Source organism: Lysinibacillus sp. NPDC056959, assembly GCF_042674095.1.
Classification (GTDB): Bacteria; Bacillota; Bacilli; order Bacillales_A; family Planococcaceae; genus Lysinibacillus; species Lysinibacillus zambalensis.
Genome location: NZ_JBHURE010000028.1, coordinates 1 through 54,096, shown reverse-complemented (window position 1 = coordinate 54,096; position 54,096 = coordinate 1). Strand labels below are relative to the sequence as shown.

43 protein-coding genes, 1 rRNA gene, 1 pseudogene and 1 riboswitch are annotated in these 54,096 nt (G+C 37.1%); of the genes and pseudogenes, 29 read left to right on the top strand and 16 right to left on the bottom strand.

The features are described 5' to 3' along the window. A 5S ribosomal RNA gene (gene rrf / locus ACFTQ7_RS24895) occupies positions 1–75 on the top strand; the annotation flags it as partial. 208 nt (positions 76–283) lie between these two features. Here rrf and ACFTQ7_RS21760 read toward each other — a convergent pair. Beyond that, positions 284–550, bottom strand: coding sequence for a hypothetical protein (locus ACFTQ7_RS21760; protein ID WP_349662261.1), 267 nt, complete (start codon positions 548–550; stop codon positions 284–286). Between the two features lie 317 nt (positions 551–867). Further along, entirely contained in the window at positions 868–1,524 is a 657-nt protein-coding gene (locus ACFTQ7_RS21755; RefSeq protein WP_386831046.1) for a Type 1 glutamine amidotransferase-like domain-containing protein, read from the bottom strand. 234 nt (positions 1,525–1,758) lie between these two features. Between ACFTQ7_RS21755 and ACFTQ7_RS21750 the strand changes: the two genes are divergently transcribed. Continuing rightward, complete coding sequence (locus ACFTQ7_RS21750; protein ID WP_386831044.1) at positions 1,759–2,175, top strand: DUF3888 domain-containing protein; 417 nt, start codon at positions 1,759–1,761, stop codon at positions 2,173–2,175. A gap of 122 nt (positions 2,176–2,297) precedes the next feature. After that, on the top strand, positions 2,298–3,137 hold the full coding sequence (xerA, locus tag ACFTQ7_RS21745) for a site-specific tyrosine recombinase/integron integrase (RefSeq protein WP_386831042.1): 840 nt from the start codon (positions 2,298–2,300) through the stop codon (positions 3,135–3,137). A gap of 74 nt (positions 3,138–3,211) precedes the next feature. On the opposite strand, the gene ACFTQ7_RS21740 is transcribed toward xerA, so the two are convergent. The 5 genes from ACFTQ7_RS21740 to chrR all read right to left on the bottom strand — a co-directional run bounded on the left by ACFTQ7_RS21740 (position 3,212) and on the right by chrR (position 7,031). Then, positions 3,212–3,553 (bottom strand): GNAT family N-acetyltransferase, encoded by a 342-nt coding sequence (locus ACFTQ7_RS21740; RefSeq protein WP_386831049.1) that lies wholly within the window; start codon positions 3,551–3,553, stop codon positions 3,212–3,214. Between the two features lie 362 nt (positions 3,554–3,915). Further along, complete coding sequence (locus tag ACFTQ7_RS21735; RefSeq protein WP_386831040.1) at positions 3,916–4,557, bottom strand: hypothetical protein; 642 nt, start codon at positions 4,555–4,557, stop codon at positions 3,916–3,918. A 298-nt stretch (positions 4,558–4,855) separates the two neighbouring features. Beyond that, positions 4,856–5,326 carry a peptide-methionine (S)-S-oxide reductase gene (locus ACFTQ7_RS21730; protein WP_386831038.1) on the bottom strand — a complete coding sequence of 157 codons (471 nt, stop codon included), beginning with the start codon at positions 5,324–5,326 and terminating at the stop codon, positions 4,856–4,858. Positions 5,327–5,721: 395 nt separating this feature from the next. Continuing rightward, a complete protein-coding gene (locus tag ACFTQ7_RS21725) occupies positions 5,722–6,021 on the bottom strand; it encodes a hypothetical protein (RefSeq protein ID WP_386831036.1) in 300 nt (99 codons plus the stop codon). A 278-nt stretch (positions 6,022–6,299) separates the two neighbouring features. After that, complete coding sequence (gene chrR / locus ACFTQ7_RS21720; protein WP_386831034.1) at positions 6,300–7,031, bottom strand: class II chromate reductase ChrR; 732 nt, start codon at positions 7,029–7,031, stop codon at positions 6,300–6,302. A 283-nt stretch (positions 7,032–7,314) separates the two neighbouring features. Here chrR and scpC point away from each other — a divergent pair, with 283 nt between their 5' ends. Beyond that, positions 7,315–8,835 carry a succinyl-CoA:acetate CoA-transferase ScpC gene (scpC, locus tag ACFTQ7_RS21715; RefSeq protein WP_386831032.1) on the top strand — a complete coding sequence of 507 codons (1,521 nt, stop codon included), beginning with the start codon at positions 7,315–7,317 and terminating at the stop codon, positions 8,833–8,835. Between the two features lie 195 nt (positions 8,836–9,030). Here the strand turns inward: scpC and ACFTQ7_RS21710 are convergent, their stop codons facing one another. The 3 genes from ACFTQ7_RS21710 to ACFTQ7_RS21700 form a co-directional block, all read right to left on the bottom strand. Beyond that, positions 9,031–10,512 carry a DASS family sodium-coupled anion symporter gene (locus ACFTQ7_RS21710; RefSeq protein WP_349662256.1) on the bottom strand — a complete coding sequence of 494 codons (1,482 nt, stop codon included), beginning with the start codon at positions 10,510–10,512 and terminating at the stop codon, positions 9,031–9,033. 181 nt (positions 10,513–10,693) lie between these two features. Then, positions 10,694–11,326, bottom strand: coding sequence for a glycerol-3-phosphate acyltransferase (locus tag ACFTQ7_RS21705; RefSeq protein ID WP_386831029.1), 633 nt, complete (start codon positions 11,324–11,326; stop codon positions 10,694–10,696). Positions 11,327–11,340: 14 nt separating this feature from the next. Beyond that, a complete protein-coding gene (locus tag ACFTQ7_RS21700; RefSeq protein ID WP_386831027.1) occupies positions 11,341–11,619 on the bottom strand; it encodes a hypothetical protein in 279 nt (92 codons plus the stop codon). 3 nt (positions 11,620–11,622) lie between these two features. Next, positions 11,623–11,736, top strand: a riboswitch (SAM riboswitch). Positions 11,737–11,853: 117 nt separating this feature from the next. On the opposite strand from ACFTQ7_RS21700, the gene ACFTQ7_RS21695 reads away from it, so the two are divergent. From ACFTQ7_RS21695 to ACFTQ7_RS21685, 3 genes are all read left to right on the top strand, one after another. Then, complete coding sequence (locus ACFTQ7_RS21695; protein ID WP_386831025.1) at positions 11,854–13,155, top strand: O-acetylhomoserine aminocarboxypropyltransferase/cysteine synthase family protein; 1,302 nt, start codon at positions 11,854–11,856, stop codon at positions 13,153–13,155. Positions 13,156–13,478: 323 nt separating this feature from the next. Then, on the top strand, positions 13,479–13,865 hold the full coding sequence (locus ACFTQ7_RS21690) for a hypothetical protein (protein WP_349662253.1): 387 nt from the start codon (positions 13,479–13,481) through the stop codon (positions 13,863–13,865). A gap of 693 nt (positions 13,866–14,558) precedes the next feature. After that, on the top strand, positions 14,559–15,545 hold the full coding sequence (locus tag ACFTQ7_RS21685; protein WP_386831023.1) for a homoserine dehydrogenase: 987 nt from the start codon (positions 14,559–14,561) through the stop codon (positions 15,543–15,545). Between the two features lie 54 nt (positions 15,546–15,599). Here ACFTQ7_RS21685 and ACFTQ7_RS21680 read toward each other — a convergent pair whose 3' ends face one another. Then, a complete protein-coding gene (locus tag ACFTQ7_RS21680) occupies positions 15,600–15,830 on the bottom strand; it encodes a MerR family transcriptional regulator (protein ID WP_323650927.1) in 231 nt (76 codons plus the stop codon). A gap of 381 nt (positions 15,831–16,211) precedes the next feature. On the opposite strand from ACFTQ7_RS21680, the gene ACFTQ7_RS21675 reads away from it, so the two are divergent. From ACFTQ7_RS21675 to ACFTQ7_RS21665, 3 genes are read left to right on the top strand one after another with little or no spacing between them, the layout of a single operon-like run. Beyond that, a complete protein-coding gene (locus ACFTQ7_RS21675; protein ID WP_386831020.1) occupies positions 16,212–16,904 on the top strand; it encodes a response regulator transcription factor in 693 nt (230 codons plus the stop codon). Further along, positions 16,882–17,037: a hypothetical protein gene (locus ACFTQ7_RS21670; protein ID WP_170939071.1), complete on the top strand. Its 156-nt coding sequence runs from the start codon at positions 16,882–16,884 to the stop codon at positions 17,035–17,037. Before ACFTQ7_RS21675 ends, ACFTQ7_RS21670 begins: the two co-directional genes overlap by 23 nt. 15 nt (positions 17,038–17,052) lie before the next feature. Continuing rightward, complete coding sequence (locus ACFTQ7_RS21665) at positions 17,053–19,251, top strand: sensor histidine kinase (protein WP_386831018.1); 2,199 nt, start codon at positions 17,053–17,055, stop codon at positions 19,249–19,251. A gap of 521 nt (positions 19,252–19,772) precedes the next feature. Here ACFTQ7_RS21665 and ACFTQ7_RS21660 read toward each other — a convergent pair. Further along, entirely contained in the window at positions 19,773–20,921 is a 1,149-nt protein-coding gene (locus ACFTQ7_RS21660) for an acyl-CoA dehydrogenase family protein (RefSeq protein ID WP_386831016.1), read from the bottom strand. Positions 20,922–21,199: 278 nt separating this feature from the next. Between ACFTQ7_RS21660 and ACFTQ7_RS21655 the strand changes: the two genes are divergently transcribed. The 5 genes and pseudogenes from ACFTQ7_RS21655 to ACFTQ7_RS21635 all read left to right on the top strand — a co-directional run. Beyond that, complete coding sequence (locus tag ACFTQ7_RS21655; RefSeq protein ID WP_386831014.1) at positions 21,200–22,279, top strand: metallophosphoesterase; 1,080 nt, start codon at positions 21,200–21,202, stop codon at positions 22,277–22,279. A 104-nt stretch (positions 22,280–22,383) separates the two neighbouring features. Continuing rightward, positions 22,384–23,217, top strand: a complete 834-nt coding sequence (locus ACFTQ7_RS21650; RefSeq protein ID WP_386831012.1) for an undecaprenyl-diphosphate phosphatase — start codon at positions 22,384–22,386, stop codon at positions 23,215–23,217. Positions 23,218–23,454: 237 nt separating this feature from the next. Beyond that, the gene (locus ACFTQ7_RS21645; RefSeq protein WP_386831010.1) at positions 23,455–24,747 is read left to right on the top strand and encodes a protoglobin domain-containing protein; all 1,293 of its coding nucleotides are present in this window, start codon (positions 23,455–23,457) and stop codon (positions 24,745–24,747) included. Positions 24,748–25,430: 683 nt separating this feature from the next. Next, positions 25,431–26,393 (top strand): 2-hydroxyacid dehydrogenase, encoded by a 963-nt coding sequence (locus ACFTQ7_RS21640; RefSeq protein ID WP_386831008.1) that lies wholly within the window; start codon positions 25,431–25,433, stop codon positions 26,391–26,393. Between the two features lie 248 nt (positions 26,394–26,641). Continuing rightward, a pseudogene (locus tag ACFTQ7_RS21635) lies at positions 26,642–26,875 on the top strand (transposase); the annotation flags it as partial. Between the two features lie 83 nt (positions 26,876–26,958). On the opposite strand, the gene ACFTQ7_RS21630 reads toward ACFTQ7_RS21635, so the two are convergent. Continuing rightward, on the bottom strand, positions 26,959–27,903 hold the full coding sequence (locus ACFTQ7_RS21630; RefSeq protein ID WP_386831006.1) for a hypothetical protein: 945 nt from the start codon (positions 27,901–27,903) through the stop codon (positions 26,959–26,961). A 354-nt stretch (positions 27,904–28,257) separates the two neighbouring features. Here ACFTQ7_RS21630 and ACFTQ7_RS21625 point away from each other — a divergent pair, with 354 nt between their 5' ends. The 3 genes from ACFTQ7_RS21625 to ACFTQ7_RS21615 all read left to right on the top strand — a co-directional run bounded on the left by ACFTQ7_RS21625 (position 28,258) and on the right by ACFTQ7_RS21615 (position 30,371). Further along, complete coding sequence (locus ACFTQ7_RS21625; protein WP_354470620.1) at positions 28,258–28,440, top strand: hypothetical protein; 183 nt, start codon at positions 28,258–28,260, stop codon at positions 28,438–28,440. A 539-nt stretch (positions 28,441–28,979) separates the two neighbouring features. Next, positions 28,980–29,357 (top strand): hypothetical protein, encoded by a 378-nt coding sequence (locus ACFTQ7_RS21620; protein WP_386831004.1) that lies wholly within the window; start codon positions 28,980–28,982, stop codon positions 29,355–29,357. Positions 29,358–29,516: 159 nt separating this feature from the next. Next, positions 29,517–30,371 (top strand): phosphotransferase, encoded by an 855-nt coding sequence (locus tag ACFTQ7_RS21615; RefSeq protein WP_386831002.1) that lies wholly within the window; start codon positions 29,517–29,519, stop codon positions 30,369–30,371. Positions 30,372–31,138: 767 nt separating this feature from the next. Here ACFTQ7_RS21615 and ACFTQ7_RS21610 read toward each other — a convergent pair. Beyond that, positions 31,139–31,939, bottom strand: a complete 801-nt coding sequence (locus ACFTQ7_RS21610) for a TIGR00266 family protein (RefSeq protein ID WP_349661527.1) — start codon at positions 31,937–31,939, stop codon at positions 31,139–31,141. A 410-nt stretch (positions 31,940–32,349) separates the two neighbouring features. Here ACFTQ7_RS21610 and ACFTQ7_RS21605 point away from each other — a divergent pair, with 410 nt between their 5' ends. The 5 genes from ACFTQ7_RS21605 to ACFTQ7_RS21580 all read left to right on the top strand — a co-directional run bounded on the left by ACFTQ7_RS21605 (position 32,350) and on the right by ACFTQ7_RS21580 (position 41,955). Then, complete coding sequence (locus ACFTQ7_RS21605) at positions 32,350–33,828, top strand: aldehyde dehydrogenase family protein (RefSeq protein WP_349661528.1); 1,479 nt, start codon at positions 32,350–32,352, stop codon at positions 33,826–33,828. 26 nt (positions 33,829–33,854) lie between these two features. After that, positions 33,855–35,027 (top strand): saccharopine dehydrogenase family protein, encoded by a 1,173-nt coding sequence (locus ACFTQ7_RS21600; protein ID WP_386830999.1) that lies wholly within the window; start codon positions 33,855–33,857, stop codon positions 35,025–35,027. Between the two features lie 10 nt (positions 35,028–35,037). Further along, positions 35,038–36,231, top strand: a complete 1,194-nt coding sequence (locus tag ACFTQ7_RS21595; protein ID WP_386830997.1) for an acyl-CoA dehydrogenase family protein — start codon at positions 35,038–35,040, stop codon at positions 36,229–36,231. 266 nt (positions 36,232–36,497) lie between these two features. After that, entirely contained in the window at positions 36,498–39,728 is a 3,231-nt protein-coding gene (locus ACFTQ7_RS21590; RefSeq protein ID WP_483869442.1) for a collagenase, read from the top strand. A 133-nt stretch (positions 39,729–39,861) separates the two neighbouring features. Next, positions 39,862–41,955, top strand: a complete 2,094-nt coding sequence (locus ACFTQ7_RS21580) for a beta-propeller domain-containing protein (protein WP_386830995.1) — start codon at positions 39,862–39,864, stop codon at positions 41,953–41,955. 751 nt (positions 41,956–42,706) lie between these two features. On the opposite strand, the gene ACFTQ7_RS21575 is transcribed toward ACFTQ7_RS21580, so the two are convergent. Next, positions 42,707–44,113 (bottom strand): polysaccharide deacetylase family protein, encoded by a 1,407-nt coding sequence (locus ACFTQ7_RS21575; protein ID WP_386830993.1) that lies wholly within the window; start codon positions 44,111–44,113, stop codon positions 42,707–42,709. 261 nt (positions 44,114–44,374) lie between these two features. Here ACFTQ7_RS21575 and ACFTQ7_RS21570 point away from each other — a divergent pair, with 261 nt between their 5' ends. Next, positions 44,375–45,127, top strand: a complete 753-nt coding sequence (locus ACFTQ7_RS21570; RefSeq protein WP_386830991.1) for a threonine/serine exporter family protein — start codon at positions 44,375–44,377, stop codon at positions 45,125–45,127. 12 nt (positions 45,128–45,139) lie between these two features. After that, on the top strand, positions 45,140–45,607 hold the full coding sequence (locus ACFTQ7_RS21565) for a threonine/serine exporter family protein (protein WP_386830989.1): 468 nt from the start codon (positions 45,140–45,142) through the stop codon (positions 45,605–45,607). Positions 45,608–45,699: 92 nt separating this feature from the next. Here the strand turns inward: ACFTQ7_RS21565 and ACFTQ7_RS21560 are convergent, their stop codons facing one another. Next, on the bottom strand, positions 45,700–47,721 hold the full coding sequence (locus tag ACFTQ7_RS21560) for an EAL domain-containing protein (protein ID WP_386830987.1): 2,022 nt from the start codon (positions 47,719–47,721) through the stop codon (positions 45,700–45,702). Between the two features lie 325 nt (positions 47,722–48,046). Here ACFTQ7_RS21560 and ACFTQ7_RS21555 point away from each other — a divergent pair, with 325 nt between their 5' ends. The 4 genes from ACFTQ7_RS21555 (at position 48,047) to ACFTQ7_RS21540 (ending at position 53,466) form a co-directional block, all read left to right on the top strand. Further along, entirely contained in the window at positions 48,047–48,307 is a 261-nt protein-coding gene (locus ACFTQ7_RS21555; RefSeq protein ID WP_386830985.1) for a hypothetical protein, read from the top strand. A 266-nt stretch (positions 48,308–48,573) separates the two neighbouring features. Further along, positions 48,574–50,295, top strand: coding sequence for an ABC transporter ATP-binding protein (locus ACFTQ7_RS21550; protein WP_386830983.1), 1,722 nt, complete (start codon positions 48,574–48,576; stop codon positions 50,293–50,295). Then, positions 50,295–52,127, top strand: coding sequence for an ABC transporter ATP-binding protein (locus ACFTQ7_RS21545; protein ID WP_386830981.1), 1,833 nt, complete (start codon positions 50,295–50,297; stop codon positions 52,125–52,127). Before ACFTQ7_RS21550 ends, ACFTQ7_RS21545 begins: the two co-directional genes overlap by 1 nt. A 469-nt stretch (positions 52,128–52,596) precedes the next feature. Beyond that, positions 52,597–53,466 carry a GNAT family N-acetyltransferase gene (locus tag ACFTQ7_RS21540; protein WP_386830979.1) on the top strand — a complete coding sequence of 290 codons (870 nt, stop codon included), beginning with the start codon at positions 52,597–52,599 and terminating at the stop codon, positions 53,464–53,466. Positions 53,467–54,096: the final 630 nt, after the last annotated feature.

Genomic DNA, 54,096 nt, shown 5'->3' with positions numbered 1-54,096 from the left:
GAACACGGAAGTTAAGCTCTTTAGCGCCGATGGTAGTTGGGGGCTTCCCCCTGTGAGAGTAGGACGTCGCTAGGCACCTAGAAAAGTCGAGGATTTATTCCTCGGCTTTTTTTTGCGATTTTTAGTTGAGCGCTAGTTGACAAAGGTGTAGGACCTGAAGATCTGTTGGTTTTGAAAAAAGTTTATTTATTAATTTTACAAGTCACCCGTTAGTTTAAGCGGAAAACTTTAAAAATAATATAACCTTTTATCATTTTCCGACAGAAGACTCCATGAGAGTAGTTCAACTTTCGCCCATAAACACAAGTAGTAAGATTGACAATGAAACGCCAATGACATAAATCCCAAAAACAATAATAGGAGAATACTTCCAAAATCCTTTTTCCCTTTTTTTAAAGCTCTGAACACTAAATATTACTCCTATGACGAACATAATAACTCCAACGAAGAATAGCCAAGCAGTATTAAGTTGAAAGTAATAAAAACATGCAACACAAATAAGTCCTACTACTGAAAATAATGTTGATAATATCCCTTTTTTACTGAGCAATGTTTACCACCTCCTCTTTAATTTCTGCACTTACTATAAGAACGAACGAAATAAATATTGGTTCCAATTTTAATTAATTTTACCATTTGAAACCTACGGAATTTCTTACTATTTATTGAGCTAAATGGCCCGTTAGTACAATAAGAAAAAAGAGCTGTCCAAAACAGCTCAATGTTCTTCAAGTAAAGAACCCCGTTAGTTGAAGTAGAAAAAATAGACGCATATTCAACACTCGCGCCAGTTCTCCTTCACTTAATTTAAAATAGAGACGGTGCATAAAGAAATTAATTCAATTAAGCCATAGCGTTTTGCTACAACTAGAGCGTTTCATCCAATTTCTGAATCTTTGAGTTGGAAATTAAATAAACATTGCCAAAAACGTCGATTTTGTCTCCTTTTACACGTACAGCGCAATCTTTGTTCGACGCATAAATATTTATTTCTTCCGATAGGGGAGATAGTTCGCTTTGAACCAGTGCAATGTTATTTTCAAGGTCAAAATGAGACCGGACGGAAAAATTGTCAAGACCGATTCCGTCGTAAACAGAGCTCATTTCAATTTCATCTCCAAAGTTTTTCGAGCATAACCATTTAGCGGACATGTTGATTGCTCCAGCGCTTGCTCCCACCACAACGGCGCTGCTTTTTTTTATCGAATCCGATAATTCATATTCCATCAAAAAACCATTTTGATTAAGAATATTACCACCCAACAAGAAAATGACGGAAGCATTTTGAATTATCGTTTGGGCATCTTCCTTCTGTACGCGGTAATTAATTAAATGATACTCATCAAACATAATACCAGCCTGATCGAGCCACGAGCGTTCAGTAGCGCCATCATCTTCATAAATAGAAGGATTCGAGCTAATCATAGCCAGCGATTTTCTATCAGTTATATCCTCCTGTAACACCCTACCCAGATCTTCTGGAAAAAAATTATCAAACCAACCTAAATAATAGTGAATTTTCATAAGTACCCCCTCAGCAAAGTGTAAATAACATTTATTCCTTGCATCACTCATTCTGTTTTCTTGTCACTCTCAATATGCCCGATTGTTAAACACAATTTAAACAACACTCTTCAACTATCCTGCTCCTTAGTTCAATAAAGAAAAAAGAACAACTCAATTCAATAAATACATACTTTATTCAATAAAGGAGATAATACAATTAATTAAAGACTGTAAAGAGGTGTATTCAGGAAAATGAAAAGGATATTACTCGTTTTTACACTCTCCCTTGTTCTAATTATATCTTTTCAAACAACAACCGTTTCATCATCTGAACCAACTCAAGACTCTAACCAGCTTAGATTACAAGATATGCTTATGTTAATGCTTACTCCTTATATAGAAAAAGATTTAAATAGCTATTATTATCCTAAGATTTTAAAGGATTTTTCACCTCATGTCACACCATGGAAAATTGAAGTTATTGAAACTAGAAGAGTAAATAGTTTCCGTCGCTTTATTTTGCAAATTACATTTGAAATTGAACCTACTGATGGCGGACAGTGGATTCCAGTAGGGAAGGACCGAATGACGTATGAAGTTTCTTTTGGACCAGAGGTTAAATTAATAAATCACACGCACTTAAAAACATATAAATATCCACCAGAATAATTACGTAATTTATACTGACTTTGTTCAACTAACCTGCGCCGTTAGTACAATCACTCCTATGTCTAGAATTCTATTAAGTTGGCAATAATCCCTTTTATATTACTATTTTAGGGGGAATGGAATTGTTACTGTCAAAAGCATGGACTTTGTTTGAAGCAGATAAACGAATAGAGGGCTTTTCGCCACAAACGCTGAAGGCCTACCGGTTACAGGCTTTTCTATTAATTGGTTATTTTAAGGATATAGAGATGGAATTGCTTGACACCAATCAACTGAAGGAATACCTTGCTATATCCGGCAAGCACTTAAAACCAGCCAGTCTTGCACACCGTATCCGCTTTATGAAATCATTTTTTCGTTGGTCTCATGAAGAAGGATACCTGATTAAGAATCCAACTTCCAAAATTAAAGAACCGAAAGTAGGGAAGCGGATACCCAAGTATTTAACCGAACGGGAGATTGAACACCTTCGTGAATCCTGTCATTCCGCAATGGAAAAAGCTATTTTCGAATTCATGTTTTCTACTGGTTGCCGAATTGGAGAAATAGTTGCCTTAGAAAAGAACCATATTAATTGGTCCAATCAATCCGCAATCGTTAGAGGAAAAGGTGATAAGGAAAGGGAGGTTTATTTTAATACGCGTTGTGACATATGGCTTAGACGTTATATCGAAAGCCGCACTGACAATAATCCTGCCATCTTTGTGACAGTAAGGCAGCCACATAAAATGAGTGTTGCCCAGATGCGATACATCATCAAGCGGATATCAAATCGTGCTGAAATCAATAAAGAAATTCATCCACACCAACTTAGACACAGCTATGCAACACATTTGTTGAACAATGGAGCTCCCATAGAAGTCATACAAAGTCTTATGGGGCATGAGAAAAGCGAAACAACTAGGATCTACGCTCAATTAAGCGGGAGGCTAAGGAAAGAATATTATCAGAAGTACTTTTAAATGTAAAAGGGGCAATGTCTTAAAAGACTTTGCTCCCACTTGACTAAAGCCCCCGTTAGCTTTATAAGATGTTATCATTTTCTATGTAATACAAATTGTGATTTACTGTATTTAAAGTTGTTTTTTTTGTAAAATGGAATTAAATGTTCTTCACAAAACAAGCTAATAACATCAATATGAGATAGTTCGTCTAACAATTTTGATACAAGATTCTTTCCAATGCCTGACTTTTGATATGCTTGATGTATAACAACGTCTTCTATATAAGCCCTAAAATTTCCGTCCGTTACAGCCCTTGCAAACCCAATAAGAGTACCATCTTTCCATACACCAATTGAAATTTCCCTTTTTAACATTTCTTCAATATCTTGTTCTTTTCTTTCCTTCCACCAACCTGCATCTTTATAAAGTTTCATAAGTTGGATTGCTTTAATTGGTTTTTCATTAAATCTAAAATATTCAAGTTCCAAGTCGTTATCCCCGATTCGTTTTTATTTTAATTTTATATAAATAGTACAGGATTGTCTTCTTAAACTAACCTGCACCGTTAGTTCAATAAGAAATGGCTCTACCTCGTATTGAAATAAAGCTCCCAATTAGCTAGTTTAAAGTTCGTTTATTCTATGTATTAAGATAGAACAAATCTTATTTTCATTCATTATAGGAATATTTTTTGGTTAGTAGGATAACGAGAAATCGGTTATAACAACCTGTATCAAAGAGATTACTTTGTAATGTTTGATAAGTTTTTACAGGATCAGCATACAATTATTAAGCACTACTTCATATTTCTTAACTCTGGTGGTAACTTATATTGTTTTCCGATTTGAATAGATCTTAACATGCTTGTGCTTTCACTTAATTTCTCAAATTTTATATTTTGTACTTTGTACTTCTTAAACAAGCTTACTACTTTCTGGCTTACATAAATTCTCGCAGTGAAGTTTCCTTTTTCATCAGGTTCTTCAACAAAGAAATCACTACCATCCCAATAATCGTTTACAAAATATACACCTTTAAGATACGGAACATTAGCTGATCCTAAATAAACTAACTTACTTCTATAATAATCTTTAGTATTACAGCGCCCAGTAATACTTAAACCATAATAATTATCGTATTTTTCCATTGCCTTCCCGTAAACTATAACTTCATATAATCTGTAACCTGTAATCCCATTTTCCTTTAGTATTTCTGCAACGCTCTTTTTAATAATTACATCAAACATTCCAGACCATATAATGCTTGAAGGTTTAGAATTACCCATATAATACCGGAAAGGAATTATACTGTCGGGTTTAAATTCTCCCCTTAATAAATGAAGTGAGTTTTTAGTATCTTTTTCCTCTATGCTTCCAACCCTAAAAGCTTTATTAATTGGGTCTTCGAATTGATATAATTGTTCATAATTTATCTTCATAATAATTTCATTAATCCTCCATAATAAACACTTAATTCAATAATACTATTTTAAAAAAACTACCTATAGCAACTTTATGAAGTGTTAACGATTTTTTCCTATCCATAGTATTGATTTCGATGTTCTTATTTCACTAAACTGCACCTTTAGTTGAAGAAGAAAAAGATGGAAGCTCTATGGAATCCCATCTTTAAGTAAAGCCACCGTTAATTTAAGAAGAACAGTGACGCTTATTAAACAATCGCGCCCAATCGTTGAAAATGATTAAATCCCATAAACCATCTTTTAATAATCTCACTTACTTATACCTATTTAATATTTCTTCTGGAATATGACAATAATCATTTGGACATCTAGCTAACCTATCTTGATGTTCTTCTGCACTTCTCATATAGTTTGTAAGAGGTAATACTTCAACAACTATAAGGTTGTAATCATTTCTCTCACTAAGAAACGCCTTCGCTTCTTTTAAGTGTTCAAACTTTTCACTATATACTCCTGTTCTGTATTTCATGCCAACATCCTGTCCTTGTTTATTCAAACTGTATGGATCAATGATTTCAAAGAAATACCCCATTAACTCTCTGATTGTTACAATTGTCGGATCAAATTCTGTTTTTACACATTCGGCGTACCCATCATAATCACCCTCAAGTGTATGACTTGTTCCATTAGCCCTTCCTGCTTCCGTAAACTTAACTCCAGGTAAAGTTTTTATAAAAGCTTGTACTCCCCATAAACATCCACCTGCAAAATATACTATTTCCATATTGACTCTCCTCTTTGTTTAAAAAATAAAAAAATTCATTCCAAGTAAATAGGAGGAAAAAAATGTAGTTACTAGGTCTACTACACATTAAAATAATGACAAACTTCATTATTCCATATTATGGACCGAACCTGTACCGTTAGTTCAATTAAGAAAAAAAGAGCTGCATATGCAACTCAATGATCTTTAATTAACACACACGTTAGTCCAACAAGCACATTCACTTATCTTTCTCTACTGACTCATTTATCAACCGACTATGTATTCTCTGCAAGGTCATCTAATCCTTTATTATTAGCTTTCCATAGGGTGTGCCCTAAAATTGTTCATACGGATGTGACATACCACTGTATATCTCCAAAGGCTTTTGTAGCTTGTCCAATTAAAGCACAACCTTAGTTGAAGAACGGAGCTATAAATAGCATTAGAATCGAACATAAAATCAGAGAATTACTAACTTCTTTTGGAAGCTTTTCTTTTCCTGGCCCTTTATAAAATCCGGAAAATTGAAATTTATTTCTATATAACACAAAAAATAAAATATAAATTGAAATACCAACTAACCAGCCACCATTGGTATTATCTACATTTATCCCTAAATTCGCATAGATTAATTTCACCAAAGCCCCCATCATACTACCCAGAACTAAGAAAATTACAATTATCCGAATTAATTCTAAAAATAATCTAATCATAATTCAAGTTCCCTTCGATTTATTTATATTAAAAGTTCTTTGTATACAGGAAATCCTAACTTTCTGCGTCGTTCTTCACAATCTTTATAGTCATATTAACATAAATGCCTAATAAAGAATTGAGCTACAAGGAGATACCGTAATCATAAAAAACGTCTAAAAGTTAATGGATTTAATCCCTTTAACTTATCGTTGCGTTTAGAAGCCAAAGAAAAGAATATAAAAGAAGTGGAGTTACTATCAATACGATAGTAACCCCACATAGCTTGTTGATGAAGTTATTTCCAATTAAAACCCTTTTTCGCTAAGAAATCTTTAATATGAGGACGGCGCTGTTCGATTAAGAAATCAGCCATTTGCTTTGTCCAGTTATCAATTTTTCGATTGGATGAGCGATTATTATAGTATGCTTCCATTGTGTCGTTGTACGCTGGTAAAAGCTCCTCATATTTTTCTGTATTGTATTCATTTTCATGTAATACTGCTGCAACAGGTAAACGAGGTTTTACTTCATTGCGACGTGCAGGAACCCCGATTGTTAAGCCGAATAGTGGGAAAACATAGTCAGGTAGATGGAATAATTCGCTTATTTCCTCTAGCTTATTACGCACTCCACCGATGTAACAAATTCCATATCCCATAGATTCAGCAGCCACAACGAAGTTTTGCGCGAATAATGATACATCGGCCACTCCAACAAGTACATTTTCTGCGGAATCAGCGACGATGTCTACACCTTCTAATTTGCCTGCTGATTGAAGACGTTTGAAATCTACACAAAAGACAAAGGCACCGCCTGAAGTTTCGTATTGACGAGGATTACCAGAGAGTAACCCTAGTTTTTCTTTTTTCTCCTCATCAGTGATCCAAATAACACTATAAGCTTGTACAAAATGTGATGTAGCAGCCATTTGTGCAGTAGCAATTAATTCTTCAATAATTTCCTTCGAAATCGGATTTCCATCATAAATACGAACCGAAGAGTGGTTGCGTAATAATTCTTTAACCATCAAAAAAATCCCCTTTTCCCTTTTATATATCAAGAGCATATCACGCTTTTTCGTCAAAATCGAATTTTTTCCATGTTGAAATTATTTTTAAATAATTTGCAGGTGCATAAAATTTCTCGTAAAATAAAATATTTTGTTAGTTATAGATTAAAAATTCTGAATAGTTTAGAATTATGTGTGGGCGGTTCATTTGGTTGGATTTCTAATAAATGGATGACTATACCAAAATGAGTAAACCGGATAATCTAGTTGAACAAAATAAAGTCGGATGGAGGAATAGGGGATGGAAGAAAAGTTGGCGAAAAAGCTTCGTAATGAACAGCTACGGAGCAAGGTAGTATCAGCAGATGAAGCAGCGTCTTGGATTAAGGATGGTATGGTACTTGGGATGAGTGGATTTACTCGTGCTGGTGATGTAAAAGTGGTACCGCTTGCGCTTGTGGAAAAAGCTAAAAAGGAAAACTTCAGGGTAGATGTATATACAGGTGCATCACTAGGCCCAGAAGTCGACCAATACTTAGCAGAAGCTGGCGTTATTCGTAAACGTGGACCTTTCCAAGCAGATGCCGGCATTCGTAACAAAATCAACAGTGGTGACATCACATTCGTTGATGCGCATCTATCACATAATGCGGAGCTAGTACGTCAAGGTATTATCGGTCCCATTGACTTTGCGATTATTGAAGCAGCTGCTATTACAGAAGACGGCTTACTAATTCCTACAACTTCAGTTGGTAACTCTCCGATTTTTGTGCAAGAGGCAGACCAAATAATTATTGAGTTGAACGTAGCTCAGCTTGATGAATTAGAAGGTGTCCATGATATTTTTGTACCAGGACTACAGGGGCAACGTGATCCAATTCCATTGCAAAATGTATCCGATCGGCTTGGCACAATTGGTATACCACTAGATTTAAATAAAGTAAAAGGCATTGTAATTTCAGATATTTTAGATGCGCCATCAACGATTGTCCCTGCGGATGAAGAGACAGATATTATGGCTAATCATTTATTAAATTTCCTACGTGAAGAAATTAAAGTAGGGCGTTTAACAACAAGCTTAAGGCCTATTCAATCGGGTGTAGGCTCAGTAGCAAATGCCGTTTTATTAGGTTTTAAAGATTCTGAGTTTGAGAACTTAGAAGTATATTCAGAAGTATTGCAAGACGCGGTATTCGAATTAATTGATGCCGGAAAGGTAAACTTCGCATCTGCTACTTCAATTACACTTTCCGAGGCAGTTGGAAATAGAGTTTATGGTAATTTTGAAAAATATACAGATAAACTAGTATTACGTCCGCAAGAGATTTCTAACCAACCAGAAATTATTCGCCGACTCGGGTTGATTTCTGTTAATACGGCATTAGAAGTAGATATTTACGGGAATGTGAATTCTACACATGTTTCTGGCACAAAAATGATGAATGGAATCGGCGGTTCTGGAGACTTTGCGCGTAATGCGCGATTAGGTATTTTTGTCACAAAATCTTATGCAAAAGGCGGAAATATTTCTAGTATCGTTCCAATGGTGTCGCATGTAGACCATACAGAGCATGATGTAGACGTCATCGTAACAGAGCAGGGAGTAGCAGACTTACGTGGGCTTGCTCCAAGAGAGAGGGTTGGACTCATTATCGATAACTGTGCACACCCGGAATATCGTGAGCAGCTATGGAAGTATTTTAATGATGCCAATGAAGCAACAGGTGGACATCATACGCCACATGTTTTAGAAAAAGCGCTCTCATGGCATGTGAATTTCGAAAAAAATGGCACGATGAAGAACCCAGCTTTATCGAAATAATAAATTGAAAAAGCCTTGAAGGACAGTTTATTTGTTCCTTCAAGGCTTTTCATTGTTAATAACATAATCCCAAAAGTTCGGGTATCTGTGGAATAGACGGGGGAGGCCTACGAAGTGATCGGGTAGGCTTCAAAGTGAACAGGTAATCCCCGAAATGATCTGCGCCCGAAGAAAACAAAGTTCCAAAGCTTCTTTTTACAATAATCCAATCCATTTCCAGTATGTTGCGGAGAATAGAAGAACTAGGATGTATCCGATGATCGTTAATGGAATACCAGACTTTAAGAAATCCTTTGTTGTAAAGGCTCCTGTACCATAGGCAAGCATATTTTGCGGTGCACTAATAGGTAAGAGGAAGCCGAAGCTAATAACGAATTGTTGCACGATAACGAAACCAACCTGATCGACATTAGTCGTTAATGTTGAAGCTAAAACGATAAATACTGGTATTAGCGCAGATGCTAAGCTTGTTGCGCTCGCAAAGCCTAAGTGAATAAGAATATTGAATAAAGTGACAAGGGCAATGGTTGCAAGAATTGGCATAGAATCTAAACCGAGTGAACCGAATACTTTATCAGATAACCAAGATGCACCTTTAGTATTAAGCAAGACGGTTCCTAACATAATTCCTACTGCAAAGACGATAATTGTACCCCAAGGAATATGCGGTTCAACTTGCTTCCACGTATAGACCCCGATTTTGGGCATTAATAAAATGGCGATTGCAACGATTGTAACCGTTGTCGTATCGAATGGGTGGAGTTTGCCCTCAGCAGCCCAGAAAAATAGTAAAACGACAGATGTTATGATTAATCGAATTTCGGGAGCTTTTAGTGGGCCAAGTTCCGCTAGTTGTTTTTTGATTACTTCTCGGCCACCTTCGATATTGCTTGTTTCAGGCTTAATTAGTGTAATCATAATGAAAAATAGAGCTACTGACATGATGATGGAGAAGGGAGCCGCGTAAAGCAACCAAGCACCCCATGAAATATCCACACCAAATTGTTCTTTAATGAAATTTAAAGCGACCATATTTTGAGCTGCTGCCGTTTTAATACCGATATTCCAAATGGAGACAGCTTGCACAGAGGTAATGACAAGTAAAGCAGCAAGTCGACTATCACGTGGTAAACCAAATGCCGCTACCATTCCGAGTAGAATTGGTACAACTGCGCCTGCACGTGCAGTAGCAGAAGGGACGAAGAATGCGAGTGCAATAGATACTAAAATAGCACCGAAGACAATGGCTTTCGTTTTTGTCCCTACTAGTGAAAGAATCCATAGTGCAAGACGTTTATGTAAATTGGTAATTTGCATGGCTGCCGCTAAGAAAAGAGCTGCGGCTACTAGTGCAACTGCTGAATTACTAAATCCGCTTAATGCTAATTTTAAAGCATCTGATGTTCCTAGCTCTCTCGTTGGATCTTCCATTGACGGAGCTAATCCTAGTAAAACTGTAACTAGAGCAATAATCATGGCAGAGCTAACGGGATAGGATACTGCTTCTGTAACCCATAGGATGACCGCGAAAGCTAAAATAGCCAAAGCCCGTTGTCCAGCTACAGGTAAATCGCCATTGTTCGGTAAAAAAGTTATGATGATTAGGGATGCGAACGCTAATGCAATCCAGAGTGGCTTTAAATTACGTTTCGGTTTTGCTTGTTCAGAAGTAGACATACTTTCTCATCCTTTCTAGCATTTTCTATAACATCGACTAGTAAAATGCTTTATTAAGAAAGTAAATTGTCTATTTATTGTAAAAAAAGCTAGTGTGTTCAAATGCGCTCTAGTTATAGCGATAATGGGCAGTTACGAGAAAATAAGCGGCCACAGAAAAGACAAAAATATCCAAAAGATATTAGTTTTTCTTCTTGAATGCAGAGGTAACTTTAGGCTCAGTTCCTAGCATCAATCGTTTAATATTTTCGATATGCAAAATGATGGCTATACTAAAAAGAAATAAGGCTATAAACGTTGGGCCGACCCCAGGAATCCATAAATATGTGGCAGTACAAAAAACGAGATAAAATTCAAGTACACCGACAATTAAAAAGCTCGTCACGAAAGAAAAAATAACAAATAAAATGAGTGCAAATAAGCCAACTTTCCAATCAATCGCGAGTAATATCCCGATAATTGAAGCAGTTCCTTTGCCGCCATTGAAGCCCATATAAAATGGGAAATTATGACCTAGAATGACACCGGCTGCTACGATATAGATAAAGAGCCAAACTTGTACTTCAGTTAATTGTGTTATATCAGCAAGATAGACATGTGCACCGATTATAGCTGCAACACCTTTACCGATATCGATAAGTCCGACTAATATGCCATATTTCCATCCAAGGGAAAGCGTGGCATTAGAGGCACCTGCATTGCCAAAACCAGTCTTTTTTAAATCTACCCCAGATAAAAACTGAGCAACTTTAGAGCCATGAATGCAGCCAATCAAATAACCAACAAGAAGAAAAATGATAATGGCTTTTAACATAAAAGTCCTCCTTTCTAAATAATAGGCTTATCAATAAAAGCTAGGGATGCCATTTTAAAACGTGCCATTGTATATAAGTTGATTTCCGCTCCGACTGGACGCCCCCAGGAAAGCGCCCAGTCGGAACGGAAATCAACCCCACGTTTTGATAATAAATCATTTAACGTTAAAATAATGTATGCGTTCGTAATACGTAAAGAAGCAGACAGAAGTTTCGGAAAAAATAAAATTTTAGTGTTGACAGAGAAAATGTCTATGTTTATACTTTGTAACAACGATGGAAATTGAATCACATACTCTTATCAAGAGCGGCGGAGGGATAGGCCCTATGATGCCCGGCAACCAGTAAGTGACGAGCTTGCTAAGGTGCTAATTCCTACAGATTCTTACTTGGATCTGGCAGATAAGGGGAGGAAAACTTGCAACCGCAACCCTCTTCTTAGCTGAAGAGGGTTTTTGTTTTCTACTTAAAAAATCCTCCTCATCTCCGGTGCCATCGTAAAAAAATAACCATATGGAGGTATACAATGACAAATTTTAAACCAGAAACATTGCTGTTACACGGTGGCCAAGAGCCAGACCCGGTAACAGGATCTCGTACAGTACCCGTATATCGCTCAACGGCATTTGTTTTTAAAGACACTGCTCATGCGCAACGTCTTTTTGCCTTAGAGGAAGCTGGCAATATTTACACACGAATTACAAACCCAACTGTAGATGTTTTTGAAAAACGCGTCGCTTTATTAGAAGGCGGTACAGCAGCGGTAGCACTTTCATCTGGTGCAGCAGCTATTGCATTTTCAATTTTAAATCTAGCAGGGGCAGGTGATGAAATTGTTGCAGGTAGCTCTTTGTACGGAGGTACTTATAATTTATTCGCCAACACACTACCAAACTACGGTATTAAAACAATTTTTGTAGACGAAACAAATCCAGAAAATTTCCGAGCAGCTATTACAGATAAAACAAAAGCGGTGTTCGCTGAAATTTACGGTAACCCAAGTTTAAAAGTGCTAGACATCGAAGCAGTAGCGAATGTAGCACATGAAAACGGCTTACCATTAATTATTGATAGCACATTTGCTTCACCATATGGCTCTACACCAATTGATTTCGGTGCAGATATCGTTGTTCATTCCGCAACAAAATGGATTGGCGGCCATGGTACAACTTTAGGTGGCGTTGTTGTAGATGCAGGGAAGTTTGATTGGACTCGTGGACGCTTCCCAGGCTTTACAGAGCCAGATGCTTCTTATCACGGTTTGCGTTATGGTATTGACACAGCAGCGGCTGCATTTGCCACAAAACTGCGCGTGCAATTACTACGCGACTTTGGTCCAACATTAAGTGCAGATGCAGCATTTAATTTATTACAAGGTTTAGAAACGCTTCATTTGCGTATACCTAAACACAATGAAAATGCATTAGCGGTAGCTGAATATTTACGAAACCACCCATCTGTGGAATATGTAAATTACAATGGCTTAGAAGATTTCCCTACTCATGAGTTAGCTAGAAAGTATTTGAGAAATGGCTTCGGATCAGTGCTTACATTTGGTATTAAAGGTGGGCGTGAAGCAGGGCGTAAATTAATCGATAGTGTGAAATTATTCTCGCACGTAGCAAATGTAGGGGATGCGAAATCATTAATTATCCATCCAGCATCTACTACACATCAGCAACTATCAGCTGAGGAGCTAATCCAAACTGGCGTAACCGAGTCGCTCATTCGCTTATCCATCGGTTTAGAGGCAGTAGAGGACATTATTGCAGATTTAGAACAAGCTATTGAACAAGTAACAGCTATACAGCAACAAGTAGAAGCCTAATAACTAAAAGACATTGGCTAATGTTGTAGCGTTTACGTATTTTCCCATTCGATAGGCCTCATTTGGTAATGCGTAAAACGTTGCTACATCATCCGCTTGCCTCATTCGGTAAAGGTAACTGAAAATCTTTAAAAATAATACCTAGTAATTTGATAAGTATTGTTGACTTGTTTAATTCCTTGTTTTATACTAGGAAATAAGAAAAGCGTTCGACATTTAGTTTTCATAAGTGCTCCCCCACTTTTGAAATATATGAAGCGGAGTAGTTGCTAAGTCAGTAACTACTCTTATCTACCAATACTGATGATAAAGGAGTGTTTTAAATGGGAAATGTGTATAGTGCGCAAAACATTGCATCTTATCTTATTTATGAGTTAAATGAAGGTCATGTTTTTGTGAACAACATGTCCATTCAAAACATACTTGCATCAGTTGAGAGTAAATGGCAAGAGAACTTTGGACATTCAGCTTTTAAGGAAATTGTTTATGTCAAAGAAGAAGGCTATACAGTAAAAGAAGTTTTTGAAGCTTATGAAGGCTATGGAGCAAGTCATATCTCTCTACCAGCAACAGAGTATTACTTAAAATACGGCACGTTCCAATTAGTTGAACGTACGTATGCAATACCAAATTTTACGCTAGAGGAAATAAGACTGGTGCAACAAGCGTTAACACAATATCGTTATAAATTACTAGCAAAAGCTAGTTAAATCCCTCATATAATTATGCTCATTCTCTGCTGCTACAGGGAATGAGCTTTTTAATTAGATGTTGGAAGATATACTATTATAATTGAAAAAATTTTTATTAATATATTTCAAAAGAACAATTTTTATAAATGTATTTACATAAATATAATAGAAGAAAGACAATTATTTTTGGCTCATTACAAAAGCTGTGGATGACATTTGTTAAAATTAATAACAAGTATAAGTTGATTGGAGTGGAGGTTGGGCGCCCCCCAGGAAATCAACCCCACACAATTGTGATGATCCTTATTTTTTATAAGAATCGTCAATATTTCTTCAATTATTTTATAGATCAAGTGAAAAATCATATAATAAAAGGAATGAAAACGATTTCCTTTGCACTTCTAGGAGAAACAAATGTCCATCCTAGAAAGATTTTTCTTGTGCAATGTATGTATTTACGATACAATTTTCAATAAGTTAAATTTTGAATTATTTGAATTTGTGTGTTTCACAGACTGTATCTTCATTCAGAATATTTTTGTAGTGAGAGTGAAACACAATGACTAAATATCTGTCTGAAGACGAAGTGTTAAACACGGCAAACTGACCTGCTTTGTAAAGTCAGCGAACAATTCAAAATCTGTACGAATTAAGCTGAGACGAAATAAATATAATGAAACTGCGGAATGTAAGTTGGAGGGAATAACAGAAATGGCAACTATAAAGGCAGCTATATTAGGATTTGGAACGGTAGGTCAAGGAATTTACCATATATTAAACGAAAAGCGTGAAGAGCTTAAAAATAAATTAGGCATTGAGCTAGAAGTAGCAAAAATTTTAGTTACAGACGCCAGCCGTGAACGCGTACCAGGGACAGCACATTTAATGACAACTAGTATGGATGAAGTTTTAGCTGAACCAGGTATGCAGGTTGTTTTTGAGGCAATCGTGAATGAGGAGCCAGCATTTACTTACTTAAAGCGCGCTGTTGAACATAAATGTCATGTTATCACAGCTAATAAAGTAATGTTTGCAAAGCGAGGCTTAGAGCTACAGGACCTTGCAAAAGCAAACGGTGTATTTGTGGGCTTTGAGGCAACAACCGCTGGTGGTGTACCAGTTATTAAAACGATGAAAAACATTTTGCTTGTCAATGATGTTAGTCGTATTCAAGGTGTTTTAAATGGGACATCCAACTATATTTTAACGAAAATGCGTTCACAAGGCTGGTCGTTCGAAACTGCTTTAAAAGAGGCGCAAAATTTAGGCTATGCAGAGGCAGATCCATATAATGATATTTCTGGGCAGGACGCCTTTAAAAAATTAATGATTTTAAGTGCTTTAGCATTTGGTGAACAACCAGACTGGGCTGACGTCGAAGTAGTAGGTATTGATAGTATTTCGGCAGAGGAAGTAAAAGAAGCATGCGAAAAAGGCTTGCGTTACCGCCACGTTGCAGAGGTTGAGAAACTAGCGGATGGTAAAGTGGTCGCAAAGGTTGGCCCGCAATTAGTAGATAAAGAACATCCACTTTACCCCGTTGATGACGTCAATAATGCTGTGGCATTAGATACAAATTATATTGGCACTTTAACGCTAGTAGGACCTGGAGCAGGTATGTATCCAACAGCTAGTGTAATGGTAGAAGATTATGCCGAAATTATCGGTAAAAGAGCCGGGTTTGTCGTAACAATATAATAGATATGCCTATCATTCAACAATGCTCAACTTGTTTGAATGATAGGCATTTTTTTAATCCTCATCTTTAACATCAATATCCTCTGGAATAGGAGTATTCCGCCAAATTTCAATTTCCTCTTTAATACGATCTAGCTGCTCAAAATAAGTACTAAACTGCCCGCTATTAATCAGTATTTGGTCCCCATCGTATACTGAACGAATACGGCCCTCGTAAACTAAGCGAAGTATTTGATCCTCTGGCATACTAAGGTCGATGGCTGTTTCTTCAATTGTTTTATACATAATTTCGCTCCTTTTGTTGTTTATATTATAACCTCCCGTTAAAAGAAAGCCTACTGTAGGTTAATAAATGAAAGAAAAAGAGAAATGGTAATTGTTTACTTTTTGATAAATCTGTATTATTAATGTTAATGGGCTGTGGGGACTAGTATTAACAATGTCTTTTTTTCTAATTAATGCGTCTAACAGGTACAACTATTATTTTTTATTGGGGGACAACCTTAGTTGATCCAAGCAGCTAATCAAACGCCCCAACCGGAACGGAAAACAACTCACACATTTGGTGATGAGATTCATTAAAATCTTAAGAATTTCTTCATTTTTATAATAACTGGTTTTTAAGATTTAAAAGGTACACTATTTATTGAGAGCGAGGTGTATATCATGACGAAACTAACAGTTCTTGTTACAGACGATGATCAAGATATTCGTGATGGTATTGAAATCTATTTAAAAAATGAAGGCTACAATGTCATTAAAGCTGCTGACGGTTTAGAGGCAATTGAAAAATTAGAAAACAATGAAGTACATTTAATTATTTTAGATATTATGATGCCGAATATGGATGGAATTACAGCGACGTTTAAAATTAGGGAAGAGCGCAATATTCCAATTATTATGCTTAGTGCGAAGGCAGAGGATGGCGACAAAATTCATGGTCTATCTGTAGGCGCAGATGATTACGTTACAAAGCCTTTTCATCCGTTAGAGCTATTGGCTCGTGTGAAATCTCAACTGCGACGTTATGTACAACTTGGGACGTACAATGAAGGAGCGGCAAAGGTGGAAATCGACGGTCTTGTATTAGATGAAGATGCAAAGGAAGTCAATTTAGAAGGGGAGCCTGTTCGATTAACACCAATCGAATATAAGATTACGGAATTATTAATGAAAAATGCAGGGCGTGTATTTTCGATAAGAGAGATTTATGAGCGTGTATGGAATGAGGAAGCGTACAATGCAGAAAATATTGTGGCTGTACACATTCGAAAAATACGTGAAAAAATCGAAGCAGATCCGAAAAATCCACGTTATTTAAAGGTGGTGTGGGGCGTTGGCTATAAAATGGAAAAATAAAGTAGAGCAGTATGTTACAATTGCAGGGTTTGTAGCAGGGGTTATTGGACTAATTTATTTTGGCGTGTATGCGTATCAGATAGTAACTGCCCACTCTCCGGGGATGTTACAATTGCTCGAGAGAATTTTTTAGAGAGGAGTTAAAAATATGGTGAAAAATTGGAAACCTCTTCTCGCTCTTATATGTTTAATCTGGGTGATATTCGGTATTGTCACGTTCTCAAAAGTGGGGTATCGATATATTGGAAAGTCTTATTTTCAATCTGAAAATTTACAACCTCAACTTGATAATTTCCAGTCGGAATTAGGACCATTAGTGTTAAATGTACCAACAGCTGAAGATTTAAAAAGTAAAATTGTGGTGACACAAAGCGAAATCGAGGAACACCGTAATCGCTATGGAACATTAGGAGAACAGATAGGTAATATTAAAGCCCAATATGAGGCGCGCATTCAAGAAGCTGCTAATGTAAATGCAACGGAATTAAAAACAAAGCTTGAAAAAGAGCGAGAAGCCAAAATTAAAGATATTACAACTAATTTTGGGGATGATGAGCATGTCCGCAAAAAAATTCTCACTCAAAAGGAAGCGCTTGTTGATAAATATATAAATGCAGTACAAGAAGAAGCAAAGAGTTTTGTGAAAACTAATAATCACTGGTCTTATGAATTAACGAACATTGACTCAGGTCAAACATTTAGCTCGGGTAATGTTTCAGACAGTAGTGCTTTCAAAATAAAGTATACGGACCAACATCCATTAACGACTTCAAATATTAGTAGTGGTTATTTAAACGCGATTTTTTATCAAACTGATACTGTCATGGATACAGAGGATCTTAGTGAAACCTTTGATTACACCGGCATAATATCCATCTCAAAAAAATCAGCCCAAGCAGAACAAATCATGGTGGGATATAACAATTTTATAACCCATCAATACATTTTCTTCTTTATATGGTTAACGAGTATTGTGGCAGCTATTTTTGCATGGAAAGGACGCAAAGAAGTACTGCCGATGATACAAGCTTTAAAGGGAAAAGAAGCTTTGGCAAAGATGAGAATTGATTACCCAATCGGATTATTATTAATAAGCGCATTTGTATATTTGATAGCAACTCAAATTGCTTATCGATCGATTGTAGGTTATATGGATACAGATAATTATATAAGCTATGTAACGGATATGTTGCTGAAAATTGGTATCTTATTCATTGTTGCTATGCTGTTCTTTGTACAGCTAATTTGGTTGTATGATCGAGTGAATACAGTACAGAAATTAGAGGAGAATTTAAAAGCTAGTTATTTATGGTCTCTAGGTGAATCCATTACAGATTTATTTTTAAATCGTTCCATTGCATTACATACCATTGTGATGATAGGGGCAGCATTTTTTGGTGGTGGAAGTCTTGTTGCATTTTTGCTAAGTGGCGATGGATTCCCTTTTCTAGTATTAGGCATCTGTGCAATGATCGGTATTCCAGCCATGATTCTTTTCCTTTCGAGAATGGGCTATTTAAACCGAATTATGAAGGACACAAAAGATATGGCAGAAGGGCGTTTAAATCGCGATGTCAAGGTAATGGGCAAATCACCACTCGCGGGGCATGCAGAAAATCTTAATCATTTAAGAGAAGGCGTACGCACATCTATGCATGAGCAGGCAAAAAGTGAGCGTTTAAAATCAGAGCTTATTACGAATGTTAGTCACGACTTACGCACGCCGCTAACATCCATTATTACGTATACAGATTTACTGAAAAATCCTGAAATTACAGAGGAAGAACGTAAGCAATACATTCATATCCTTGATAAAAAATCAGAACGTCTAAAATTACTGATTGAAGATCTTTTTGAAGTATCTAAAATGGCGAGTGGTAATATGGAGCTTCATCGCAGTCGAGTCGATTTGACCCAGCTTGTACAGCAGGCGGTAGGGGAGCATGAGGAAGATTTAGCTCAGGCGCATTTAGATTTACGCATGACAAAACCACATGAGCCAATCTACGCGTATGTGGATGGGCAAAAATGGTGGAGACTAATCGATAATTTAATCGTTAATGTATTGAAATATGCATTAGAAGGCACAAGAGTTTATGTAACATTAAAACGTACAGCAGAAGGTGATGCTGAATTCACGGTGAAAAATGTTGCAAAATACGAAATTAGCGAGAATGCCGATGAGTTATTCGAACGCTTTAAGCGAGCGGATGCCTCACGCCATACAGAAGGCTCAGGACTAGGCCTAGCCATCGCACAATCCATTGTAGATTTGCATGGTGCTCGCATGAGTATAGAAGTAGATGGAGATTTATTTAAAGTAATCGTTCGAATTCCAACAGCATAAACCAAAAAACAGCGGCAATCATTTTGCCGCTGTTTTTGTTATGACGGTTTTATCCGTCGATAAGGTGTATCATACCGTCGCTTTGACTACTATCCGTCGATATGACACTTTGTTCCGTCGCTGGGATAGAAACATCCGTCGTTAAGGCTTATCATACTGTCGCTTTGAGGGGCAATCCAGGGAATTGACGTTTCTATCCGCGTTTTTGGGTGTTCTATCCACGGAATTGACGTTTCTATCCACGTTTTTAGGTGTTCTTTCCACGAAATTGACGGTTCTATCCGTCACTCCGGCTTTTCGTTCCATCGCTTCGGTGCATTCATCCGTCGTTACGCCCATCTATCTGACGCCCCGGCTCGTCGCTTTAAATATTGCCAATTCTTTAGCACGACACTTTCAACCTACACACCATTTATGCCGGAGTTTTATATTATCAAAGCGAAGCGGCTCACCGGACGCCCCAGTCTAAACGAAAACCAACCCCACTGCCGAAGAGCCACATACACACACCAATCACACAGTTATAACCCTAAATTCTTAGCAATAATTACTTTCATAACTTCGTTGGTACCTGCATAGATGGACATGACTGGAATGTCTCGATATCTTCTAGCAATCTTGTATTCTTCCATGTAACCGTAGCCACCGTGTAACTGCATACATTGGACAGCGAGCTCACGGGCATTTTCCGTTATCCAGTATTTTGCCATTGAAACTTTTGTTACAACGTCATTTCCTGCGATATGTTCTTCTATTAAAGATTCTAAAAATGATTTGCCGAGTTCAATTTTTGTTGCCATTTCGGCTATTTTGAATTGCGTATTTTGGAAATCGCTAATTGATTTTCCGAAAGCTTCACGTGATTTTACATAATCAATTGTAAAAGCAAGCATGTCCTCAGCGGCCGTTTGTGCGGCGATGGCAACTGCTAATCGCTCTTGTTGTAGCTTTTCCATCATATAGATAAATCCTTTACCTTCTTCACCAAGGAGATTCTCTACAGGGACGCGACAATCCTCGAAATATAGCTCGGCTGTGTCTTGGGCGTGCATGCCAACTTTTTCGAGCTTGCGACCTTTCGTGAAGCCTGGTGTCCCATCCTCAATGACAAGGAGGCTAATGCCACGATGTTTTTTTTCTGCCTGAGGATTTGTTTTTACAGCAACGACTGCTAAATTTGTATGAATACCATTTGTAATAAATGTTTTTTGCCCGTTAACGATATAGTGATCGCCATCCCGAACGGCAGTTGTTTGGATATTTGCCAAATCTGAACCTGTACCTGGCTCTGTCATAGCAATAGCTGTAATATTTTCGCCTGTAACGCATTTGGGTAGCCAGCGTGATTTTTGCTCATTTGAGCCGTATGCTTCGATATAGGGCACGACGATATCGTTATGCAGACCAACGCCGATAAGGCTTGAACCTACACGCTCTAACTCTTCTTGAATAATAACGCCAAAACTAAAATCGAGCCCGAGACCGCCATATTGCTCTTCTACTTGAGGGCATAGATAGCCCATTTCCCCAAGTTCACGCCAAAACTCAAGTGGAATAAGATGATCTTTTTCCCATTGTGGATAATGTGGCTCGGCTTCCTCTGCTAAAAACTTACGTAAAGTTTTACGAAATAGCTCATGCTCTGTTGATTCGAATTTATATTTTGTCATATGAACAACTCCCCTTTTTTGCTCGTACATGCATAAATTTCCTCTTGCAACTACAATGTTACCTAAATATTCAGAGAAATTAAAGTGTATTATTTATAGCTGTTTAAGTTTCCTAGATGACAATATTGTCACTTTCCTAATTAGATTGTCATGTAAATCATACGATTAAATTATATAGAAGATGTACACTTGCTATAATGATAGTTGCCCTTTATCCTTACTTTCTAGAAGAGAATGCTATAATCAACTAAGATTATATGAAAGTAGGGAACTAAATTATGCCTAAAGTAATTGGTGGAATTCTTTTAATAAGTATATATAGTGCATTAACTTTTTACTTAGGGTGGGGATTAAAACAGTGGCTTGTGGCGATGGGGTGGTTCCGCTATCCAATTTTATATTGGTTAGTGCTGTATATCATTGCGTTTAGTATTATCATTAGCAGATTGCATGAGTCTTTACGAGTGTTTTCAATCATCAGTAATTACTGGATGTTTATTTTTGAATATGGATTATTGCTTTGCTTAGTAGCACACTTGATTATTTGGCTAAGTCCCTTTAACAGTGTAAAGATAGTTGGTAGTATAGCGATTGCTATATTTTTTGTACTAGGTGTTGTGGGCACTTATTTAGCGTATTCACCTGTTGTCCGTCATTTAGACATAACGATGGATAAAAAGAGTAGTGAATTAGAATCGATGAGGGTTGTAGTTGCATCAGATTTTCATTTAGGAGTTCTATCAAATAAAAGTCATTTACAGCGCTTTGTTACTTTATCGAATGAAGCAAAGCCGGATATCGTCTTTTTAGCTGGAGATATTGTGGATGATGATCCTAAATGGTTTGTTAAAGAGGGAATGGCAGATGTGATGAAGCAATTATCATCTACATATGGCGTGTATGGTGTACTTGGCAATCACGAGTATTATGGCAAGAAAATTCCTGAGTTTATTGATGAGATGGAAAACGCAAATGTAAAAATTTTGTGTGATGAAACTATTAGAATCGATAATGTGTTAGTATTAACGGGTCAAGAAGATATTACAAACAAGGATAGAAAACAACTAGATGCATTGAAGACAACTGATGACTTACCTTGGTTTGTCATGAATCATACCCCGAATGATTTAAGTACGCCTGCAAAACTAGGCGTAGACTTCCATATGTCAGGTCATACACATAAAGGTCAACTATGGCCTAATCAGTATATTACTGCTCGTGTATTTGAGCTTGATTATGGTTATAAGTTGAGGGAGAAAATGCATACACTTGTTTCATCAGGTTTTGGTTTTTGGGGTCCTCCAATGCGACTAGGCAGCCGCTCCGAACTATGGGTTGTAGATATAAACTTTCGTTAGAAGGTGAACTGGACACTCAGAAATCAACCCCACGTTAGGGTAATGAGCTCATAGTGTATTTTATAATATGTTTGTATTTAATTAACAAAAGGTAAGGTGACAATGTGGATATCATTGAATTATTAAAGGCGCTTATTTTAGGCTTTGTCGAGGGAATGACAGAGTTTGCACCAGTGTCGTCGACAGGTCATATGATTATTGTGGACGATATGTGGTTAAAGACAGAGGAGTTTTTAGGGATGTATCCCGCCAATACATTTAAAATCGTTGTACAGCTAGGCTCTATTTTAGCCGTAATCGTTGTTATGTGGAAACGAATGTTAAATTTAGTGGGACTATATAAAATTGAAGGTCAATCGAACTCAGTGAAAGGTCACTTCAATTTAGCACATGTTATTGTGGGTATGTTGCCAGCAACTATAATTGGCTTTGCGGCTAAAGATTTTATCGATGATCATTTATTTAAAGTAGAGCATGTTATTTATGCTTTAGTAGCTGGGGCCATTTTAATGATTATTGCAGATAAATTTGCAACGAAAAAACCAAGCGTTGATTCTCTAGATAAAATCTCTTATGGTTTAGCATTTAAAGTAGGGTTAGTACAATGTTTATCACTTTGGCCAGGGTTCTCTCGTTCGGGTGCAACAATATCTGGTGGTGTTCTATTTGGAATGAGTCACCGCGTGGCGGCAGATTTTACTTTCATTATGGCCGTACCGATTATGGCTGGTGCTAGTCTAGTATCTGTACTGAAAAACTGGGATACGCTATCTATGGATTATATCGGATTCTATGTAGTGGGCTTCATTAGCTCATTTATCTTTGCGTTACTATCTATTAAATTCTTCTTAGCGCTTATTTCAAAAGTGAAATTAATGCCATTTGCTATTTATCGTTTAGTATTAGCTGCTGTACTAGCTGTTATTCTCTTTATGTAATGAATAAAGTCACTCTTCTATTAAAGAAGGAGTGGCTTTTTTTTAGCGATTTTATTCTGTTCTAAGAAAAATAGTATGGTTATTAAGTATTGTTTGTAAGGAGGGTAGATTAATACTTTTTACAAAAATAGATATTTTTTACCTATTTATTGTCATTTCAGTTGTCTAGACAGTATAATTGATTTTAGAAATATTTGTTATTAGTAGAATAGATATAGGTGCGATGGGGTGTAGAAGTTGTTTCATATTGGAAGTAAGCCTAAGAAAAATTCAATTGAGATTAGTGACGAATCAAGTATAGGAGTTATTATTCAAGATCAGGAACGTTTACAACAGTTAAATCTAGTAAATTTGACGAAAGAAGATTTGCGATTAATTAGAAGTTTAAAGCCATATGTTGAACAGAATGTCACAGAGGTGGTAGCCGCATTTTATCAGGCAATTGAAAGTGTGCCAGACTTATGTGAAGTTATTGAAAAGTACAGTTCTAGTGAGCGTTTACGCCAAACATTACGCCTTCATATTATAGAAATGTTCGAAGGGTGTATAGACGATGCATTTTTGGAGAAGAGAAGACGGGTCGCAAAAATGCATGTAAAGATTAACTTGTATCCTAAGTGGTATTTAGCAGCCTTTCAAAACCTTGAAAAATTGTTAAGAAAGATTGTATATAAACTTCAATTAACGAGGGATGAAGAAGAAAAGTTTTGTGAGGCGATTAGTAAAGTATGTAACTTTGAACAACAGATTGTCCTAGAGGAATATGATCATTATGCTAACACATTATTGGAACAGCAACAGGATACCGTTCGAGTACATGTGAAGGAAGTTATAGGTGGGATATCTACGCAGCTAGATACTCAATCTCATAGCACGAATGAAACAGTGACCGAACTTGTTGATAACGCTAAGGAAGTGAATGAATACTTGAAGGACAGTATAGACGAGGCAAAAACAATGCAAAAGGTATCGTCTGAAGGTTATTCTAAAATAGTTCGAATCAATGAGCAAACAGGGGAGATTCAGCATAAAACAGTTGAAATGTCGGCTATGGTGGAGCGATTAAATCACTCTTCCTCTAAAATTAATGCTGTTATTGAAATAGTGAAAAGGATTTCTGATCAAACAAATTTACTTGCGTTAAATTCAGCTATTGAGGCTGCACGTGCAGGGGAGCACGGAAAAGGCTTTGCTGTCGTGGCGAGTGAAGTTCGTAAGCTTGCAGACCAGACGAAAAGTTCGGTTGAACAAATTGGGGACCTTATTACGATGTCGAATGGCATTACAAACCATGTTGTTCAAGCTATTCATGAGATCCAAGAGCTGGTGAACGATAGTATTGAGCAAAACTCAGAATCTTTAAAAGCGTTTGATGCCATATCCTGTTCAGTAAACGGTTCTATCTCAAACTTCCAAAACGTCGGACTGAAAATAAGAGAATTGGCAGAAATCATAGAAACCATTGGAGAATCATCCGAGGAATTAAAACAAGTTGCCAATCGTTTAGATACAACAATTAGAGAATTTTAACGACTATGCATAAAGTTGTGCATAGTTTTTTTTGATTATTACCATAGTGTGTGAGGGGTTGATTTCCGTTCCGGATGGGCGCATTGTTGCTGACGCTTCGCTTTCGCACAGTTAAAACATTTGTTGCTGACGCTTCGCTTTCGCGCAGAGCTTCCTGGGGTGCCCGATGAGCCGCTTGGGCAAACAGATGTTTTTTGCGCGAAAGCGTAGTGCTAACGTAGCGACAGCGGCAGGATGTTGGTCACGAAGGCGTTATCACAGGACGTGATGGGTTTAGCCTTCGTTCCTTTATCACTGATCCCCGAGGAGTCGCCCATCCTCCACTCCAATCAACCTATTTGCATGGCATACGTTTAACAAAATGTAATCCCTAACGAATTCATTAGAAATCACTTGTATGGCCTATTACCATAGCAAGTTTCCGTTCACTGGGCGCTATCAACTTAGCTTCATGAACAATCCTTTTTAATTAAATGCATCCAAAACTGATTGGCCTAGTTTTATTTTTCATAAAACTTAGGACAAAATCCCTTTTCTGAATGACAAAACACCAAATAGGCAGATGAAGTTTGGAAAGTGATGAAAAAGGAATAGTGTTATAAATGCAAAAATAAGAAATCCCTAGAAAATGAGCGTTCTAAGTGTTACGCTATAGGCGAATTGAGTAGAGAGGTGTTCGAAATATGAAAAAGAAATTATTTATTACACGTAAGTTTCCGCCACATATAGTTGAACCGTTAAAAGAGTTTTATGATATTAAACAATGGGAGGAGGAGGAAATTGTTATACCGCGGGAAAAGCTATTAGCAGCTGTCGCAGATTGTGAAGCACTTTGGGTAACGCTTGCTGATCAAGTCGATGAAGAGCTATTAGTACACGCACCCCATTTAAAGCTTGTGACAAATTTAGCAGTTGGATTTAATAATATTGATATTAAAGCTTTGCGTAAACGCGGAATAATGGCGACAAATACGCCGGGAGTTTTAACAAATACGACGGCTGATTTTGTAATGGGATTATTGCTTGCAACGGCTCGTAGAATTCCAGAGAGCGATCGATATTTGCGCGAGGGCAAATGGAAAAGCTGGTATCCAATGCAATTAGTAGGCAAAGATGTTTCAGGGTCCACGATAGGAATCATTGGGATGGGACGTATTGGTCAAGCTGTTGCAAGACGCGCAAAAGGTTTTGATATGAAAATTTTATACAACAATCGTAGACGTCGCCATGAGGCAGAGGAAATGTACGGCTTTCAATATGTATCGTTAGAGGATCTTTTAAAACAATCGGATTTTGTTGTGATTATGACACCTTTTAACGATGATACAGTAGGACTAATCGGGGCAGAGGAACTTGCCTTAATGAAAGATGATGCTGTATTAATTAATGCGTCACGTGGTGGCATTATCGATGAGAACGCACTTTATGAGACGTTAAAAAGTGGTAAGCTGTGGGCTGCAGGGCTAGATGTTTTTGAGCAAGAGCCTATTGCGTTGGATCATCCATTGTTGACGCTTCCTAATGTTGTAGCACTCCCGCATATCGGTAGTGCCTCGCTTCAAACTAGAACGGCTATGCTGATGCTGAACGTTAAAGCACTTACTGCTTACGGGCAGGGCCAAACTCCATCCAATCGAATAGATTAATGACAATGAAGAAAGGAGCACATCTACTCTGTAAGATTAAGTACATGTAATTGTACGTTAAATCTTATTAGATAATGTTTCGTTTATAATGTTACACATTTAATAAAAAATGCACATTACTAAATTGATTTTTAGTTTTGTGCATTTTTATTTTGAATTTTTCTCAACGAATTAATAAAAGGTTAAACATTTTACAATTACTAAAAAAACAGTAGAATGAAGCAAAAGAATGAAATAATCGTAAGTAAATGGTGAATGAGAAGTGGGAAGAACAAAAAGAATATGTGCGAGCAAAGCTTTCAGAAGAAAAAACAAGTACCATTTATCGTCAAGGCAAAATTGACGTGGAACCAGTTTTTGGATTCTTGAAGGCTAATTTACGTTTCACTCGATTTTCTGTACGAGGAAAATCGAAGGTTGAAAACGAGATGGGCCTCGCATTAATGGCTGTGAATTTAAGAAAATTCACAGCCATTAGCTAAGAGCTATATGGAGACTACATAAAAAATAGAGAAATCCGAATTTGAATGCATTCAAATTCGGATTTCTCACTAATTGAAGCTAGTTATGTCCCAGCCTCTTCTTCATTAACATCATGTTCAACTATTACTCTAATCATTTGACCATCTATTATAGTTGATGAGGATATCTGACCAAAATTGTGTGAACTGTATTCGGTCATTTTCGTGATTAGGTTTTTAAGTATAAATAAATTTATAAAGAATCTTTTATCTATTAGCTCGTCTTCATATTGCCAATCGGTATAACTAAATAATTCTGCAATATCACTAATTTCCCAAAATCGTTCAAAAGTTGAATGAAGAGTAGATTTTGCGAAACTTCCAATTGGGACATCGAATTCCAAAATAAAATACTTACAATTTTTTTTATTTGACCAAGCATGTTGTAAATAATAGTTCGGAACATCATCAAGGTATTTGATTATATTCTCAATTGTATTAAGTATTTCAGGAGAGTATCTAACAGAGTCATAATCATATATTTCTTCAAAACCGCCATTTAAAAATACTTCTGTTTCGCAATCATCATAATATAATTTTAAATATAACCAATAGACTGCGTCATGATAACTTTCTTTTTTCAAGACCGGGTTATTTTCGTATAAATGATAGCTATTACATCTGTTGTACTCTTCTTCAATGTTATGCTTGCGAAGAGAATAGATAGGGAGAATCTGACCTTCATAAATGAATTGTCTGTCTCTTACATTGACTGAAATACCATGTGAAAGTAAAAAATCACTTAACGGTGTTCTTTCTTCCAGCATTTGTTTAAGATTTAGTAGCCCCTTTTTCCTTATAGATTCTAAATTATCGTCAGTAGTTGTCGCATGTCTGCAAGTCAAAAGAGTTTCTTGGTGATATTTACGATTTAAATCAATTTTAAAATCCCCTATTACATCTAATAGGTTGATGTCTTCGTCTATTCTATTGATGACACTTTTTAGATCGAGTTCAAAATAATTAGCTAACACTTTTGCTGCATCCATTGAATTTCTCATCTCAAAAAAGTTAAGAACAAATATAGGAAACGCACACCTCTCCTTACATTAATTGTGTAAATTATATTGTATATGTTTTTAAAACTATTAGTGTAACTTTATAAAAAAGTTTGATAATTTGTAATTAAGTTTGATTAAAAACATCTCACCTCTATAGATTTTTAAAGGTGAGGTTTTTTCATTGGAAATTTATGATAATATCACTTTGGAGGTTGTGAAGAAATGTACTTAAACTAACGGGGCAGGATTGTTGAAGAGTGTTGTTTAACTTGTGTTCACCTATCGTGCCAGATTGTTAGAGGATATGAAATTACAGTTACATGAAGGGGAGAAACATTAGGTGTGAAAAATAAAGATCTAATAAATAGTTTAATACCACTAGGAATGATTTTTGGTTCTGCTATTGGTGTAATTCTTGGCATATTTTTCGAACCAATTTCTCAAGGATTTTCAATTGCTATAGGGGCTGGAATTGGGTTATTACTTGGATCTATCGCTTATGGATTTTATAGTCAGAAAGGGTAGAACTACAACAATTGGGCGCGTTGTTGTATAAGCTTCACTTTTCTTCTTCAATTAACGGGGCTTTACTTAAAGATGGGATTCCACAGAGATCCCATCTTTTTCTTATTCAACTATCGGAGCAGATTAGTTCAATAAGCAGCCAAAGATTTTTGTTTATTAAAGATGTGTATTTTATTCAAAATCGGAACTTTTATCCTTTTTGTCCGTATTAAAGTTTAGGGATAAGACGTGAAAAGAGGGAAATTGAAATGGAGGAGTTTAGTTTAATAACTAAAATTTGTGAAAATATCTGAATGAAGGCGGTGATATTATGTTTAAGCAAAGCATTAGGTTTCCCTTAATATATTTTGTGGTATTAACCGTTGGGCAATTTATTACTAGCAAAGAGATTAATTGGACAAATAACATAATGATCTGTTTTATAACATTCTTGTTTTTTCTGTTATTTAAATGGGCGGAAACTCCATACAAGTGGAATAAGGACAAACAATGAGTAAATATAGACAATGATTTCCTTCTCAACTAATGAGGCAGCTTAGTTGAAAAGAAAACTTTATAATATGGATATTTTTGAGAAAAAATATTCAATAAAGGGAGGGCGGATTTGTGTGTTTAATTATATTATTATAGCTTACTGTATAGTCGTAGCAATCAATCTTATACACAAAAATAGAGAATCGATAAGACAATTAACGGCTAAACAATTAATTCTCGCTTCTTTTGTCTATCTTTCTACAGTGTTTTTGTGGTTTATTTGTATATATTATGGAGGTAATTGGATTGCTGGACAATTTTCAAGTCGCTTTATGCAATTAGTTGTTTTCATTTTATTAATAATCATCACAATATCTTTGTGCCAATGGCCATTAAGAAAAATATTAAATAGAGTTACATCAGGTATTTTTCCTAAAGATTAAAAAGTAATAAATTTTCTTTAGCGATTGTATCATAAAAACGGGCGTTTCTTATGCTAACGGGGCAGGATAGTTTAATATGATATGTTAAACTTAATGATTCAGATGGGCTATTTTTACCTATATAGTAATATGTGGATAAGAACGATTGGGAGTGTTAATTTGATAGAACAAATTTTAAAAAAGTATTTGAAAGATAAATATGGTGATTTTACACCTGTTCGTTTAACTGGGGGATATACTAATGCAACATTTTTATTAAATGGAACGAATCTTCCTTTAGTTGTTAAAGTGGCAAATTCTTTCAACAAGGATATTAAAAATGAGGTCAATTGTTTAAAAATCACTCAAAAAACAGGTGTAGTTCCGAAAATTTATGACTTTATTGAAACAGATAATGTTCAGTTAGTTGTAATGGAGTACCGAAAAGGTAAAAATGGACAATCTATTTTAGACAACAATGAGTTAGAACGAACCAAAGATTTGTATAAAAGTTTAGGGGAGTCTCTTTCTAAAAGTACCCACTCCATAAAATATAATTTTGTCTCAAAAGGAATAAAGGAATGTAATTTACAAGACCTAAACTTAAACTTAGATTTTGTCCCTGAAAACCTCAAACAAATTTCACAAGGGGTATTAATAAAAATCAACGATACAAAGGAAGAATGGGTATTAACACATGGGGATTATGGAATGCACAATGTTTTATATACAGACAATAATAGCCTTACCGTCTTAGATTGGGAATGGTCTGAATGGGCAAATCCATTAACAGATATTGGTTGGGTATGCTGGTTTACTAAACTTCATTATCCTAAACATGCTCCTTTATTGAACTCCTTGTTTATTGAAGCGTATAAAATAAATACTCCTATTGAATTATCTCCTGAAAAACTAAAAGCATATTGTGTATATAAAGTTTGGAATGTATTAAATAAAGTCAAAAATGCACAACAAGATGTAAAGCAGGAATGGATTAGACGTTTAAAGTGGACAATTGAATCAGATATTTTTTAATTCCGATTTATTCGACTAACGGGTGCTTTAATTGAAGATTCGTATCCAGAAATAATCAATCTTTATTATAAATACCAAACGAGATAAATAAAGAACCAACTGTTTTGATCAAACTTTGTGTCAAAACAGTTGGTTTCTTTCTGTATAAAATCAGCATTTGCAACTTACTTTTAATCGAACTTTATTCAAAAGCTACAATTAGAAAGAGACATTAAAATGTGCAACATTTTAATGTCTCTGAGTGCTAACAATAAAAATCTAAAATATATTGACTTTTAATAAAATATTTGTGATGTGCTCCTTTCGTGTTGATTAAGTATTGCTCTTTGCAAAACGAGGGGTTGATTTCCGTTCCGACTGAGCACTTTGTTGCTGTCGCTTCGCTTTAGCACAGTTAAAACATTTGTTGCTGTCGCTTCGCTTTCGCACAGTTAAAACATTTGTTGCTGTCGCTTCGCTTTCGCACAGTTAAAACATTTGCTGCTGCCGCTTCGCTTTCGCGCAAAGCAGAGTTTCCTGGGGGCGTCCGATGAGCCGCTTGGGCCGACACGATGTTGGTTACGAAGGCGTTATCACAGGACGTGATGGTTTTAGCCTTCGTTCCTCTAACGCTAATCCCCGAGGAGTCGCTCAGTCTCCACTCCAATCAACCACTTCAATTAAGGTGAGTAGCCATAGCCTTCGCTGCATAAAATTAATAAAAATTCTACGCGAACGCTGACTGGTTCCTTAAATGTTCCTTCTTCTGTATTTTTAAATAGCGTCTACTATTTATTAAACATATCAAATAAACCGCCGATGCCACCTTCGCCTTTAGATTGACCGCCACCGCCTTGTGAAATTGGTGCTGCTGCGAAGACGCGGCTTGCTAATCGGCTAAATGGTAAGGATTGAACCCATACTTTACCCGGCCCCTTTAACGTAGCGAAGAAGATACCTTCACCACCGAACAATGCTGTTTTTACGCCCCCAACCATTTCGATATCGTATTGTACATCAGATGTCATGGCTACTAAACAGCCTGTATCCACACGCAATACTTCGCCATGTTGTAAAACCTTTTCGTGAATAGCGCCACCTGCATGTACAAATGCCATGCCGTCTCCTTCAAGTTTTTGCATAATGAAGCCTTCACCACCGAAGAAGCCAACGCCGATTTTCTTTTGGAATTCAACGCCAACTGAAACTCCTTTTGCAGCAGCTAAAAAAGCATCTTTTTGACAAATAATTTTCCCGTTTAATTGACTTAAATCCATTGGAATAATCTTACCTGGGTAAGGAGAAGCAAAATAGACGTGACGTTTACCTGAACCAACGTTCGTAAATGTCGTCATAAATAAACTTTCACCAGTAATTAGGCGTTTTCCAGCTCCAAATAATTTACCCATAAGACCACTTTCTAGGCTTCCTTTCGAACCATCGCCAAAGATCGTTTCCATATGGATAGCATCATCCATCATCATTAAAGCACCAGCTTCAGCTACTACTGTTTCTTGCGGGTCAAGCTCGACTTGCACATATTGCATATCGTCGCCATGTAATTTGTAGTCAATTTCGTGATTATTCATTATGGGATTCCTCCAAAATTCAATTTAGTATTATATACGATTATATGTTATGTAAGTTTCAATGAATAATTATTTATTTAAGAAAAAAAAGGAATAAGATAGAAAATGTCGAATATAAAAAACTAGTATGAGTATTTTTTATTTTCTTTCAGCTGAAAATTTGTGATTGTTTTTTCAATGATCACAAAAGATTTTTATTTGTAACTTAGCTAAAAGGAAATAAAATCTCTGGTGATTGTCACCAATATGATTGTACCAAAAGCATGCTTTACAGATTGTTATATATTGAAGATTCGGAATTTTGACATATTTGATTCTGCATAGAGATTAATAGATGACAGCTGTCTAAAAGCAATGCGACTGGTAACGATGATATAGAGGCAACATAGATATTTCAGGGGGTGTTTGTAGTGGAAATCAAAAACTATATCGGTGGTAAATGGGCAACATATTCCCATTTACAAAGTATAGTAGTGACCAATCCTGCAAATGGGGAGCAGCTAGCTACGATTCCGCGTTCTACGGCAAGTGAGGTAGATGAAGCGGTAGCGGTTGCAAAACAGGCACAAAGAAGCTGGGCATTAGTACCTGCGCCTAAACGTGCTGACTATTTATATGCCATCGGTCAAAAAATGAAGGAGAAGAAGGAGCATTTAGCGACCGTTTTAACAAAAGAGATGGGAAAGGTTATTGAAGAAGCTAGAGGTGAAGTACAGGAAGGAATCGATATGGCCTATTATATGGCTGGTGAAGGGCGACGGTTATTTGGGGAGACAACACCGTCTGAGCTAGCCAATAAATTTGCCATGAGTGTACGGGCACCTATTGGCGTAGTAGCTTTAATAACTCCGTGGAATTTCCCTGTAGCGATTGCCACTTGGAAGTCGTTCCCGGCGATTGTTGCTGGCAATACGTTTATTTGGAAGCCGTCGAATGAAACACCGATGATGGCGTATGAAATGGGTAAAATTTTTGAAGAGGTTGGCTTACCAGATGGAGTAGCAAATATCGTCTTCGGTACAGGACCAACAGTTGGAACAGCATTAATTGAACATCCAGGCGTTAAGGTCATTTCGTTTACTGGCTCTACAACAACAGGAAGTAAAGTAGCGGAGCTAGGTGGTAAACACCTGAAGAAAATTTCATTGGAGATGGGCGGAAAAAATGCAGTCATCGTAATGGATGATGCCGATCTACAGCTAGCGACTGAAGGAATCCTATGGAGTGCATTTGGAACTGCAGGTCAAAGATGTACAGCATGTAGTCGCGTGATCGTGCATAAAGATGTAAGAGAGGAACTAGAAAAACGTCTATTAGACGAAATGCATAAGCTAACAATTGGTGATGGTCTAGATGAAAGTGTGAAAATCGGACCTGTCATTAACAAAGCTGCATTGGAAAAGATTAATCACTATGTGCAAATCGGTAAACAGGAAGGGGCAACGTTGTTAGCTGGAGGTAGAATTTTAGCTGAGCCTCCTTATGACAAAGGGTTTTATTATGAGCCTACACTATTTACGAATGTGAAGCCTGACATGATCATTGCACAGGAAGAAATCTTTGGTCCGGTCGTTTCTCTTATTGAAGTAGCAAGTTTGGATGAAGCAATCGAAGTAAACAATGGCGTAAAATTTGGCTTATCCAGTTCAATTTTCTCACAAGATGTGAATACGATTTTCCGCGCACAACGAGATTTAGATACAGGTATTGTTTATGTGAATGCTGGCACAACAGGTGCTGAAATCCATTTGCCATTTGGTGGGACAAAGGGTACGGGGAATGGTCACCGTGACTCGGGTGTAGCTGCCTTGGATGTCTATACAGAGTGGAAAAGTATTTATGTAGACTATAGCGGGAAATTACAAAGAGCACAAATCGATACAGAATAACAGATCAATGAAAGGGGATGTTCTTGATGAAAGTTGTTGTATTAGGTGCAGGTTTAATGGGTAAAGAGGTAGCTCGCGATTTAATAAAAAATAGCAAAGTGGAGTGTGTATTTTTAGGGGATATTGACGTAAAAATAGCGCAGGACTTTGTAGACTCGTTAAACACAGATAAAATTCAGGTTGTGGAGCTTCATGCTGAGCGCGATGACTCGTTAATGGAGGTTATTTCAAAAGGCGACGTAGTCGTTAATGCATTGTTTTATGCCTTTAATGAGCGTGTAGCAAGAGCAGCTATCGCGGCGGGTGTTCATTCTGTGGATTTAGGTGGTCATATTGGCGGCGTCACAGAAAAAATATTAAATCTCGACGAAGAAGCAAAAGCAAAAGGTGTAACGATTATTCCGGATTTGGGTGTTGCTCCGGGTATGGTCAACATTTTAGCGGGTTATGGTGCTTCGAAATTAGATGAGGTAGAATCTATTAAACTATTTGTAGGCGGTATTCCTACAGAGCCGAAGCCACCTCTTCACTATACACGCGTATTTTCTTTAGATGGTGTCTTTGATCATTATACAGAGCCATCAAAAGTGATTCTAAAAGGTAAACTTCAAGAAGTTCCGTCATTATCAGGCGTTGAACCTATTTATTTCAAAGATTTTGGTGTGCTTGAGGCATTTTATACATCTGGCGGTATATCGACGTTGGATAAGACATTCCCAAATGTCCAAACATTAGAATATAAAACAATTCGTTATAAAGGCCATGCAGAGAAATTTAAGCTATTAGCAGATTTAGGATTCCTCGATGCTAGCAATAAGGTAGAGGTAGAAAATCAAGAGGTTTCTGTACGTCCAGTTGTTCGTGAAGCACTTAAAAAGAAACTTGAGCTTGGTACAAAACCAGATGCCGTGCTATTGCGTGTTATTGTAGCGGGTGAAAAGGCACAGCAACAAGTGACGTATGAGTACGAAATGGTCGTAACTAAAGATATGACGATTAATGAAACAGCTATGGCTCGCTCAACAGCCAATACAATTTCTGTCGTTGCTCAAATGATTGGAGAAAATAAAATTACAGAGCGCGGTGTATTTGCACCTGAATCAATTGTACCGGGCGACATTTATATTGAAGAAATGGCTAAACGTGGTGTAGTTATTAAAGAAACGTCTCATACGTCTGCAATGATCGTGAAATGGTAGGTGCTCGGTCATGAATTTCGAATTTACCACTGAGCAGGAAATGTTACGTAAAACAGTACGGAAGTTTGTGGATGATGAAATACTTCCACATATTGCGAAGTGGGATGCTGAAGGTGGCTTCGATCCGAAGATTTGGTCAAGGCTAGCTGAGCTTGGCTTAATGGGCGTTTGTGTCCCAGAACGATACGGTGGCAGTGGTATGGATTACAATGCACTCGCCATCGTTTGTGAAGAGCTTGAACGTGGAGATACAGCATTTCGTACAGCTGTTTCCGTTCATACAGGCCTGAATAGTATGACCTTAATGCAATGGGGAACAGAGGTTCAAAAACAGCGATATCTTATTCCGCAGGCGAAAGGTGTTCGGATTGGTGCGTTCGGTTTAACAGAGCCTGGAGCGGGGTCAGATGTAGCTGCTATGTCTACGACCGCTATAAGGGATGGAGACTTTTACGTATTAAATGGGCAGAAAACATGGATTTCCTTATGTGATATAGCAGACCATTTTATCGTTTTTGCCTACACGGATAAATCGAAGAAGCATCATGGCATTAGTGCATTTATCGTAGAGCGTTCTATGGCGGGCTTTACGTCGAAGGCAATTAAAGGTAAATACGGTATTCGTGCTGGTAACACTGGTGAGCTCTTTTTTGAAAATCTACGTATACCTGTAGAGAATCGTCTAGGAGAAGAAGGAGAAGGCTTTAAAATTGCAATGTCCGCGTTAGATAATGGTCGTTTTACCGTAGCTGCTGGCGCTGTTGGTCTCATTCAAGCGTGTCTCGAGGCGAGTGTGAAATACTGTCATGAACGCGAAACATTTGGAAAGCCTATTGGTGAGCACCAGCTAGTAGGGCAAATGGTTGCCAAAATGGAGGCGGGCTATCAAATGAGCCGCTTGCTAGTCTATCGTGTTGGAGAATTAAAAAACAAAGGTGTACGTAATACGCGAGAGACATCATTAGCAAAGTGGCAGGCTTGTGATTTTGCCAATAAAGCTGCGGATGATGCCGTGCAAATTTATGGAGCATATGGTTATTCGGATGAATATCCAGTCGCCCGTTATTTGCGTAATTCAAAAGCACCTGTTATTTATGAAGGCACGCGGGAGATTCATACAATTATGCAGGCGGACTATGTATTAGGAACTCGCCAAGATAAGCCATTAGCGAAAATGCTACCGAAATGGCCATTTGAAGAGTAAGTGTTTTATCAAAAATTAAACATAAAAAAGAATCCGAATTTCGGGTTCTTTTTTTATGTCCAAGTAAAATATTCCGTTTTGTTACAATGAAACCAATTTTATGCTCCAATTGTGTCCTAACGTTCAAATTATACTAGAAAATATTGTTATAATATAACATTTAATGTTGCTTTGCTCTCATAATATGGTATTTTTAAAAAGGTGATATAGTTCTAAATAATCAACGTATTACCGAGTTTTAAATGTAGTACTATAGGAGGATTTTTATGAAGAAAAAATTAAAACTAAATCAAGTGTTACTTGGAGTAAGTACAATGGCACTGTCGTTCGGAGCGTTACAAGCAGAAGCATCAGCAGCAGAAAAAACGCCTTATAATGTATTACAAATGAAGCCTGCCGGCATAGTGACTTCGAATGATGAAGTTACACATTCTACGACGGCTGATGAAACATTGTCATTTGAAAAACGTTTGGAAATTGGCGATTTTTCGGAACACCCAGCTCCAACTATAAAGCTTGCTGAAACGAAGCAATTGCAAGAGCAGTACTCGACGGCAGAGCTTAATAAAATGAGTGATAGTGAGCTTATTGATACGCTAGAACATATTCGCTGGTATCAAATTACTGACTTATTCCAATTCAATGAGGATACAAAAGCTTTTTATCAAAATAAAGAGCGCATGCAAGTGATCATCAATGAATTAGGGAAAAGAGGAAGTTCTTTTACGAAAGATGATTCAAAAAGTATTGAAACATTTGTTGAGGTATTGCGTTCTGCTTTTTATTTAGGATTTTATAATAGCGAATTAGGTTATTTAAATGAGAGAAGTTTCAAAGATCAGTGTTTGCCAGCATTAAAGGAAATGGCTAAAAATCCGAACTTTAAACTTGGTACAGATGAGCAAGATAAAGTGGTATCTGCCTATGGGAAATTAATAGGTAATGCTTCTAGTGATGCAGAAACAGTTCAGTATGCTGCGAAGATTTTAAAACAGTATAACGAAAATCTCTCTACATATGAAAGCGATTCTTTAAAAGGGCAAGCAATCTATGATTTAATACATGGAATTGATTATGACTTGCAGTCGTACTTGCATCAGTCAGGTAAAGAAGCGAATACGACGATGTGGGCTGGAAAGATTGATAGTTTCATCAACGAAGTGAATAACATTGCGCTTATACACAAGGTAACAGATAACAATAGTTGGTTAATCAATAATGGCATTTATTATGCAGGGCGTTTAGGAGTATTCCATAGTAATCCGGATAAAGGTTTAGAAGTTGTTACACAAGCAATGCATATGTACCCATATTTAAGTGAAGCTTACTTCGTGGCAGTAGAGCAACTTACTACAAATTATGGTGGAAAAGATTATAGTGGAAATACAGTAGATTTAGAGAAAATGCGTGAAGAGGGCAAGAAGCAGTATTTACCGAAAACATATACATTTGATAATGGATCAATTGTATTTAAGACGGGAGATCAAGTAACAGAAGACAAAATTCAAAGATTATACTGGGCTGCAAAAGAAGTAAAAGCACAATATCACCGTGTCATTGGGAATGATAAAGCATTAGAGCCAGGCAATGCTGACGATGTGTTAACAGTTGTCATTTATAACTCTCCAGATCAATATTCATTAAACCGTCAATTGTACGGCTATGAAACAAATAATGGTGGTATTTATATTGAAGAGACTGGAACGTTCTTTACATATGAACGTACGCCAGAGCAAAGTATTTATAGTTTAGAAGAGTTGTTCCGCCATGAATTTACTCATTATTTACAAGGAAGATACGAGGTTCCTGGCTTATTCGGAACAGGTGATATGTACCAAAATGAGCGACTAACATGGTTCCAGGAAGGAAATGCAGAATTCTTTGCAGGATCAACGCGAACAAATGATGTTGTTCCACGTAAGAGTATTATTAGTGGATTATCAGATGACCCATCACAACGTTATACAGCAAAACAGACATTGTTTGCTAAATATGGATCATGGGATTTTTATAATTACTCATTTGCGCTACAGTCTTATATGTATACTCATCAATTTGATACATTTGATAGAATTCAAGATTTAATTCGTGCGAACGATGTGAAAAATTATGATGTGTATCGTGACTCTTTAAGTAATGATCCACAACTGAATACGGAATATCAAGCCTATATGCAGCAATTGATTGATAATCAAGAAAAATACGAGGTGCCACAAGTAACAGAAGATTATTTAGTGCAACATAAACCAAAAGCGTTAAAAGAAGTGGAGCAAGAAATTGCCGGAGTTGCTAACGTTAAAGATGTAAAAATGACAAAACATAAGTCTCAATTCTTTAATACATTTACACTCGAAGGTACGTATGTAGGTAGTGAAACACAAGGTGAATCCGAAGATTGGAAAACGATGAGTAAGCAAGTGAACCAAGTATTGGAGCAACTGTCGCAAAAAGAGTGGAGCGGCTATAAAACAGTGACAGCGTATTTTGTAAACTACCGTGTGAACGCGGCAAACCAGTTTGAATATGATATTGTTTTCCATGGCGTTGCGACGGATGAAGGAGATCATCAAGCACCTATTGTAAATATCAATGGTCCATATGCTGGGGTCGAAAATGAAGAAATCCAGTTCAAGAGCGATGGTTCAAAAGATAAGGATGGAGAAATTGTTTCTTACCTTTGGGATTTTGGTGATGGTAAAACAAGTGACGAGGCAAACCCTACTCATGTATACGAAAAAGAAGGCACATATAATGTGACATTAACAGTGAAAAATGATAAGGGAATAGAAAGTAAAGATCGTACAATTGTATCTGTACGGAAGGGTGCACAAACAGAGAATCCTCATCCAGAAGAAGCGAAGAACATTCCATTTAATACACCTCTAAAAGGTGATTTGGTTGGTGATGATGATACGGATGCATACACATTCGAAGTAACGTCTCCAGAAGAAATCGATATTTCTGTCTTAAATGAAAATCAAATCGGCATGACATGGGTGCTTTATCATGAGTCTGATAAGCAAAATTATGTAGCATATGGACAGGAAGATGGAAATAGTATAGAAGGTAAACTTCATGCAGAGCCAGGAAAGTATTATTTATATATTTATAAATTTGATAAAGAAAATGGGACATATACAGTAAACGTACAAAATAGTGCACAAATAGAGCTAGAACCAAATAATCGTCCAGAAGAAGCGAATATGATTCCATTTAATAAGTCTTTAAAAGGTAGCTTGATGGAAGATGATCATACGGATGTATACACATTCGATGTTACGTCTCCAAAAGAAATCGATATTTCTGTCCTGAATGAAAATCAAATTGGCATGACATGGGTGCTTTGTCATGAGTCTGATATGCGAAATTACGTAGCATATGGACAGGAAGACGGAAATAGTATAAAAGGTAAATATAATGCGAAACCAGGCAAATATTATTTATACATTTATAAATATGATAATGAAAATGGTGCATATTCAGTAACAGTACAATAGTAGAAGGTAATTTGAAAACGAGAGGGATTCACGTCCTCTCGTTTTTTATTAAGAAAAAATTTCAGAATAATGTAACTCTTCCGCTCTTAAGTAGTCTAAATAATAAACAACTTTATGAAAGGTAGGAAAAATAATGAAAAATAAGTGGCTAGCATTGCTAATCATCTTCGTACTAGCTATTTTGCCAGGAATTTTTACGCTCATGTCGACCCCAAAAGTGGAGGCACGGACTGCAAGTGAAAGTAATACAACTCATAGCTGGCAAGTATCCTTTACGAAGGCACTAAAGGCAAGCAAAATAACGGAAGACAATGTTTACGTAACGAATAGCAAAAATCAAAAGGTAACAGCAACTGTCTCATTAGCAGAGGATAACAAGACCATTCTCATTAGCGATTTAGCACCCGGCAGCTATAAATTACATGTGAAGAAAGAAGCTTTTGTACTAGGTGGTCCTAAAACAGCATCGCAAGAAGTAGCGTTCACCATCATTGAAAAATTGGAAGCCGTCAAATCAGAAAAAGAACTACAACAATATTTTGAAACACTTTTAGCTAATTCAAAAAAAGAGCGGGAATATGAAGTAACTACAGAAGTTTCGGCGAAAGATGAGAAATCTAGTGCGAACGACTCCTCAACAACGAATAATCAGGTCGAAGGCGTGGAGGAGGGTGATATAGTCGTTGTCAAAGATGGCTATATTTACGCTGTCAAAGATCAGAACATTACGGTAGTGGATGCTAAAGATCCGAAAAATTTAAAGCTAGCAACAACGATCAAGATGAAGGAAACTCAATATATTTCGAAGCTAGCAGTATACGACCATTTATTAATAGCAATTAGCGATGAATATTTAGAAAAAATAGGCACGAGCATGACGAAAGCTTCTTTATATGATATTTCAAATCCAAAAAATCCAAAGCTTATACGTGAAGTGGGGCAAGAGGGGTATTTACAAGATATTCGAATTACAAATGACACATTATATTTAATCGGTAATATGCATCCGAATTATTGGATGCTTAGAGAGGAAAAAGCGCCAGATTTAAAACCGAAAACATATGATAGTGTAGAAGGAAAAGAATATAAAAGTTTACCTCTAGAGAAAATTTCTATTTTACCAAATACAATGGATGGAACATATAGCTTAATGACAGCGGTGGACTTAAAAAATGGTGCTCAGAAAACGGCGAATACGAAAGGATACTTAGGTGGTAGTAGTGGACTTTATATGTCGGAGAATGCACTTTATTTAACAACACCTATTTATGACGGAAATATCGTGCCTGCTGCTGGCATCATTATGGATAGAATCTGGATGCCAAGAACAACGAATACCCAAGTTTTTAAATGGAATGTTGATGGAACTGACATGAATTTTGTAGGTACTACGGAAGTAAAAGGATCCGTGTTAAATCAATACTCGATGGATGAATATAAAGGTAATTTCCGTATCGTTACAACGGAAGGAAATGCATGGGATGAACAACAAATATCAAAAAATCACCTATTTATTTTAGATAATAAATTACAGCAGCTCGGTGCTGTAAAAGATTTAGCTCCTGGTGAAAAAGTGTATTCTGCACGCTTTATGGGCGAAAAAGCATATGTAGTAACATTCAAGCAAGTGGATCCACTGTTTGTAATTGATGTAGCAAACCCGAAAAAGCCAACTGTGCTAGGGGAGCTAAAAATTCCAGGCTTTAGTAACTATTTACACCCATTAGACGATACCCATTTAATCGGCATTGGTTATGATACGGAGCAACGCTATGATGCCTATACGAAACGTAATTTTACGGTGACAACAAATATGAAAATGTCATTATTTGATGTGTCAGATTACAAACATCCAAAGGAACAATCAACCGTAAAAATCGGTGGCAAAGGCTCGTATTCCGATGTTCAATACAACCCTAAAGCGTTATTCCGCAACAAGGAATACAATTACTTTGGTTTCCCAGTTGTCTTGTATGATGCAGGAAAGGGCGATGAAATTGTCTACAAAGGTCAAGGCGCACAAATCTATGAAATCACTGCAGATAAAGGCATCGTTCTCAAAGGAAATATCATTAATAAAAGTAAGGGCGATCCGTATGAAAACTGGGAGCAGCTTGTACAGCGAGTAGTCTATATAGACGACGCGCTTTACACAGTAGCTCGCAATGAAGTAAAGAGTTACCAACTAAAAGACTTCAAACCACTGGATACATTAACAATTAAATAATGAAAAGAGTCCAATAAACTTAAGGTGAGTTTATTGGACTTTTCATGTTGATGAAAAACTATTATGTCGATGAACTTCTGTAGAACGAGGGGGTGATTTCCGTTCCAGGCTACTCGCTTTCCTGTGGGCGAGCATCGAGCCGCTTCCTCCGCTTGTGCTCCGCGCAGGGTCTCACCTGTCTCGCTTTCCCACGGGAGTCGAGTAGCCTTCCGCTCCAATCAGCAATAACGTAGAATTTTTTATAAATTTAATTTAATGTTAAAAAGTGAAAGATTTTTTACTCACCATCATCGATCAGAATAGACTTATAACAGTGAAAGCGATTGTACACCTGTTGTTGCTGCCACTTCGCCTTCGTACAAAAAAACTCTATTACTGAGGTTTCGCTTTGTCACTATAATCAGAAGATATAAGCTAAATGTAAAGGTTGATTGGAGTGAAGACTGGGCGACTCCTTGGGGATTAGTAATAGAGGAACGAAGGCTAAAACCATCACGTCCTGTGATAACGCCTTCGTGACCAACATCGTGTTGGCCCGAGACCCTGGAGCGAGCAGCGCGAGTGAAGCGGCTCATCGGACGCCCCCAGGAAGCTCTGCTCTGCGCGAAAGCGAAGCGTCAGCGGCAAAGCGCCCAGTCGGAACGGAAATCAACCCCTCGTTTTGCCAAAGAGGCTCATTTTTTTATTGAAATTAAGTTTTTTAACACAAAAAAGTCCAATAAACTTTGAGTTCATTGGACTTTTTCTTTAATTATTTTTGACGATATGGAAGAATTTCCGATACTGTCACGAATTCATAGCCTTGCCCTTGTAAATAAGCAAGTACAGCATCAAGACCGTCTGCAGTCGATTGATGAATATCATGCATTAAGACAATGGCGTTATTGTGTAAATTATTTTTAACATGAGGTAGAAGCTGTTGCGCATTGCGATGCTTCCAGTCTAATGTATCGATTGACCATAAAACAACAGGAATTGGAATTTGAGCGTTAATCGTATCGTTCGTTGCGCCATACGGTGGTCTAAATACAGTTGGCTTGTGATTAATGGCCTTCTCAATTTCCCCAAATGTAGATGTATACTGATTGACTGCCTGCTCTAGAGACAGTTTTGTTAATACAGGATGGTCCCATGAATGATTACCGATTTCATGTCCCCTTGCAAGTACATCTCTTGCGATATCAGGGTAATATTGTACGCGACTACCAAGCATAAAGAAGGTAGCTTTTGCATTATATTTATCGAGCGTATTTAAAATCTGTTCAGTAACCTTTGGATGTGGACCATCATCAAAAGTTAAGGCAATACGTTTTTTGTTTGGATCACCTACAATAACTGGCTTCGTCGGTTTTTCCATAGCAATCTGGAATTCAGATGCTAACAACGGATTGATAAGTGAAAGGGGAAGCTTCACAGTTTGTGGACCGGCCGCTCCGCTAGCAATCTCATACTCATCAAAATAGAATTGTAACGAATTATCAACGATAGCAAACCTATGGAAGTTAGACCACTTCGGTTCAGTTGACTTGATTACATCATCCTTGAAAAGCTCTTCCTTTAACTTGGGATTTTGTTGTAAGTCCTTACGTACATAAGTAGCTAATGCCGATAAGTTGTTTTCGTCGTTATTTAACAATGTTTCAATGGAAATTAATTTACCAGTTTCATGATTGATAAAGAATGTTTTTGTTGAAATCTCGGGATTGGCTCCACCTGTATACAACGTTTTTGTTAGCACAAACGAATAGTAGTGCTTCTGGTATGGGAAAGTTTCCAAACTAATATTCAGCTCACCCATTGCCTCTTTATCTTTATTTTTTTTCATAGATGACAGATAGTTTTCTTTTGAATCCGTTATGTACTGTAGTACAGCATCGTTAAAAGCTTTATTATCTGTTTCTGGATAGTGAATAGCAAAAGGAGTTCGCTTATCATTTGAAACATCGGTTACAATACGTATACCTGGAAACGCAGAGCTTTCAGTGGATAGGTTACTCGTTATTGAATCTGAATTTGTCTCTTTTGAAGCACTGATTTTTTGAAACTTAAAGTCATCCTTTGATAGGATAATGACTAAAATAATAGTCGTTAATGAAATGATGAGGCCAATTAATAGGAAATCAATCATTGGGCCGCGTTTTTTTCTGCGTTCCGGCATTTTGATGGATACGCTCCTTTCCGTATTTATTTTTCTATACAAATCAGACGTGTTAGTCATTGAAAAAGTTATACGAATCTACGAAGTTTTGCTATAAATTTGTATGAAACAATCCTCATGAATAAATGACTCATTAGCTTATCATTTTTATCATATGAAAGCTAAAATACTTTTGTGTTAAAAGTTGAAATTTTAGTTGAGTTTTTATTTGCAGTTCGATACTATTGGCAAGGAACCTTTTAAAGGAGGTAGTTAACTGTAATGGTTTTACATGAAGTGGATAATGAATTTACGATTGACTGCTTATTGCTTGCGGGGCGAATTATGATTGAAAGTGGTGCAGAAACATATCGTGTGGAGGATACAATGCTACGTATGGCACATTCTCAAAATATGCTGGATGCGCAATGTTATACCACACCTACAGGAATCATTTTTTCGTTAGGCAAGACACAGCCAACGAGAATTACATCGATTTCCAACAGGGTAACAGATTTACAAAAAATAGCCTTGGTAAATTCAGTATCTCGGAGACTCACATCTCACATGATAACATTAGAAGAAGCTTATGACGAGCTAAAGTCGATACAAAAAACAAATTATTTTTTACCCACATATATTCAAGTCATATCAGCGGCTCTTGCGAGTGGTTGTTTCCTTATAATGTTTAAGGGGGGATGGTCTGATTTCCTTTTTGCCTGTTTGGCAGGGGGGTTAGGCTTCCTAGTGCTTTTATTGATAAATGATTTAACAAAAGTAAAATTTTTCGCAGAATTTACAGCTTCGTTAGTAGTAGGAACGATTGCTGTCTTTTCAGTGAAATATGGCCATGGTACGGAAATAGATAAAATTGTTATTAGCTCCGTTATGCCACTAGTACCAGGTATTTTGATTACGAATGCAGTTCGAGATTTAATAGCAGGTCATTTTATGTCAGGGATGGCGAAGGGCGTAGAAGCCTTTTTAACAGCTTTTGCAATTGGTGCAGCTATTGCCGTCACGCTATCGTTTTAGGAGGCAGACGACATGGATTATATTACACAGTTGATTCTTAGCTTTTTTGCGACGGCGGGGATCGGCGTTATTTTTAATGTACCTAGAAAAAACCTCATTTATTGTGGTTTTGTTGGGGTAGTAGGCTGGATGATTTACTTCGCCCTAACAGAGCATGGTATGGATGTAGTAAATGCCTCATTCTTTAGCGCTTTCGTCATTGCGATCGTTTCCCATTTGTATGCGCGGCGCTTCAAAATGCCAATGATTATTTTTATTGTCGGTGGGATTATTCCGTTAGTTCCGGGAGGCATGGCTTATAATGCAATGAGAAATGTTGTAGAGGATGATTATATACAAGGGCTACAATATGGATTAAAGGCATTTTTAATTACAGGTGCCATCGTGATCGGACTTGTATTTGCTGAGGTGCTGATACAGCTTATTTTCCGTTCTGTCCGTAATGGAAAGGCGACATTTAAAAAGGTTTATAAGAAATAAGGCTTTACATCAAATGTAAGGAACAGCATGCTAGATAAAACAAATAAAAAGAAGGAGGTTACGTTTTACACGTAACCTCCTTTTTAAATTAACTATTTTACCAATAATGCTTCAATTTCCTCAGCGTGAATTGGCTTACTAATATAGTAACCTTGAATCGCATCACAGCCATAAGAAATCAAAAGATCTGCCTGTTCAGCTGTTTCGACACCTTCTGCGACAACTTTAAGTTCCATAGATTTTCCGAGTTGCACCATACCGTTCATGAGCTTTTGGGTTTTCTCAGATTTTAATAGAGAACTTGTAAATGTTTTATCGATTTTCAATGTATCGATCGGTAAAATTTGCATATATCTAAATGAGCCATATCCGGTACCGAAATCATCTAGTATAAAGGCAATTCCTTCATTTTCAAGCTTACGCATTTGCTGTGTGATAAAGCTAGCAGCTTCTGCTTCGAGGGCAAATTTCTCGGTAATTTCGATTTGAATTAGGTTGGCTGGACAACCTGTTTTCGCTAACGTTTCAAGAATGGACTTTGCCATGTTTTTATCACGGAATTCACGTACAGAAGAGTTAATAGATACTTTTAAATCAAGACCAGCTTTTTTCCAGATTAGTGCTTGTTCACAAGCTTTTTCTAGCATAAAGGAACCGATATTATTAATAAGACCTGTTTCCTCCGCAATTGGAATGAGCTCATCTGGTGAGACAACGCCTATTACTTCATCTTCCCAACGAACTAGTGCTTCTGCAGCTGTGATTTTACCTGAAGTAACATCAATTTGCGGCTGATAGAGGACTTTTAGATTTTTTTGGTCAAGAGCCTGAAGTAAACGTTTTTCAATTAAAGCTTTACGATTTAATGCTTTATGTGTTGCTTTTGATAGGGAGACGATTTTATCGCCACCGGCCTCACGGACAGTTGTAATAGTAGCAATAGATGCCTTCATTAGTTGGGAGAATGTAGTTTGATCCTCTGGATAACGTGTAATTCCGCCACTAATAGAAATAGGGACAGCTACATTACTGTTATAAATTGGATGTTGTTGTAAGTAAGACAGGAAGCCTTGAATGAACCATTCACTTAATGGCGTAATCACGACAAAATCATTTTCGTTAATACGTGCCATTGTGCTATCTTGGAAGTACATTTTTATACGATTTGTAAACTCTACAATAAGACTTTGATCAATTTGCTGATCATGTAACTCTTTTAATGTATAAAATTTATCAATACTTAAATAGACGAAAGAGAAGTGTCTTTCATCCTCAATCATGTTGGAAATCACTTTTTCGAGTCGGTGTGCATTCATAAGCCCTGTTTCTGTATCGATATAAGCGATTTTTTCAAGCTGATGTTGTATGGACTTAGACTTCGTGATATCCTTTTCAATCAATAAAAATTGTTGTTCATTTGTTTCGATATCAAATGTTGGGATAGCTGTGAGTAGTACCCAATAAGATTGACCTGTTTTTGTAACTTTTTCGATTTCGCCTTGCCACGTTTGGCCATTGTTTAAATTCCGCCAGATGGTATTTGTAATCTTTTCACTTTCTTTATTATCAGGGAACAGCTGCCAGAACGTTTTACCAATTACACGTTTTGGTGTCCACTGACTCGTTTTTAGAAATTCAGCATTACATTCTAAAATAAACCCATCATGATCTAGTACTACTGTCATAAATGTCGAGTCTAAACCTTGTTTTAATTTTGCGAGAGTACCGCAATTTGAGACAGAATTAATCATTAATTCTGGTAGCATAAACATCATAAGGATGAAACGCTCTCCTTGTTCAATAAATGGTTTAGCTAGAAGCGCTGAGTTAATTTCTTCGTTTGTATACGTTTTCAGTTGAATTTGATTGATATACGTACTGTCATCATTTTGTAAAATGGTCTGAAACTTTTCTAATGAAAGATGATGTAGTAAATTCTCGTGAATGAATGAAGCGGTATGTTCTTTAATAGTAGTAGCTGAAAAACCAAATAGCTGTTCAGCAAGCTTTCCCAAATGAATAACTTGTCCATCTTGATTCATGACAATTGCAGGAAAAGGAAGTGAATTTAAATAATGTTCATCAATGGTAAATAATTTATGCATATGACTCATGATTATTCGATCTCCTTGAGTAATCTATATATACTATTATTATAGTTAATTATCAGGAATTAGTCATTATGAATATGATTGTAAATATTTGATAATAAAAAATATAGGGACTTTTTTAGCGAAAAACATGGAAAGATTTGAAGATAAATAACATTTTTTAGTATATATATAGGGAGTGAGCATTATGTGTGACATTTAAAAGGGATAGTATTTATTGGCTCTGGTGCATGTTATAGGTAGTAGTGGCACCTTTTTTATGTTTTATCGGTTACAGGTATTATATTATTTACATATTAATTGCTAACTAGAAAAGATGTTTCAACATTTGGCTACAATCAACGGAAGTATTACTGTATTCGCTACGTTGTTACAATTTTTGGTACTTATAGTTGTTGTTGCTTATGTCTCTCTTAGTTTAAAGAAATGTCCAGCAAAATATCAAGTAATAGGGATTATGGATACAGGTGTAGGTTTGTTCCTCCTACTAACGAATGCTTCAATTGACGCTTTAATAGTTAGTAGCAAAGTCTTATTGTGGGGAGTAGAGGTTGGTCTCATGTCATCGTTCCTAGGCGTTTCTACTTGATGTCAGCTGGGGAATGCTTTTAGGAGGACTGCATTAGGCTTGATTAGTCGAATTTGGCAGTCAAATCTGTGGCTCGTTTTCATAGATTTTAAGGTTACGCGCTTTATGATCGCTTTAATATGCTTCAGTTGAGGCAAGCATCCTTTCTGGTAAGGCGTGCTCGTTAGCTTGCTGCCTATCTATATGTGAAGGGAAAGCAAAAAATACAGTATGGTAGTTCTTTGTTAATTTATGGAACTCCCTTATAAAGAAGAAGGGGGAAGAATATGAAAGAAGTTTTTTCCTATGTAAAGCCTTATAGATGGACAGCATTCATCGCGTTTAGTTTAATGCTGTTGGAATTGTTTGTGGAGCTCGCGCAGCCATTGGTTATGGCGAAAATCATAGATGATGGAGTACAAGCTCAAAATCAAGGGATGATTTGGCAATGGGGAATGGTGTTACTGGCCTTATCTTTCGTAGCTTTTATAGCTGGTGTTGTGAATTCCTATTTTTCATCTCATACTGCACAAAGCTTTTCCTTTGATTTACGAAATGCATTGTTTGAAAAAATACAATCCTTTACATTAGCTACTTATCAAAAATTCTCAACTGCTTCTCTTATAACAAGGTTAACGAATGATGTGACGCAAGTTCAAACGGTGCTATTTATGAGTTTACGTATTATGCTTCGTGCGCCACTTGCCGTTATTGGCAGCATCATTATGGCTTTTGTTGTAAACGCTAAACTAGCATTGTTTCTAGTGATTGGCGCACCGCTTATTTTCATTTTTCTTATCGTTATGGTGGCAAAAGGCGTGTCTTATTTTGGTCGTGTGCAAAAGAGAGTAGATCGTTTGAATCGAGTACTTCAGGAAAATTTACAGGCTATTCGATTGGTGAAAGCTTATTTACGAGGTGCATATGAAGCCTCTCGTTTTGACGAAGTTGCCTCTCGCTTAAAAATAGATACTGTAAAAGCTCTACGCACAATGGAGTATATTATGCCTGTATTGTTATTCATCATGAATATGAGCTTACTCGCGGTGCTGTGGTTTGGGACAAAACAAATAGCGTCCGGTACAACACCACTTGGAGATGTAGTGGCCATTGTCAATTATGCCATGCGTATGACAGGCTCGTTTTCGATGTTTGCTTTTATTATTATTTTTTATGCGCGCGCAAAAGCTTCAGCAGAGCGAATGGCAGAGGTCCTTTCGACTGAAAATGAGGTTGAACTACCAACATCTTCAGAGAAATCAACGAATGACTTGAATGTTGGGGAATTAGCTTTTGAGCATGTAAGCTTTACGTATCCTGGGGGAGACGCACCTGTGCTTTCTGATGTAAGCTTTCGAGTGAAATCGGGTGAAAAGCTGGCCATTATGGGGGCAACCGGTGCAGGGAAATCAACACTATTACAGCTTATCCCACGTTTCTACGATGTGACTGAAGGCAAAATCGTAGTAGAGGGGAAAGATGTACAGCAATGGGATTTACAAGAGCTACGCGAAACAATCGGCTATGTACCACAACAATCTTTATTATTTACAGGAAGCATTGCTGATAATGTTCGATGGGGCGATGCAGAGGCTGAAATGGATGCAGTGCTACACGCGACCATGCAAGCACAAATTCATGCTTCTGTGGAGGATTTCCCGAATGGTTACGAGACAAGAGTCGGGCAGAAGGGTGTCAATCTTTCAGGTGGTCAAAAACAGAGATTATCGATTGCAAGAGCGTTATTAAGAAAAGGGCATATATTGATGCTTGATGATAGTACAAGTGCGCTTGATGTGAAAACGGAGCAGGCATTATGGGAAGCATTGAGTGAAGAACAAGCAACCATGTTAGTCGTCACTCAAAAAATTCGCACAGCGAAAAGTGCACATCGTATTTTACTCATCGATGCAGGAAAAGTAGTCGCATACGGGACGCATGAAGAGCTTCTGCAAACGTCAGCGCTCTATAAAAAAATCGCAATCTCCCAACAGGAGGTGGAGGAATAATGGGATTTTTCCAAAAACCTTTTGGCTATGAGCCGATTTTGACGAAGGATGATGTGAAGCAAACGGTTAAGAAAAAGAAGGGACCTCGTGCGACAAATTGGAAAAGCACGCTACTGCGTTTATGGAAAATAGTTGATGAACAACGTGCACTACTAATAATCGTACTGTTACTTGTTTTTGTGAGTTCCTTGTTGGCTCTTCTTGGGCCGTATGTAATCGGTAAAATGATTGACATGTACGTAACGCAAGGAGAGCTTGCAGGACTAGAGAAGGGGATTAGGCTGTTAATCGGCATTTATGCGCTATTAGCCGTATCGTTATTTTTGCAAAACTATTGGATGATTGGTATTGCCCAACAAACCATTTATAGATTACGAACGAGTGTATTTAATCATTTCCAAAGACTGCCGATAGCCTTTTTTGATCGTCGTCAGCATGGAGAATTAATGAGTCGGATGACGAATGATATTGAAGCTGTTAGTTCTACATTAAATAGCTCCTTTATCCAAGTGTTTTCGAGTGTATTAACATTGACGGGAACAGTCATCATCATGCTAAGTTTAAGCCCTTTACTAACGGTATTAACGATGACGATTATACCAATTATGTTTTGGGCGATGCGTTGGATCACACGGAGAACCGCGCCATTATTTAAGGAACAGCAGGCGGCTATCGGAGCTTTGAATGGCATGATTGAAGAGACGATTTCGGGTCAGAGAATTGTGAAAGCTTTCTCACAAGAAGAACGAATGAAAGAGGAGTTTCGCGAAAAAAGTGTACGATTAAAAAGAACGGGCTTTTGGGCACAGACATACTCTGGCTATATTCCGAAGGTCATGAACTTTTTAAACAATATGAGCTTTACAATTGTGGCTGGTATTGGCGGTGTACTTGCTCTTTATGGGCATGTGTCCATCGGCGTCATTGTTATTTTTACAGAATACGCAAGGCAATTTACACGACCGTTAAATGATTTAGCCAATCAATTTAATACCGTACTGTCAGCGATTGCTGGTGCTGAACGTGTATTTGCGCTACTGGATGAAATGCCTGAAGAGGAGGCAGCTTCAGCGCAAAAGCATAAGCTATTAGGACAGGTAAGCTTTCAGCGTGTGTCCTTTAAATATGAGCAAAAAGAGGAAGCTTACACGTTAAAGGACATTCATTTTAATGTGGAGCCCGGACAAACGGTCGCTCTAGTCGGGGCTACCGGAGCAGGCAAAACAACGATTTTGCAGCTGATTGCAAGATTTTATGAAGTATCAAAGGGCGAGGTTTTATTTGATGGTGTTAACGTTCAGCAAATAGAACGACAGGCATTGCGCTCACAAATGGCCTTTGTATTGCAGGATCCGTTTTTGTTTGAGGCAACTGTACGTGAAAATATTCGTTATGGTCGATTGGATGCTAGTGATGAGGAGATAGAGGGAGCGGCAAAGCGTGCAAATGCACATGAATTTATCATGTCGCTAAAGGATGGCTATGACACAGTACTTGCCGCAGATGGCAATGGCATTTCGCAAGGCCAAAAGCAGTTATTGTCCATTGCACGAGCATTAATTGCAGACCCGAAAGTGTTATTATTGGATGAGGCGACAAGTAGTATTGATACCGTTACGGAGCTTGCGATTCAAGAGGCTCTTGATCTGTTAATGCAGGGACGTACAAGCTTTGTGATTGCTCACCGTTTAAATACAGTGCATAATGCCGACATGGTGCTTGTAATGCACAAAGGTGAGTTAGTCGAAGCGGGCTCTCAACAAGAGTTAATGGAATCCGGTGGCATTTATGCGCAGATGCTACAATCTTCGTCCCATCATCTTGATGAGTAGGGTGAACGAAACGATGTATGTATAAATTTCATTCCTCAAACATAAGTAAGAGTGATTCCAACATTTTTGGGATTGCTCTTTTTTAGTTGGAAACTAGCATATCATTTTAAATTTAAAATGTAATTTATTTATAAAAATAGTATAATTATGGATAATGACAAAAAGGAAAATTGAGGTTTATTATTCACCGATAGAAGATTTATGGATGATATTTTGCTTAGGTGAGGAGGCGACTTGACGTTCATTCGCAGTAGAAATCGGATGTTCAGAAAAATGGGTGTGTATAAAAATGCACACCTAATTCTAGTAACTTTCAGTCATTATAACCGTCAATAATCATATAAAACTTTTAATTTCACTATACTTGAAGTAAAATTGTTAATAATTAGAAGTATCAAATTTATTTTGTTGCAAGATTATTTTCTTTCTTGCTACAATAGGGCGATAGTTTGATACAAGAACGGAGTAAATGATGAATATTTCAGTGATGACAGTGTCTTTTCCGTTAGATGGGGAAACATTAAATGAATTAAAATTATTGTGTGAAGAAGCGACTACAAATGACTATCGTGTCTATGAAACGGCTATGGGCTTGCCTATGGCGAGTTCCTTTGAAACGAAGGGCTTTATGGTACTTGCTTATGAAGATGACAAAGATGTCTTAGTGGGTGCAGCAAGTGCAATAGATTTAATGGGGCTGCATACATATGAATGGTCTTTAGTTGTAACACCTACGTACCGTCAAAAAGGAATTGGAACTGCTCTAGTAGATGTCTTACAGGCAGGTCTTGAGGAGCGAGGGGCAGAGGGTCAATTGGCGGTAGTGATCGATGGCTCACCTTTTGGACACACGTTTATTGAAAAGAAGGGCTTTACATATAGCTTTTCAGAAGCCACTTTAGAAACAAAAGCAGAGTCAGTTGAAATAAAGAGAGATATCGAAATCATTCCTTATACAGGTGAACAGGCAGAGCTGATTGCTATTTATAGTGTAGCGTTTGGAGACCTACCTGAAGAGTCTGAGGAGCTAATCACTTTTAATACATCAACGAATGGACGAAAGCTGTGGGTAGCACGGAAAGATGGAGAAATTGTTGGAACAGTAACGACTGCCCAGGAAAATGAAATTCAATGGGTTACAGCATTGGCAGTTCATCCAAAGCATGAGGGGCAAGGTATAGGTACTGCGATGCTTTCGTTTTCTAAAGATTATGCGAGCAAAATTGGTGCAAAATTCGTCATGCTGGATGTAGAAATTGACAATAGAAAGGCGCTTTCTGTTTATGAGAAGGCAGGCTTTATGAAGGCTCAACAAATAGACTATTATGTAAAACAATAGGTGAAGAGTCAGGAGTATGCGCTTTATGCATCGCTCCTCACTTTTTTGTTCAGCATGAAGTCCAAACACCAGAGATAAGGAAGCGGAGAATTTTCAGTTGGAGATAGACGAACTACATAAGGGTGGGTAAGTCCTTTCTTTCAAAGAAAATTCTAAGGGAACATCATTCGACTCCATTATATAGGGTTGAAAATAATTTCATAGTGATCCAAATAAGAAGTTTATCAAATACAGATAACAATAAAACATTAAATAACTTTAGATTGTGAGTCTAATATTAAAATGTTTTCTTAATAATGATATAGGAAGCTTCTCAATGAATTGAAAAACTATGAACTTTTTTCAGGAAAAGTGTTGACCTTTTATAATTAAGAGTGTAATATTATACAAGTCGTTAAGACAGCTACTGAAAAACAACGAAGTTAAAAAAGTTGTTGACACAGAGTTCGCGACGTGATATTATATAAATTCGCTACCGATAAAATGGCAACGAAATGAACCTTGAAAACTGAACAAGCAAAACGTAATCAATAAAGTTTTTAGTAGCTAACCTTGAGTTAGTGAACGAAACAAAATTTTGGACATCAAACATGATGCCAGCAAAACAATTTGAGCTAATCAAATTTCTTT

Bases quoted from the DNA above. Each gene is read 5' to 3' on its own strand.
- ACFTQ7_RS21755 (WP_386831046.1), bottom strand. From the start codon at position 1,524: ATGAAAATTCACTATTATTTAGGTTGGTTTGATAATTTTTTTCCAGAA.
- ACFTQ7_RS21750 (WP_386831044.1), top strand. From the start codon at position 1,759: ATGAAAAGGATATTACTCGTTTTTACACTCTCCCTTGTTCTAATTATA.
- ACFTQ7_RS21740 (WP_386831049.1), bottom strand. From the start codon at position 3,553: ATGAAACTTTATAAAGATGCAGGTTGGTGGAAGGAAAGAAAAGAACAA.
- ACFTQ7_RS21735 (WP_386831040.1), bottom strand. From the start codon at position 4,557: ATGAAGATAAATTATGAACAATTATATCAATTCGAAGACCCAATTAAT.
- ACFTQ7_RS21730 (WP_386831038.1), bottom strand. From the start codon at position 5,326: ATGGAAATAGTATATTTTGCAGGTGGATGTTTATGGGGAGTACAAGCT.
- ACFTQ7_RS21725 (WP_386831036.1), bottom strand. From the start codon at position 6,021: ATGATTAGATTATTTTTAGAATTAATTCGGATAATTGTAATTTTCTTA.
- chrR (WP_386831034.1), bottom strand. From the start codon at position 7,031: ATGGTTAAAGAATTATTACGCAACCACTCTTCGGTTCGTATTTATGAT.
- scpC (WP_386831032.1), top strand. From the start codon at position 7,315: ATGGAAGAAAAGTTGGCGAAAAAGCTTCGTAATGAACAGCTACGGAGC.
- ACFTQ7_RS21710 (WP_349662256.1), bottom strand. From the start codon at position 10,512: ATGTCTACTTCTGAACAAGCAAAACCGAAACGTAATTTAAAGCCACTC.
- ACFTQ7_RS21705 (WP_386831029.1), bottom strand. From the start codon at position 11,326: ATGTTAAAAGCCATTATCATTTTTCTTCTTGTTGGTTATTTGATTGGC.
- ACFTQ7_RS21695 (WP_386831025.1), top strand. From the start codon at position 11,854: ATGACAAATTTTAAACCAGAAACATTGCTGTTACACGGTGGCCAAGAG.
- ACFTQ7_RS21690 (WP_349662253.1), top strand. From the start codon at position 13,479: ATGGGAAATGTGTATAGTGCGCAAAACATTGCATCTTATCTTATTTAT.
- ACFTQ7_RS21685 (WP_386831023.1), top strand. From the start codon at position 14,559: ATGGCAACTATAAAGGCAGCTATATTAGGATTTGGAACGGTAGGTCAA.
- ACFTQ7_RS21680 (WP_323650927.1), bottom strand. From the start codon at position 15,830: ATGTATAAAACAATTGAAGAAACAGCCATCGACCTTAGTATGCCAGAG.
- ACFTQ7_RS21675 (WP_386831020.1), top strand. From the start codon at position 16,212: ATGACGAAACTAACAGTTCTTGTTACAGACGATGATCAAGATATTCGT.
- ACFTQ7_RS21665 (WP_386831018.1), top strand. From the start codon at position 17,053: ATGGTGAAAAATTGGAAACCTCTTCTCGCTCTTATATGTTTAATCTGG.
- ACFTQ7_RS21660 (WP_386831016.1), bottom strand. From the start codon at position 20,921: ATGACAAAATATAAATTCGAATCAACAGAGCATGAGCTATTTCGTAAA.
- ACFTQ7_RS21655 (WP_386831014.1), top strand. From the start codon at position 21,200: ATGCCTAAAGTAATTGGTGGAATTCTTTTAATAAGTATATATAGTGCA.
- ACFTQ7_RS21640 (WP_386831008.1), top strand. From the start codon at position 25,431: ATGAAAAAGAAATTATTTATTACACGTAAGTTTCCGCCACATATAGTT.
- ACFTQ7_RS21630 (WP_386831006.1), bottom strand. From the start codon at position 27,903: ATGGATGCAGCAAAAGTGTTAGCTAATTATTTTGAACTCGATCTAAAA.
- ACFTQ7_RS21610 (WP_349661527.1), bottom strand. From the start codon at position 31,939: ATGAATAATCACGAAATTGACTACAAATTACATGGCGACGATATGCAA.
- ACFTQ7_RS21600 (WP_386830999.1), top strand. From the start codon at position 33,855: ATGAAAGTTGTTGTATTAGGTGCAGGTTTAATGGGTAAAGAGGTAGCT.
- ACFTQ7_RS21595 (WP_386830997.1), top strand. From the start codon at position 35,038: ATGAATTTCGAATTTACCACTGAGCAGGAAATGTTACGTAAAACAGTA.
- ACFTQ7_RS21590 (WP_483869442.1), top strand. From the start codon at position 36,498: ATGAAGAAAAAATTAAAACTAAATCAAGTGTTACTTGGAGTAAGTACA.
- ACFTQ7_RS21580 (WP_386830995.1), top strand. From the start codon at position 39,862: ATGAAAAATAAGTGGCTAGCATTGCTAATCATCTTCGTACTAGCTATT.
- ACFTQ7_RS21575 (WP_386830993.1), bottom strand. From the start codon at position 44,113: ATGCCGGAACGCAGAAAAAAACGCGGCCCAATGATTGATTTCCTATTA.
- ACFTQ7_RS21570 (WP_386830991.1), top strand. From the start codon at position 44,375: ATGGTTTTACATGAAGTGGATAATGAATTTACGATTGACTGCTTATTG.
- ACFTQ7_RS21565 (WP_386830989.1), top strand. From the start codon at position 45,140: ATGGATTATATTACACAGTTGATTCTTAGCTTTTTTGCGACGGCGGGG.
- ACFTQ7_RS21560 (WP_386830987.1), bottom strand. From the start codon at position 47,721: ATGAGTCATATGCATAAATTATTTACCATTGATGAACATTATTTAAAT.
- ACFTQ7_RS21550 (WP_386830983.1), top strand. From the start codon at position 48,574: ATGAAAGAAGTTTTTTCCTATGTAAAGCCTTATAGATGGACAGCATTC.
- ACFTQ7_RS21545 (WP_386830981.1), top strand. From the start codon at position 50,295: ATGGGATTTTTCCAAAAACCTTTTGGCTATGAGCCGATTTTGACGAAG.
- ACFTQ7_RS21540 (WP_386830979.1), top strand. From the start codon at position 52,597: ATGATGAATATTTCAGTGATGACAGTGTCTTTTCCGTTAGATGGGGAA.